Consider the following 56208-nt stretch of genomic DNA (forward strand, 5'->3'; position numbering starts at 1 on the left):
ACCTGCCGCCCGCCGACTCGCCGCTGTTCATGCTGCCCAACGTGCTGCTCACCCCGCACATGGCCGGCTCTCTCGGCAACGAGCTGCACCGGATGACCGACTGGGCCATCGACGAGGTCTCCCGCTACGCGCAAGGCTTGCCGTTCGCCCACGAGGTCGGGTCCGAGGAACTGTCGCGCTCGGCCTGAACGCCCCATACCCGAAGGGACATCCCGTGCAGGATCGTGTTCTGGTCGTCGGTATCGACGGCGTACGCCTCGACGTACTGCGGCGCCTGCCCACCCCGCACCTCGACGCCCTGGCGGCCGACGGCTTCCTGGCCGCCGTCGAGGTGGACGCGGAGACCCCGACCATGTCGGGCCCGTGCTGGGCGACCGTCGTCACCGGCGTGTCGGTGGCCAAGCACGGGGTGTGGAGCAACAACTTCACCGGCCACCGGCTCGACGTCTTCCCCGACTTCGCCACCCGCCTCGCCGAGAAGGACGGCAGCCGCACGTTCGTGGCCGCCGGCTGGCAGCCCCTGATGCAGGTCCGCAACGGCGGCCCGCTCTTCCGGGCCCCGTCCCGGTCCGTCTACATCGCACCGGCCGAGGACACCCCGCCGGCCTGGGAGGAGTGCGACGAGCAGATCACCACGGCGGCCACGCGTGTGCTCGCCGAGGAGGACATGCGGGCGTCGTTCGTCTACCTCGGCGCACCCGACGAGACGGCGCACTTCCTGGGCTGCGGCGAGGAGTACGAGACCTCGATACGACAGGCCGACGCCCGCCTCGGCCGACTGCTGGCGGCAGTGCGTTCCCGGCCCTCGTACGCCGGCGAGCGCTGGACCGTCCTCGTCGTCACCGACCACGGCCATGCCGACGCGGGCGGCCACGGCGGCCGTACGGCCGAGGAGCGCACGGCGTGGCTGATCGCGGCCGGTCCGGGCATCGGCGCGCCGCCGCCCGTCGTGCGCCATGTGGATGTCGCGGCGCAGGCGATGGTCTCCGTGGGCCGTCATCCGGACCGGCACTGGTCGCTGGACGGCCGCCCCTTCGCCGCCCGCCCGCATGCCGTTCTCCTCGACATGGACGGCACCCTCGTCGACACCGAGTCGCTGTGGCTGCGCACGGTCCGCGAGAGCGCACCCGACGTCGACGTGACCCACGTCCTGGGCCGCTCGGTCGCCGACACCGCCGCCCACCTGCACACACGCACCGGCGCCGACCCCCATGCCCTCGCCGCCGACCTGGAGGCGCGCTTCCTGGCGGCCGTCCAGAAGGACGTCACCCCACTGCCGGGCGCCCTCGACCTCCTGGACCTCCTCGCGGAGTCCGGCATCCCCGCGGCCCTGGTCTCCGCCTCCTCGCGCCCCGTCGTGGACGCGGTCCTCGACGTGCTGGGCGCCCACCGTTTCCGTACGACGGTCGCCGAAGGCGAGACGCCCCGCACCAAGCCCGCCTCGGATCCCTATCGCGCGGCGGCCCGTGCGCTCGGCGTCGACCCGGCGGCCTGCCTCGCGGTGGAGGACTCACCCACCGGCGTGCGGGCGGCCGAGGCGGCGGGCTGCCGGGTGCTCGCCGTCCCCTCGTACACGGCGATCGATCCCGCGCCCCGGCGGACCGTGCTCCCCGACCTGAAGGGAATAGGCCCCAGGGAACTGTGGACGGCGGGACTGTGACCGCGCGGAGCGCACGGACCCCGTAGAGCGCGCGGACCTCGCAGGATCCCGCAGCCCGGAATTTTGTTCGACGGATACGGGCCACATACGATCGCCCCTCGCCGTAGCCGCCGAGGAGACCCGCATGCCCCGCATCCTGTACGTCACCGACCTGGCCTACGAGGCTCGCGGGCGCCGGTACTGCGACGAGGACATATTCCTCACCTCACGGCTGCGCGAGGAATTCGACCTCGCCCTGTGCGATCCGCGGGACGCGGCGGCGTTGATGTTCGCCTTCGACGCCGTCGTGGTCCGCAACAGCGGGCCCGTCCTCACCCACCAGGACGCCTACGACGCCTTCCGCGAGCGGGCGACCGCGACCGGGGCCCGCGTCTACAACCCCTTGTCCGGCAAGGCCGACATGGCGGGCAAGCAGTATCTGCTCGACCTGAGCGCGGCGGGCTACCCGGTGATCCCCACGGTCGACAGCGTCGACGACCTGTACCGGCTGCCGGAGACGGACCGGTACGTCGTCAAGCCGAAGCTCGGTGCCGACTCGATGGGTCTGCGGATCGTGACCGGCGACCGTGTGCGCGACCTCGTCGGCGAGGGCGTCCTGGTCCAGCCGTGCGTCGACTTCGCCTACGAGGTGTCCTTCTACTTCGTCGACCACGACTTCCAGTACGCGTTGTACGCGCCGCACCCTGACCGGCGCTGGCAGCTGGAACCGTACGAACCCACCGACGACGACCTCGGGTTCGCCCGCCGGTTCATCGACTGGAACGCCCTCGGGCACGGCATCCAGCGCGTCGACGCCTGCCGTGCGCCCGGGGGCGAGCTGCTGCTCGTCGAGCTGGAGGACCTGAACCCCTATCTGTCCCTGGACGCGCTGGACGACGCCGGCAGGGACGCTTTCGTGGCGGCGATGAAGGCGTCCCTGCACCGGTTCCTCGCGGCGTGAGGGGTCACCCCAGCCTGACGGTGATCCTCTGGGTGGCACCGGCCGGCGCGGTCATGTCCCCGAAGACCAGCTGAAGCGCGGATCCCGTGGTCGCCGAAGTCACCGTGGACGGCTTCGACACCACCGCGGACACCGCCCGGTTCCAGGTGAGGGTCAGGCCCGTGTTCATCCGCTTCGGATCGCTGACGCAGATCACCGCGGTGCCGTCGCTCCGCTCGGTGATCATCACGGAGCACGGATCGCTGGCGGTGAGGCTCCCGGCCGTGCCGCCGAACCAGAAGTTGACGCCGGTGAAGCCCAGCGAGGGAACGGACACGCCCTGCTGGTCGTCGGTGTTGGCGAGGACGGTGAGCCAGGTCGTGGCGGCGGCCCGCGTCTGCGTCTGGGCGGCCGTGGCGCCCGGCATGAGGAGACAGGCGTAGGTGCCGTTCGTCGGGTCGGTGCCGTGGTCGACGTACAGCGTCAGGTACTTGCGGTGGAGGACCGTCGTGGAGCCGCCCTTGTTTATGGCGCTCCAGGTGCCCTCGCGCGCCTCGCGCAGTGCCCGGACGGTCGCGCCGCCGGGGAAGACATAGCCGCCCATGCCGCCGAGGTGCGCCCAGGTCGCGCCGCTGAGCGTCTCGGACCACGGATAGGCGACCGGCTTGACGATGCCGTCGACGGTGAAGGCGTGGCCGCCGGCGGGGCCGAGGTTGCGGTTCTCGAGCGTCGACTCCACGGTCGTGCCGTCGGCGCACCTGATGCCGGCGCCGAGACACAGGATCGAGTCGTCCAGACAGAACCACGACTTCTTCGCCAGGAGCGTGGACTGAAGTCCCTTGAGGTACTGGCCGATCGCGGCCCGCTGTCCGTCCGTGGCGCCGCCCACCCAGTTCACGTCCGGCAGGGAGGCGCCCCAGTCGCCGCCGGCCGCGTCCGCGAGCACCCGGCGCGAGACGGTCGTGCCGGGCAGCCGGTACGGGTCGACGGTGGGCCAGAAGGCGTCGCTGTACTGCCCGTTGGCGTAGGTGTCGCCCCACCAGTAGAGCATTCCGGAACCGGTGTGCCAGCCGCGCAGGTTCTCGCCGTTGCCGGTCTCGTAGTGCGTGATGCGCCGGTCGGCCATGCTGATCGACGCGGCCCAGCCGGGTCTGCGGTGGGTGGCCCGCGCCATGTTGGTGAACAGGCGGTGGCCGGTCGGCTCGGCGAGCGCGGTGACGGACGTGTCGTCCAGGACGCCCTTGAGCCGGGCCAGGCTCGTCAGACCGAGTGACGGGTTGCTCATCGGCGGGCTGTAGTAGTCGCGCTGCATCCAGCCTTTGACCAGGCCGCGCCAGCGGGCGTTCTCCGTGCTGCTCGCGCCCTGTCCGAGGAGCGCGATCGACGCGAGGATCGGATGACCGCGCAGGTGATCGTCCTGCTGGATCTGCTTCGGGTCGGTCGCGGACAGGCCCCGGCTGATCGCCCGGCCGGACACCCCGTCCATGACGAGCCCGTTGTAGAGGAAGGGCGCCCACGCGTTCTCCACGGCGTCGAACACGATCTGCCGGTTCGTGTCGGTGACCGCCCAGCTCGACCCGGTGAGCAGCGCGAACAGCATCCCGAGGCCGCCGAGCATGACCGAACCGTACGAGCCGGTGTACGGCACGGTCGTGTGCTGGATGAACGAGCCGTCGGTGTAGAGACCGTCGCCGCCGCTCACGTACGGGAAGACGGGGGAGAGGGCGTCGCGGGCCAGCGCGACCTTCGCGGACGAACCGCCGACGATGCCGCGCAGCGCCAGCACCCGGCACAGGTCGACGCGGTTGGCCCCGGTGCTGGTGCCCGTGTAGCTCGCGACTGCCGAGTCGGGCACGAAGTGGTCCACGGCGGCGACGTAGTCGGCGATCTGTGCCGCCGACAGCTGGTCGTACATCAGCACGCACACGTCGAGCAGGGCCTGCGGTGCGCCGATCTGCCAGCTGTACCAGTTGCCGTAGCGGGGCCGGCCCGCGTTGTAGACCTCGGCGTGCAGGTGGTCGAGGCCGGTGAGAACGGCGGTCCTCAGCGTCGTGTCGCCGGTCAGCCCGGTGCCTTGCTGGCGGTACGCCTGCGCGAGCGTGCTCAGGCGGTTGTAGCTCGCGTTCATGTTGCCCGAGTAGCCGTACGACTCCTGGTCGGTGTCGGGTTCCGGATCCGCGTACACCAGATCCGGCCACAGTGAACCGGACGCTGGCGCCATGGAGGACTGCAACTGGGCCGCGGTGGAGCCCAGTTCGGTGAGCCGGCTCCGGAACGGCTCGGCGGTGGGACTGAACCCCTCACCGAGGAGCAGGGTGCGCCACCTCGCCCGCAGCGCCGTGAACTCGTCGGCCTCCGCGCTCCGGAGGACGGACGCGGGGGCTGCGCTCGACTGTGCCGGGAGCCCGACAGCGACAGCGGTACCGGTGCTTGCGGCCAGGAAGCCGCGGCGTGACCAACGAGTCGTCATGACGGCGGTTTCTAGCACGCCATCGATCAAACGCTCAATAGCTCACACCAAGGTGAGCGTATCGATCGTTTGTCAGTGGGTGAATCCGCTGAACTCGCCGGGCCGTGGCCGCGTATCACTTCGCGAGGGGACGGACCCGCCCCCTGGGTACGGGACGGAAGGAGAGCGAGATGCCGACACCCCCCGAGCGCGGCCAGCCGCAGGACCCCCTGCCCCTGGAACCGATCCGGGTGCTGCGCCCCCGTCGCACCGATGCCCTGGCGGAACTCTTCAGGGAACCACCGCCGCAGGGGAGCACCCGCTACGAGTCGGTGGTGATGCCCCGACGGCTGTCCGGCACCGAGGACGAGACACAGGAACTGCCGCCCGTCCCCGCCCGCGACGGCGCCCGCCCCTTCGGCTTCGGCCCCGGCCTGCGGCGCGCCGCGATCGCGGTCGGCGTGAGCGCGGCGGCACTCATCGGCTTCGGCTGCGCCCTCCTGCTGCCGGGCCGCGGCGAGGCCACCGCGGCACCCCCGCCGCCGCCCGCCGCTCCCACTCCCTCCGCCGCGACCACCCCGGCCGCCGCCGACCCCGACGGGCCCGGCACCCTGCGCGAGGGCGCCAGCGGCCCCGAGGTGACCGATCTCCAGCAACGCCTGCTGCGTATTCCGAACGTCTACGAGAACGGCTCCACCAGCGGGACCTACGACGCCGTCCTTACCGAGGCCGTGGCCCGCTTCCAGGTCTGGTACGGCATCCGGGGCGACGAGACCGGCGTGTACGGCGATGACACCCGGCTCGCACTGGAGTCCCGTACGGGCTGACCCCTCGAACGGCGGGTAACAACAAGGGGAAAGAGCTCGGGACCCTGCGGCGACGGGCCTCACCATGGACGCACCCGTCCGAGCCGAAAGCCATGCCGATGAGCGTCTCCCGCATCCCGGGCCTCGTACTGCCCGCCGTCTTCCTGCTGGCCCTCGTCGTGGGCGCGTTGTGGTACTGGCGGCATCGCGGCGACGAGTGAAAAGGGAAGCGGTGCTAGAGGTCGGCCAACGGCACCCGGATGTCGACGACACACACGTCGTCCCGCCGATCACTCTCCAGCAGGTCCGCCAGCACCGACCCCAGGGAGCCGGACTCGTCGCCCTGGTGGGTCACCAGGGCCTCGGCGAGCCGCGTGAAGCCCCGGTCGATGCCCTCCGAGGGCCGCTCGACCAGACCGTCCGTGTACAGCAGCAGCCGGTCGCCCGGTTCGAGCACGCACTCGGCCTCCTGGAAGTGCGGTGCGGCGCCCGCCCCGAGGAGCATGCCGCCCGGCCGCTCCAGATAGCGGGCCTCGCCGGCGCGCAGCAGGAGCGGCGCCGGATGCCCGGCCTGTGCCCACACCAGGCGGTGCCGGTCGGGGGTGTAGCGGGCCAGGATCATGGTGGCCGTGCCGTGGGTGTCACGGGAGTGCAGCAGCAGGGTGTTGAGCCGGGTGAGCGCACCGGTCAGCGAAGAACCCGTGATGACCATGCCCTTGGCGGTGAAGCGGAGCTGGGCCATGGTGGCGACGGCGTCGATGCCGTGTCCGGCGACGTCACCGACGACGAACAGGGCGTCGCCGTCGGGAAGTTCTATGGCGCTGAACCAGTCGCCGCCGACATGGATCCCGGACTGGGCGGGCAGATAGGCGACTTCGACCTGCAGCCCGGCCGGCTGCACGGGCCGGGTGGGCAGGGGCAGCAGGGCGTGCTGGAGCCGGGCGGCCAGCGTGCGTTCGGCGCGCAGGACGTCGTGCTGGGTCACGATCGCCTGCTCGCTCTCGACGAGGGCCAGTTCGGCGCTGCGCTGTGCGGTCAGGTCCTGGACGAAGCCGTGCACCTCGACGGGTGTGCCGTGGACGTCGGTGACCGCCTCGGCGACGAGCCGCAGATGCCGGATCCCGTCCGCGGCCCTGATCCGGAACGGCATGGCGCACGGCCGGCCCCGGTGGATGAGTTCGCCGACGGTCTGCGTCAGGGCGGGTGCGTCCTCGGGCACCGCGAGGTCGCGCAGTGCGGTCAGGCGCACCGGGCCGGCCGCGGGATCGCGGTCGAGCACGGTGTAGACCTGCGACGACCAGCTGACGTCGTGCGTGATCAGGTTCCAGTTCGCCCAGCCCAGGTTCCCCAGCCGCTGGACGTCGGCCAGCCGCTGCTCCTGCCGGTCGGAGGAGTCCTGTCGCAGCCAGCTGACGGCCAGTCCGTTGCCCAGCCGGGTGACCCGCACGCTGTAGGTGGACAACTCCGCGACGCCCGCCACGACCTCCTGTTGTGCGAACGGCGCTCCGTCGTACGGCTCTCCGGTGGCCAGCGTGTGCCGGCACCCCTCCCACAGCGGATCACCGGCGAGCGTGGGGAAGCACTCCAGCAGTCGCAGCCCGAGCAGGTCCCGCCCGGTACGGCCGAGGGCGTCGAACGTCTCCTCGGTCGCGGCCTCGATGCGGTAGTCCTCGACCTCACCGGACGGGGCACGCAGCGGGGTGAGCAGCATGGTCGAGCCCGGCAGCGCGTCGAACACGGTCTGTACGGCGTCCACGGCGGCGTCGGTGGACGGTCCCCGGCGTGGTTCGAACGCGCGCAGCCGGCCGGCGCACAGCCGCGCGACGGCGAGCAGATGCTGCCGGACGGCCGGGGTGAACTCTCCGCCGCGGGTGCGAAGGACCCCGATGCAGATGTCGGCCCGGTCCTGGGTGACCACGGGGATCCAGGCACGGGAGAGCCAGCGTTCGGGAGGGTCTCCGATGAGCAGGTACCGCTCGCGGTCCGTCTGGAGGTCCTCCAGCCAGCGCGGCTCCCCGGTGCGCAGAGCGTCGAGCGCGGCGATCCCGCTCAGCGGCGGCACCTGACGCCACTGGGCGGCCAGGGTCTCGTCGATGCCGGCGTGCCCGACCAGTTCGAGCGCCCCGGCGGGCAGCCGGGCGAAGATCATCACCGCGTCGGACTCCGTGCCGGGCATCAGATGCTCGAGCAGGCAGCGGGCGAGATCCTGTGGGGTGCCGATGCTGACCAGGGCCCGGCCGAGGCGGCTGAGGTCGAGGGCGTCGGCGGCCGCCGGGTCCTGGAAGGAGTGGACGACGGCGTCCTGTCCCGGCGCGTCCGCGGAGGCGGCGGTCGGGTCCGGTGGGACCAGGCCGCCGAGGGTGACCCAGCACTCCTCCAGCAGCGTGTGGCGTGCCGCCTTCGCGCGCTGCACCAGCTCCTCGCCGGCGGCGTCCGGGGAGCACCCGGTCAGTGCCATCAGGGCGCCCTTGGCGCGTTCCACGACAGCCGAGGTCGCCGCCTGGTCGCGCAGCCGGTCCATCTCGGCACGCTGGCGGGCGACGATCCTGGCCAGCGCGACCGTGTCGGGGGCGCCGGACTCCGCTGGGCCGGTGGGCTCGCTCGTCACGCGACGAGCATCGCACACGGAGCCCGGTGCGATCGCCGCCTTGTCAGGACCGGTTTCACTCGAAAGTGCGCCTGGTCAGCGTCCGGCGCTGTGCTCGACGAGAGCCTGGGAAACCGCCCGTACGCTGCGGGCGATGTGCTGCAGCTGGAGGACCTCGGCCGCGTACAGCTTGATCGTGTGTTCGATGACCGACTCGGGCAGCCCGAGCCCCGGAAGATCGGCGCGGGCGGTCTGGAGGGCGGTGCGGGCGACCCGGATCTCCTGCTGGACCTGGATGTGCGCGTGGCGGGCCAGCAGCACGGGGTGGCGGATCAGCGCGGGGTAGCTGGCGTAGCGGGCCGGCACCAGTTCGCGCAGCCACTTCGCCGCCGAGCGCTCCCAGTCGTAGCTGCCGGGAGTCTTGACCTGGCAGGGCCAGTCCGGGCTGATGCGCGTGGTCGTCAGAGTCATGGGAGTCATGGCCGTCTCTTCCGGGTGTGCGGCGTCAGGAGGGGGTGGTCCGACGGGTATGGGCGGCCCCGGCCTAGGGGATGACCGGGGCCGCCGCGGGCGCTCGCCGAGGCGATGCCCGTCCGAACACCCGAGGCGCCGTCGCGGGTAGGTGGCGGCGGCTTCGGGTGTTCGCGCAGGGGCCCGGACGGCAGACGGCGCCTGCGCGGCGGATGGTGCTGCGTGCGCATGGGCGGACCGTCGGCTTTCTGCGGGCTGTTGCGAAGGGTGGGGACGGGGGTGCGGAACGCGCCCCGAGAGCGGCCGGGGGCGATCCGTGAGCAGTATTTATATATGCCGTCCGGTTTGCAAGACGTATGAAAACATTCATGCGTGAAATGAGGCGATTGATCCCTTGGTGATCTGGTTCGTCGGGTGTGGCCGCAGCGGGCCGGGAGGGGCGTTGTCGGCCCGCCATGTCAGTCGCGCAGGAAGAACTGGTGCTGGTCGGAGATCTGCTCGTACTCCTCGAGCCGGGCCTGCGTCCGCTCGGGGTCCGCGTCGGTCATGGCCTGGAGCAGCGCGGCGGCCATCACCCCGGGGGCGGCGTACGAGTCGAAGACCAGGCGGGAGCCGGTGCCGGTGGCGAAGACGATGTCCGCCTCGTCGGCGACCGGGCCGAGCGCCAGGTCCGTGATGAGGGCGACACGCAGCCCCGCGCTGCGTGCGACCCGCACGGCCGTGAGCGTCTCCTGAGCGTGCCGGGGCATCGAGAACGCCAGCACCCAGGTGCCGCCCGCCTCGCGCGACTGCAGGAGCGCGTCGTAGGCGACGCTGCCGCCCAGGGTCACCAGCCGTACGTCGGGATGGACGCGGCGTGCGGCGTAGGCGAAGTACTCCGCCAGCGACACCGAGATGCGCACTCCGAGCACGGTCAGCGGCGTCGACTGCGACAGCTTGCGGCCGAGGTCGATGAGCTGGTCGGGGTCGGCGAAGTCGCGCCGCAGGTTCTCCAGGTTCTCGATCTCGGCGTCGACCGCGGCCTGCAACTCGTTGCCGCTGTTCTCCTCGGCCGCCGCCGGACCCCCCGCCAGGGTGCCGAGGGCGATCGACTGGAGCTTCTCCCGCAGCGCGGGGTAACCGCTGAAGCCCACGGCCGCGGCGAACCGGGTCACCGAGGGCTGGCTCACGCCCACCCGCTCGGCGAGATCGGTGATCGAAAGGAAGGCCGCCTCGGTGATGTGCTCGATCAGGTACTGGGCGATACGGCGCTGCCCCGGGGAGAGCCGGGGCCGGTCGAAGAGGGCCCTGAGCTGGGAGGTCGGGGAGGCCTCGGCCTCCGGAACCGACTTGCCCGAGGTGATCGCGGATGCCTGCGCGCGTGCCTGCTGCGGCGATGGCACGGGTGCGCCTCCTTTGTCTTCCACAGTGCCTCAACATAGCCCACACACTGTTGTGACCAGGGGTTGTGCGGTCACCGTCGATAGATCGTGATCGAGTGACCGACTTGATCGATCGAGCGGCTGCTGTCGATCAACTCGGCCAGTCGCCCTGTGGCCTTGGCGACCGAGGAGTCGGACACCACCAGCAGTCCGTGCACGTCCGCCAGGGGGACCCGGCGCGGATCGGACGCGTCGATGCCGTAGTACGACGGCACACCACTGCCCTTGTAGACGAGCCAGATCCGCTCCGCCGGATACCGCTCGCGCAGCCGGTCGGCGAGGCGGCCCAGATCCTGGCCCCAGTCCACGTTGGAGTCGTGCAGCCGCAGACGCGTCTTCGCCGGCCCGCCGAACGCCTCGTTGGAGTACGGCAGATAGTAGGGGAACGTACGCACCGAGCTGACCGCGACGAACAGCACCAGCGCCGCCGCCGCGACCACGGCCCACCGCCGCCGCACCGCGAGCACACCGGCCGCCGCCACCGCCAGGAACATCGGCACGAACAGGGCGTAGCGGGTGCCGAAGTCCCGGGATCCGGTCATGGCCGCGGCGAGCAGCACGACGGTGGGGGCCAGCAGATAGGGCGCCGCGGGCCGCAGCCGCCGTACCGCCACGAGGGCGACGGCACCCGCGGTCCACAGGGCGAGCATGCCGAGCGGGGTCTTCACCAGCAGCGCGGCCGGCAGGTAGTACCAGAGGGAGCCGGTGTAGAGCCGCCCGAACAGGAACCCCTGCCACGGATGGTTCTCGAAGCCGAACTGCACCCGCATCCCGTCCCGGTAGGCCTCCGGGAACGGCATCAGATCGACGAGCAGCGCCCGCAGACCGTGCACGGCGGGCACATGCTGCTGCGGACTCCAGCGCAGCCGCGGATCCACCACCAGATAGGAGAGCCATACGACGGCGATCGCGGCCACCGCCACGACACCCGCCCCGGCGGCGGCTCGCGCGAGCGCCCTGCGACGGTCGTGGGAGTCGTGGCGCCACACCGACCAGGCGGCAAGGGCCAGCAGCACCGGAACGGCTGCCAGCGCGCTCATCTTCGTCGCCAGCGCCGCCCCGGCAGCCACCCCGGCGAGGGGTACGTACAGCCGCGGCCGCAGGCGCGCCCGCCACAGCAGCCACACCGACGTCAGCAGGAAGCCGGCCGTGGGCACGTCGAGGGTGGCCAGCGAGCCGTGCGCGATCACGTCGGGGGAGAAGGCGTACAGGGCGAGCGCCACCAACCCGCCCGCCGCGCCGGCGAGTTCACGGGCGAAGGCGAAAACCACCAGCCCGAACGCCAGCGTCAGCACGATCACCGGCAGCCGGGCCCACAGCATCAGCCGCCAGGGGTCGTTGTCGGACTCGTACAGCAGATGCCGCCCGACCTGACCCTGATCGCCGCTGAAGGAGGGGTCGTAGCGCGGATCGGCGAGGGCCACCCCGACCGCTATGACGAGCTTTCCCAGGGGCGGGTGTTCGGGGTTGTAGCGGATCTCGTGCCGGTGCAGGGAGTCGGCGGCGGTGCCCACGTACACGGGCTCGTCGATGGTCGGCGTCTGCTGCACGGCGGTGGTCACCATGGCGAAGGCCATCTGGGCGAGCAGCAGCACGACGAGGAGCGGCACGAGCCAGGGCCTGCCGGACCGTCCCGCCGGCCGCGGGGCGGGTACGTCGGGGGGCGTCTCCGGTTCCAGGACCGGGTGCAGTTCGCGCGCCATCATCCGCCCCGCGACGACGTGGGCCGCGAGGGGGCGGGAGCGATGCGGAGACGCCTCATGTGCCTACTCTGCATCAGCTCCCGCCCCTCGGGGCGTCACCGCTTCAGGAGTCGTACCGACAGACCTTCCGCCGTGTAGACGGGTACGGCCCACAGCGTGTCGGAGTTCAGCTCCACCTGGTCGAACCGGCCGCGCAGTCCCGCGGCGCCGAGCACACGCAGCACGCTCCCGGCCGCCGGCGGCTTGTCGGCGTCGAGGCGCAGCGACAGCACGCTGCCCGCGCCGAGCACCGCGCGCCGCGTCACCTCCAGGGCGGGACCGCGGCCCGAACGCAGGGTCACGTCGAGCGTCGAGGACTCCTGGGCGTACGTCCCGTGGATCTGCACCGACGACTTGGTCGCCACCCGCAGCGTGCCGCCCGACACCCGCACGTCGCCGTGGCCGAGGGCGTGCGCCGAGGCGGCGGACAGGACGCCCTCGCGCACCACGGTGCCGCCCGTGTACCGGTTGTGGCCGGTCAGGGTGAGGGTGCCGGTGCCGCGCTTGGTCAGCGAGCCGTCGCCGTCGATGTCGTTGCGCCAGGTGTCGGCCCCGCCGAAGCCACCGGCCGAGGCGTCGAGCGCGACGCTCACGTCGGTGTCGAAGGAGCCGTAACCGTCCGCCGCGGCGAACAGGTTGAGCCGGCCCCACTGCTCGAAGCCGTCCAGCAGGACGTACCCGGAGGGCAGCGCGGTCGTGCGCAGCACCTCGCGCCGCTGCTCGGCGTCCAGGTAGGGCAGGCGCGTCTCCAGCAGCACCTCGGCGCCCTTCGGCACGGTCAGCGGGGTGCTGCGGCCCCGACGGGTCAGGACGTACGTCAGCTTGGGCCCGACCAGGCAGGCGTTGTCGTCGCGGTCGGCGTACGCGTCCGAGGCGTCGGAGTGGGCGTAGGCGAAGAGCGTGTCCGCCGTCGAGCCGGTCCGCGTCTCGAAGTAGGCGAGGGCCTGGGCGCGCGCCGCCGCCTTGAGGTCGGCGTTGGCCGGGTCGGCGAGGGCGGCGGCGGCCAGGGCGGTGGCCATGACACGACCACCGAGGACGTCGACCGTGGAGTGCATGCCCGACATGATCCGGGTGTGGCTGAGCTCGAAGGCGCGGGTCACCAGTTCCTGGAACCGCTCGGGAACGGCGTACGCGAACGCCAGCGCCGCCAGGTGGAAGGCGTTGGTGTGGCCGCTGGGGAAGCCGCCGTCCTCGGCCGCGTTGGTGCCGCGCTGACGCAGCAGCTGGGTCACGACGACCACGTCCGAGTCGTACACGGGGAAGCCGAGCGCGTCGGTCCTCCCGGTGTCGACGACCTCGCTGTTCTCGTTCATGCGCCACGGACGCGGGTACTGGAAGGCGAACTTGGCCGGGTTGCCGGAGGCGAACGGGCCGCGCACGGTGTCGACCAGCTTGGCGACCAGGCCGAGGTCCGAGGTGTACGAGCCGGCGCCGATCGCGGACCCCGCGGGCGCGCCGGCCGGCACGGCGTCGCTGATGGTGGTCGCGGGTGTGGTGTCCGGCGCGCTGGTGATCGACGTGACCGCCTTGGCGCCCGACCGGTACAGGTCGGCGAGCGGACCGAGCGCGCCGATCATCGCGTAGCTCTGGTGCTGGCGGTCGTAGACGAACGCCTCCTTGGCCTGCGCCTCGGTGCGCGTCTGAGTGAGGCGGGCGCAGTAGCGCATGTTGGCGCGCAGGATCTCGGGCAGCAGCGGCGTGCCGGTGTTCCAGGCGCCCCCCGTCTTCCAGATCTCGGCGAAGCCGCCGAGGGCGCGGATCACCGCGTTGGTCTCGGCGGTCTGGTTCGCCGTGATGTTGGTCTTGTAGTCGTCGACGAACGCGGCGGCACTGGTGGCGGCTTTCGCGTCCGCGGCCCCGAGCCATGAAGCGAAGGTGGGCGCGGCCAGGACACCGGCCGAGACACCGAGGGAGGTGCGGAGGAACCCCCTTCTGTTCACGGCGAGTTCACTGACCGACGACGTGGAGCGGGGCCCGGCGGATGACGGCATGCTGCTGCCTCTCTTGAGTTCTTCGGCCGTGCGGCCGGGGGAGTCGTGCGATGACAGCCCGTGGGGCGCGGGAGGAGGAGCGAGCCGCGAGGTGCCCCCTGAGGCCTACGAGCGAAGATCTACGGGCGGGTCGTGTCGGACGGGGGTGGGCCCGGCGTCCGGCGGGTGTCACAGGAGTGAACGCGCCAGCGCCACCGCCCCCTGGACCGGCGGTACCCGCAGCGGTTGTGGCCGGGCCGCGGGCACCCTGTCCGAGAGGGCGGAGGTGAAGGCGTCGTAGAGGAGGGGCTGGGCGAGGACGGTACTGCCCGCGATCACCACGTCGTCCACCGCGACTCCGCGTGCGGCGAGCCGTCCGACGAGAGCGGCCAGCGACCGGCCGCCCTCCTCGATGACCGCGAGGGCGAGCGGTGAGCCCGCCTCGGCGGCGGCGAACACGGCCGGGGCGTGCCGGCCCCACTCGGCGGAGATGTCCTTGGCGGCTTCCATCGCCGCCCCGATCGCGGGGACTTCGGCGACCTCGAAGGAGGCGACGAGGCCGTGCGCGAGAGCGTCGGGCTCCTCGCCGCGGTCATGGGCCGCCCAGACGGCGCGTGCGGCCTCACGGACGAGACCGGCGGCGCCGCCCTCGTCGCCGAGGACCGCGCCCCAGCCGCCGACCTGGGCCGGGCGTCCGTCGGGGAAGCGGCCCACCGCGACCGAACCGGTACCGGCCACCAGGCCGACCCCCTTGTCCAGGCCCGCCGCGGGCACGAGGAGTTCGGCGTCGCCCACGACCAGCGCGGGCGCGTCGAAGTGGAGTTGCAGGGCGGTGCGGATCTGAGCGCACTGGCGAGGGGTCTCGCAGGCATGTCCGCCGACCGCCAGAGCGGACGGGCGGGCGCCCGCCGGCAGGGCGTCGGCGGCCAGCGCGGCGAGCCAGCCGGCGGCGGTCACGGGGTCGTGCGGCCGCCAGCCGCTGCTGGAGCGGACGTGGTCGGCGACCGGGGTGTCGCCCGCGAAGGCGCGCAGATGCGTCTTGGTGCCGCCCACGTCGATACCGACCACGAGCGGGCCAGAGGGAGTGGCGTCCTGCACGGATCCTCTTTCGTCGGTGCGCTGAAGCATGCGACGGCGGGCGAAACCGTGCCGGAGGAAGGGCAGTTGAAGCACTAGGGAAGCCCCGGGACGGGCCTCTGACGGACCACGGCAGGCGAGTACCGTGACGTTCGTTAGGAAGTTAACTAACGAAGTACAGTGCGTCAAGAGAAATCGCGCACTCGACCACCGCAGGGCCGCTGCGGGGCGGGAACGCGTGACGTCATGGCATCCCATCGCCGCACCCCGTGAAGACGCTTCGACCGGGGGCGCGGCGCTCGACCTCCGTGGGAGAACTGTGGAACACGACGTGGCGGAAGCCCCCCGTCTGACCGAGAGCGCCAGCGCTGTCTTCGCCGTGCTGGCACAGGCCGGCACGGCTACCCGCCCGCAGCTCGCGAGCCTTGCGGGCCTGTCGAAGCCGACGGTGTCCTCCGCCGTCGCGGAACTCGAGAGCGCCCGCCTCGCCGCCCACTCCGGCACCGCCTCCGGCGCCACCGGGCGCTCCGCCGCCGTATACGGCCTGGGACCGGCCGCCGGAGCGGTGCTCGCCGTCGACCTCGGCCCCGCCCTCACCCGGGTGCGCGGCTGCGCCCTGGACGGCACCCTGCTCGCCCAGGCCACCGGCTCCCGGGACGAGGCCGCGGACGTCGTGCGCGAGGCCGTCTTCGCGCTGCCCGACGGCGCTCCGCTGCGCTCCATCGTCGTCGCCGTCGGTGACGTCACCGCGGAGCAGGACGGCGCGGGAGCCCGCCCCGCCACCGCCAAGGCGGGGCCCGTCTTCGACGCCATGGCCGTCGCGCTGCCGAAGGGCGTCCCGGTCCATCTCGAGAACAACGTCAATTGCGCCGCGCTGGCCGAGCTGCACGAGGGCGCCGCCCGGGGCCGCGCCTCCTTCGGCTATCTGCGGATCGGCGTCGGTATCGGTCTCGGCATCGTCGTCGGCGGCCACGTGCTGCGCGGGGCCAATGGGGCCGCCGGTGAGCTCGCCCGGCTGCCATACCCCTGGGACGAGGGCGTTCAGCCGCGTCAGGAGGCCCTGGAGGAGTACATCGGTGCCCGCTCGCTGGTACGCCGGGCCGCCGATGCCTGGACGGAGGCCGACGGGCCCTGCCCGCGCACCCCGGACGAGCTCTTCGCCCTGGCCCAGGAGGGCCGGGCGGCGGCCCGTACGGTCGTGGACCGGCACGCCGCCGACATCGGCCGCCTGGCCGCCGCGGTGACCGCCGTACTGGACCCCGGACTGATCGTGCTGGGCGGCAGCACCGGCGCCGATCCCCAGCTGCTGGCGGGGGTGCGGGCGGAGATGGCGCGGCTGAGCTGGCCCACCGAGGTGGTCAGCAGCACGGTGGGTGATCTCGGCACCGTCGTGGGTGCTTCCCGGCTCGCTGTGGCCCGGGGAGTCCAAACCGTGACCGATGTGGCGCGGGCCAAGGATTGACGGGTTCCGGCTCGGTCTGCCAATGTCCGGACAAGCGCTTTCTAAGTCGGCCGGGACGCCGGCTTGGAGCGAGCGTCCCGCCCGTACTCGACGTACGGCAACCGCACGAGGGCGTGCCCGTGCGGTGACGGCCATGAAGGCCGGGGATCCTCGCCCGTCAGGATGACGCGGCCGGGCGAGGCCGCGCCCCCGGAAAGTGACTTCTCCTGCAAAATGCACCCGTGCCGCCATGATCGGCGCCGTGCTCCGTCCCCTGCGACGAAAAAGGGATCGAAGATGACCAATGTAGGTGTACGGCGCTCCAGCCGACTCGGCCGCGGCATGCGCCGCATGGTTCCCCTCGCCGCCGTTGCCTCGGCCGGCGCCCTGCTGCTCTCCGCCTGCGGAGGGGGCTCCGACTCGGGCGGTACCTCCAAGTCGCTGACGTTCTGGATCTCGACGGTTCCGGGGCAGGACGCGGGCTGGAAGAAGATGGTGGCGCAGTACAAGAAGGAGACCGGCGTCGCCGTCAAGCTCGTCAACATCCCCTACGACGGCTACACGACGAAGCTGCACAACGCCGCGCAGGCGAACTCGCTGCCCGACGTGGCGGCCGTGCCGGCGCTGGACCCGATCTGGTCGAACAAGCTGATCGACCTCGGCTCCATCGCCAACAACAAGACCAACAAGATCAACGCCAACTTCGTCGCCAAGGACTCGTCCGGGAAGGTGCTGTCCATCCCCTCGGACGTCACCGCGTCCGGCATGTTCATCAACAAGTCCCTCTTCGAGAAGGCCGGTGTCTCCTTCCCGACCTCGCCCTCGAAGACCTGGACCTGGACGGAGTTCATCAAGGCGGCGAACGAGGTCCGGGAGAAGACCGACGCCAAGTACTCCCTGACGTTCGACCAGTCGCCCTCCCGGCTGCGCGCCATGGTGTACGAGATGGGCGGTCAGTACGTCCACGCGGACTCCTCCGGCAAGTTCTCGGTGGACGCGGCGACCAAGAAGGCCGTGAACACCTTCGTCGGCTGGAACGACGACAAGACCATGCCGAAGTCGGTGTGGACCAGCGGTGCCGACCCGTCGGCCATGTTCCAGAGCGGTGACGTCGTCGCCTACTGGTCCGGTGTGTGGCAGGTTCCCGCCTTCGCCGACAGCATCAAGAAGTTCGAGTGGGCGAGCGTCCCGACGCCCGCCCAGCCGGTGCAGGCCAGCGACGTCAACAGTGGTGGCATGACGGTGGGCTTCAACAACAACAAGGACGCGTCCGCCGCCGCGACGAAGTTCCTGTCCTGGCTGTACGAGCCGGCCCACTACCAGGCGCTGTGCGAGGCGTCCGGGTTCCTGCCGGTCGAGAGCGGTCTGAACCCGAAGTACCCCTTCAAGTCCGAGGCGGCGCAGGCGGCGTTCAAGCTCTACAACGAGTCGATCCCGCTCTACGCCCCGATCTCCGGCTACTTCAACAGCGCGCAGACGAACTGGGTGCTGAAGGGCAAGAGCCTCACCGAGGACCCGACCAAGACGGAGCTCGGCAAGGCGATCAACGGCCAGCAGTCGGCCGACAAGGCCCTGCAGAACATCGTGGACGGCTACAACCAGCAGGTCGGCGGCTGATCGTCGGCCACAGGGGCGGGCGGCGGGTCCGACACACCGCCGCCCGGCCCTGGGCGCCGCATGACGCCGGGCCCATGGCGTGAGCCCACCGCAATCCATCCACCAGCACGGAGTCAGGAAGATGACAAAACGCGCCTCGGACGTGTCCGTGAGCCCGCCCAGGAGACGCAGTAAGTACACCCTTGCGCCGCTCGTCCTCATCGCGGCCAATGTCGTGCTCTTCTCGCTGTTCTTCGTCTGGCCGGCGGTGATCGGGCTCGTCTACTCCTTCACGAACTACACGGGCGTAGGGGCGTTCCAGTTCGTCGGTCTGGACAACTACCAGAACCTGTTCGGCGACTCCATCTTCTACGACGCGCTGGGCCGGACACTGCTGTACGCCGTGCTCGTCGTGCCGCTGAACTTCGTGCTCTCGCTGCTCATCGCCAACCTGGTGGTCAGCAAGCAGGCCAAGGGCGCGTCGATCGCCCGTGTCGTCTTCTTCATCCCGTGGCTCATCTCGCCCATCGTCGTGGGCGTGCTGTGGCGGTGGCTGTTCGGCGAGAACTTCGGACTGATCAACTACGTCATAGAGAAGCTCGGCGGGGACCCGATCGCGTGGCAGTCGAACGCGGACCTGTCGCTGGGCGTGGTCGTGATGGCGGGCGCCTGGTGGGGCACGGCCTTCTCGATGCTGCTGTTCATCGCCGCGATCAAGAACGTGCCCACCTCGTACTACGAGGCGGCCTCACTCGACGGCGCGGGCCCCTGGCGCCAGTTCATCAGCATCACCCTGCCGAGCATCGCGCCGACCTCCTTCATCGTCATCCTGCTCAACACGATCAACGCGATGAAGGAATACCCGCTCTTCCTCGCCCTCAACAACGGCGGACCGGGCACGTCGAACAACCTGCTCGTCCAGTACATCTACCAAACCGGCTTCAAAACGGGCCAGATCGGCTACGCGAGCGCCGCGTCGTTCGTGCTCATGCTCATCCTGATGGCCGTCGCGATCATCCAGCTGATCGTCAACCGGCGGATGGAGAACCGATGACCACCACAGACACGCCGCGCAAGATCGACGCCGGTTCCGTACGGGCCGTCTCCAAGAAGCGGCCCCGCGGGGTGAGCAGCGGCGGGCTCCGGCGCGCGGTGCCCGCGACGACACTGCTGTGGATCCTGGCCGCCCTCTACGGGCTGCCGGTGCTGTGGTTCGTCCTCAGCTCCTTCAAGCCGGCGGGAGACCTGTTCTCCCTTCCGCTGACGGTGCTTCCGCACGACCCCACCCTGTCGGGTTACAAGGCGGCGTGGGACAGCGCCAACTTCTCCCAGTACTTCGTCAACACGGCCATCGTGTGCGTGGTCACCACGGTCCTCACCGTGGGAGCCAGCTGCTGCACCGGGTACGCGCTGGCCAAGTACGACAACAAGTGGCTCAAGTTCTTCTTCATCTGCATCCTGGCCACCACGATGCTGCCGGGCGAGGTCATGCTCGCCCCGGAGTTCCTGGTCGTCCGCGACCTCGGCCTCTACAACTCCTTCGGCGGCATCATCCTCCCGGCGGTGCTCACCGCGACCGGCTGCTTCATGTTCCGCCAGTTCTTCCTGACGGTGCCCGACGAACTCATCGAGGCCGCCCGCATCGACGGGGCGCGTGAGCTGTCGATCTTCCTGAGGATCATGGTGCCGATCTCCCGGCCCATCATGCTGACGCTCGCCATCCTGTCGTTCCAGTGGCGGTGGAACGACTACATCTGGCCGCTGCTGATGCTCAACGACCCCGACAAGTTCACCGTGCAGATCGGCATCCAGAGCCTCGTCGGGGCACAGAACATCAACTGGTCGGTGCTGCTCGGCGGATCGGTCATCTCCATGATCCCGCTGATCGCCGTCTTCCTGGTGTTCCAGCGTTACGTCATGAGCGCCGACATCAACGCCGGACTGAAGGACTGACCGTGCCCAGCCCGCTCGACCACGAGTTCGTCCGGTCGGCGGCCCGCGCCGCCGACCGGACGGCCGCCCCGCTGGCGGCCGGCCCCGACGAGGAACCCACCGGCGTGCCGCACCGTGGTCTGGCGCGCCGGGTGAAGACCCTGGTCGCGGCGTACCGCTCCCCGGACTCGGCACTGCACGGCAGCGCACAGGCCGTCGCCGCCGCGATGACCCACCTCCGCGCCCTGCGGTCCGTGCAGACGGCCTCCGGCCTCTTCGCGGGCGGCGACAACGTCCAGTCACCGCCGGACTCCGCCTTCACCGTCAACGACGTGTGCGACGCGCACGTCCTCGCCGCCGGCGCGGGTCCGGAACTGGGCGACGTCACGGCAGCGCTCGCCGAGATCGCCGGCGCCGCCACCGAGAGTCTCCTGACCGGTGGCGTGCACACCCCGAACCACCGCTGGGAGCTGTCCGCGGCGCTCGCCCGTCTGCACCGGTCCTTCCCGGACGACCGGCTGCTCGCCCGCGTCGAGGAGTGGCTCGCCGAGGGCGTCGACATCGACACGGAGGGCCTGTACTCGGAACGCAGTGCCGTCTACGCGTCCATCGTGACCAACCCGGCGCTGCTGTTGCTGGCCGAGGTGCTCGGGCGCACCGACCTGCTGGACGCCGTCGAACGCAACCTTGCTGCGACCCTGGACCTGATCAGGCCGGACGGCACGGTGGAGACCGTCCACTCGCGCCGCCAGGACCAGAGGCTTTCGTTCGCGCTGTGGCCCTACCTGCCGCACTACCGGCTGCTCGCGATCCGCACCGGCCGGGGCGACTTCGCCCGCGCGGCCCGCCTGGCGGCCGCCGACGGCATCGACGACCCCGACCTGCTCGCCCAGACCCTCCTCACCCCGGACCTGTGCCGAGCCCTGCCGGCCCCGGACGCGGAGAAGCTCCCGCGCCACCGGTACCTCCCCACCGCACGCCTCGCCGCGCACACCTCGGCCGCCGCGCACACCGTGGTGTACGGCGGCTCCGACGTGCCCGAGCACCGGCGCATCCGCTCGGGCCTCGCCTGCAACCCCACCTTCCTGCGGCTGTTCGCCGGTGCCGCCGTCCTCGACTCGGTCCGCGTCTCGCGGGCGTTCTTCGACCTGGGCCCGTTCCGTGCCGCCGACATGGAACAGCTCGCCGACAACCGGTACCGGCTCACCCAGACCCTCACCACCGCCTACTACCAGCCGCTCCCGAAGGACCGGAGGCGCGACGACGGCGCCTACCGCCTGGTGGACGAGGGCCGCTTCTCCGCGGCGATGGCCTTCCCCGACCGCCCTCAGGACGAGGTCTCCCACGCGACCCAGGTCGAGGTCGACCTGCGGGAGGACGGGGCCGACCTGCGGATCGACATCACCGGACCACCCGTGCCCTGGGCCCTCGAACTGACCTTCCGCCCGGGTGGCGTGCCCGTGGGCGCCGTACCGATCGGCGACGGACGCTGGTGCCTGACGAGCGGGCCGATGACCTACCGGGTAGGCGACGACGAGATCCGCGTCGAGGCCGACGTCGAGGCGGGCGAACCGTTGGCCGGGCCGGACCGGAGCGACGTACTACGGTACGACCCGGGCCAGGACTACACCGTGGTCGGCGGCACCGATGAGACGGCCGGGAACCGTGTCTACCTCGGTGGAGTCGGCCCGCACACACTGACCGTCGCACTGCGCGCCCGCCGGCCCGCACCTCCCGTGTGACCCCGACGACCCACGCCATGGCCATCTCCGGCATGAAGGGCTGATCCACCCGTGCACCTCCCCCACCAGCGCGGCCCGCTGCACGACCTCCCGGACACCCCGGAGGCCTATGACGCCGTCCTCGCCGACGTCGTCGAGCAGGCCCTGGCCCGGCTCACGCCGGAGGGCAACCTCGAACACCCCGACTGTGTCGACGACATCGGCGACACCTCCCTCGGCATCACCTCGCTCCTCGCGTTCGCCTGGCAGCGCACGAAGGACCCGAGGCTGCCGGAGGCGGTCCGCCGCAGCCTGGCCTTCCATCTGCGGGAGCGGGTGTACGTCGAGGACAACCCCGGCTACCCGAATCTGCGGGTCCGCAACTCCGGCCTGCCGTACGCCCGTTACACCCTCGCGGCAGGCGCGCACCCGATCGGTGACTGGCCCAGCACGGTGTGGGCGCTGCTCCAGGCCGTCAATGTGCTGGGCGCCGCGGACGGACTGGTCGACGACGCGCAGCGCGTCGAGCTGGTCGAGGTGGCGCGCGGCTACTGGCGCTGGCTGACCGAGGCGACGTTCTTCAACCCGCAGGAGGCGGGCAACCAGGCGATCGGCTGCGTCGTGGGCGGGCTGATGCTGGCGAGCCATCTGCCCTCCCCGGAACGGGAGTCGGTCCGCGGGCGGGCCGTGGAGCTGTACGTCGACGAGATCCGCGCCCACCGGGTCCGTGACCGCGGCGCCCTGCTGCCCCCCGAGCACGGTGGCGCCTACGACAACAACTACGGCCCGATCTCGCTGTCCTTCCTCGCCCAGGCCCACCGGGTCAGCGGCGAGGACATCTTCGCGGAGGACGGGGACGCCCTCGCCCGCTACATCGACGCCCGCCTCACAGGCGGCGGCTTCGACAACGGCGGCCCCCGCTACAGCGAGCAGCACTCCGCGTTCGAGTCGGTCCTGGGCCTGCGCTATTTCGGCGCCCGGATCGGCTCCGACCTGGGCCGCTACCGGGGCGACAGCCGCTGGGCCCGGCACGCGGTGAAGGCGGACGGCGGGGTCGACGGGCACTTCGCGTGGATGCTGGTCTGGCAGATCGAGGACACGACGCGCTGGCACCGTACGCCGTCGGCCGCGCCCGCCCGTCACCAACTCCGGGCGGGAACCGTGTCGGTGGCCTTCGACAGCCACATGACGCCGTCGGTGATCGAGGCGGACGGCACGTACTGTCTGCCCGCCGCCGTCGACCGTCAGCACGGGTACGGTCCGGTCGTCGACGGCTTCGTGTTCTGCCGCCCGATGGGCGAGGTCCGGGTCCGTGACGTCCGTGCCGAGGGCTTGGTGGCCAAGCTGGTCACCAAGCCGGTCGTCGGCCGTGACCACGTCCTGCGGCACGTGCGGTCCCTGTACGTCACCGACGGCACGAGCCTGTGGGTGACGGTCGCCGTGGAACGCCTCCTCGGCAGGCCGTATCTGCTCGCCGGGATGCCGTACGCCGCGGACGACGGCGACCGGGTCCGCCGGACCGCCGAGGTCCAGGTCGCCTCCGTCGGTGAACTCCGGCTGACCCACCCGGAGTCGGAGGTCGCCGACCACTTCGACGCCCGTTCGGAGACCACTCAGCAGCAGGCCGCCTTCGCGCTGGCCGCCGACCCCCGCGGTTACGGCAACCCGGACGAGGGCTGGAGCCATCTGGTCTCCTCGACGGCCCTGGAGGCCGACCCGGTCCCGGACGCCCCCGAGGACCTGCATGTGTTCGCTGTGCGCTACGGCCCCGGCGGCACGTTCACGGTGACGGCCGAGCAGGGCGCCGAGGGCCTGACGGTCCGGACCGAGGCGTTCACCGCCGTGATCGGTGACATCGCGGGCGACGCCCTCGGCGAACCGGAGCTGGCGCTGCGCTCCTGAGCCCTTCCGGGGTTCCGCGTCCCAGTCGACGGCGACGTCCAACCCCGTGCGGTAGGTCCTACCGGAACATGGCGGCGTGCCGTCGCGCCCAGTCGGCGAACGTGCCCGGCGAACGGCCGGTGACGCGCTCGACGTCGGGGCTGACGCGCTGTTCGGCGGGGGTCGGGGCGCCCAGGATGTCGAGGGTGGTGTCCACCACGGGCTCGGGCATGAACCCCAGCATCTGCGCGCGGGCCTCGTCCCGGCTCCACTCGACGAACTTGACCGGCTCGCCCAGCGCCTCGCCGAGGGCCGCGGCCTGCTGTCGGGGAGTGACACGGGCGGGGCCGGTCAACTCGTAGACCTGTCCGGCGTGTTCGGCCGAGCGCAGCGTCACCGCGGCCACCGCCGCGATGTCGGCCGGGTCGACCGTGGGCAGTCCGACGTCCCCGAACGGCGCGGCCACGGTGCGCTGCGCGCGTACGGACCCGGCCCAGGCGAAGGCGTTGGAGTGGAAGCCGCCCGGGCGCAGCAACGTCCAGTCCAGGCCCGACTGCCGTACGGCCTCCTCGATGCCTTGCCCGATGCGTCCGTGCGAGTCGGACTCCGGGCGGGTCACGACCCCCTGCGACGACAGCAGGACGACCCGCTCCACCCCGCCGGCCTTGGCGACGTCCAAGAGGTGCGGGACGTCGAGCAGATGGGCGCTGGGACCCCCGTTCTGCAGGAACAGGGCGTCCGCGCCGTCGAACACGGGGCGCAGGCTCTCCGCGTCGACCAGGTCCGCCGGCCGGTGTCGTACGCCGTCCGGAACGTCGGCGGACGTGATCTGCCGGGATGTCGCGACTGCCTCGGCACCGGATTCCGCCAGCGCCCGAACGAGCTCCCGGCCGACGTTGCCCGTTGCCCCCGTCACCACGATCATGAACAACTCCCTTGTGAAACCGGCGTTGTTGCCGATGAAGGGACGCTAACAGCGTGGATATAGTAGGTACCTAGAGGAAAGTGGCTATCCCGGAGGGATGCGCATGAAGGTCGAGACGACCACCGACCCCGCAATCGCCTGTCCCATAAGCCCGGTCGTGGACATCGTGTTCAGCCGCTGGACCACGCCGATCCTGTGGAGCCTGCACGCACACGGACGGCAGCGCTTCGTCGAACTGGAGCGGCGCATCACGAAGATCACCCCGAAGGTCCTCACCCAGCGGCTGCGGCAGTTGGAGCGGGACGGGCTGGTCGTGCGCACGTACCACCCAGAGGTCCCGCCCAGGGTCGAGTACGAGATCAGCGAGCTGGGCCGCAGCCTCGCCCCGCTCTTCGCGCACCTCGCCGACTGGTCCGCCGACCACCTCGACGCCGTCGAGCGGGCCCGGCAGGACTACGACACCGCCTGACGGCCCTTGGGCGTCATGGCCGGCACGATCAGATCCGCCCGGTCCCGGGTCGCCGCCACCAGGTCGGCGTTGCGCTGGTCCGTGCGCTGCACCCAGGCCACGGCCTCCTCGTGTCCCTTGCCGAACTCCTCGTGCCGGGCGACCAGCCGCCGGATCCGCTCCTGTTCGTCCAGCTCGCAGAACCACACCTCGTCCAGCTGCTGCCGCACCCGCACCCAGGCGCCCGTGTCCAGCAGCAGGTAGTTGCCCTCGGTCACCACCAGGCGGGCCGTCGGCGGCACCGGCACGGCGCCCGCGATCGGCTGCTCCAGCACCCGCTCGAAGCCGGGCGCGTACACGATGGCACCGCCCTCCTCGTCCTCCGCGCGCAGCCGCCGCAGCAGCGCCGCGTATCCCGCCGCGTCGAAGGTGTCCGGCGCGCCCTTGCGGTCACGGAGTCCGAGCCGGTCCAGTTCCACGTCGGCGAGGTGGAAGCCGTCCATGGGGACGTGCGCCACCCATGGCTCCCCGCCCGCGTCGAGTTCCCGCACCAGGGTCTGGGCGAGTGTCGTCTTGCCCGAGCCGGGGCTGCCCGCGATGCCGAGGATCGCGCGCCGGTCGCCCCGCGCGAGGGCGCGGGCGCGGATGAGCAGGTCGTCGAATGTCAGCGGCACACCGCAGAGTGTGTCACCCACCGCCGCGCGGGGACCCAGGGCGACGAGGAGGATGGCTGGGGGAGGACACAGGAGGGAGCCGCCACCGTGCCCGACGACGCCGCACAGATCCGTGCCCTGATCACGAACTGGGCCGACGCCGTCCACCGGGGCGACCTCGACGGTGTCCTGGCCGACCACGCCGAGGACATCGTCATGTACGACGTCCCGCCGCCCCACCACGGCATCCACGGACTGGCCGCCTACGGTGCCGCCTGGCCACCCTTCTTCGCCTGGCAGGCCCAGGGCGCCTGCTTCGACATCGAGTCCCTCGACGTCACCGCAGGCTCCGAGGTCGCCTACGCCCACGCCCTCCTGCGCTGCGCGACCCCCGAGGAACTCGCCGAACACCCCGGTCTCCGCCTGCGCCTGACGTTCGGGCTGCGTAAACAGGACGGCCGCTGGCTCGTCGCCCACGAACACCACTCGTTCCCGCACGACTGACGCGACGGTTGCGCCGATAATCGGACGAAATATCGGGCACCTGGCCGAACATCGCGCTGCGCATCGACAGAACGCGGGTTAGTTTGTCCGTGTTTTCTCTATTTCCCCAACGCATGGTCTTGGGGTCTCACAAACCCTGCGACGCGTAGGGGTGAAGGGGTGGACGATGGTGCACGGCGCGAACGCGACGCTCGTGAGTGTGCGACGGCGCGACACGGCGACCGTGCCCGGTACGGTCCGGCACAGGCGCGGTGACCTTCTGCTCGCCGTGGTGGCCGGCGCGTTCGTCCTCGCCCAATTGGCCCTCGTACGCCCATGGATGGGCCTCGGCTGGGACGAGACCGTGTACGTCAGCCAGGTCAGTGCCCAGGCACCCCCCTCCTACTTCAGCGCACCACGCGCGCGGGGCATCTCGCTGCTGGTGTCGCCCATCGCCTCCTGGTCGACGTCCACCTCACTGCTGCGCGTCTACCTGGCCGTGCTGTCGGGCATCGGCCTCTATCTCGCCCTGCGCGTCTGGCGCGGGGTCTTTCCGGCCCGTGTCCTCGCCGGCGCCGGGGCGCTCTTCGCCTCCCTGTGGGTGACGGTCTACTACGGCCCCCAGGCCATGCCCAACTACTGGGTGGCGATCGGCGCGCTGGTCTGCGTCGGCTCCTTCCTGCGCGCCCCGGCCAACCTGTGGGGTGTCGCGGCGGGGGCCGCCCTCATGGCGCTCATGCGCCCCACCGACGCCGTATGGGTGACCCTGCCCCTGCTCGCCCTCACCGTGGCGCTGCGCCACTGGCGCCTGTTCGCCGCCCTCCTCGCGGGAGCCGCCCTCGGGGCCGCCCAGTGGGTGGTGGAGGCGTACCTCAGCTACGGCGGTCTGGAGCAGCGACTGCACGACGGCTCCCGCATCCAGGGCGGACTCGGCTGGAACCTCGCCGTCGACGACCAGATGCGCAGCCTCGTCGGGCGCACCCTGTGCCGGCCGTGCACCGGTTCGATGCCCAACCCCGCGATCACCCTGTGGTGGTACGCCCTTCCGCTGCTCGCCCTCCTCGGCCTCGTCGTCGCCGTCCGGGCCGGGCGCACCGCACGCACGCTCGTCACGCTGGCCTGCGCCGCGTCGGCGGCCTTCCCGTATCTGTTCCTGATCGGATACGCGGCCCCCCGCTTCCTCCTGCCCGCCTACGCGCTGCTGGCCATCCCGGTCGCCGACGGGCTGCTCCAGCTGGTCACCGCGCCGGGCGGCAAGTGGCGACCGGTGGCCACGACCCTGGTCGCGCTCGGGCTGGCCGGGCACCTGGCCGTGCAGTACGCGGTCCTGGACCGCACCGTCAGCCGCAGTACCGCCGACCGGCAGGCCTGGGCGCGCACCGCGGCCGACCTGAACCGCCTGGGCGTCCGGCCGCCCTGTCTGCTCACCGGAGAAGAGGCGCTCCCCATCGCCTACTACGCGGGGTGCTCCTCCGCGGCGGTCAGCGGCCCCAACGCCAACTCCACGGCGGCGGAGATCAAGGACACCGCCCGCCGGATCCCGGTCGCCCACCTCGTCCGGGCGCACCGCGGCCCGGCCGGGTACGCGCGCGACTGGACCGCGTACCGGATCGACGGGCTCGAGGTGCGGATCGGGCCCGCGGGGGAGGACGGCGGCCCATGACGTCCGAACCGGTCGTCGTCGCCCCGAGCCGAAGACGCGTCTACTGGCACAGCGCGCTCACCCTCGTCGTCCTGGTGGGTACGGTCTGCCTCGCCCAGCGGCACTGGCCGGTCCTCGAACGCGGGGCCGTGCGGCTCGCCGTCGCCGACCAGGGCTGGCTGCTGGTGGGCGGTACGGCCGCCGCCGCGACCTGGGGCTGCGCGGCGCTCGCCCAGCAGGGCGCGGTTCTCCGGCACCTGCCCCAAGGGCGGCTCGTGGCAGCGCAGTTCGCCGCCTCCGCCGCCAACCATCTGCTGCCCGCCGGGCTCGGCGCGGGCGCGGTCAACCTGCGTTTCCTCATGCGCTGCGGGCTGTCGGCCGGCCGCGCGGCGACCGCCCTCGCCGTCAAGGGCACAGCCGCCGCGGTGGTGCGGGTCGTCCTGGTCGTGGCGCTCGCACTGGCCTGCCCGGGTGTGCTGCGGTTCCCGCAGCTGTCCGGAGCGATCCTCGTCGCCCTCCTCGCCGCCGCGGTCTGCGTGGCCGGCGTGCTGGCGTGGCCGCGGTGCCGGCGCGCCCTGGCCGCCGTCGCCGCCGACATCCGGGCCGTGCACGCGAACCCGCCCCGGGCGGCCGCTCTGTGGGGCGGTTCGCTGGCCTTCGCCGCCCTGCACGCCCTCGTCCTGATCGCCGTCACACAGGCCGTCGCGCTCCCCCTGCCGCCGGCCCGGGTGGCGCTGCTGTATCTCGCCGCCAGCAGTGCCGCCGCCCTGCTGCCCACCCCCGGCGGCCTCGGCTCCCTCGACGCCGCCCTGGCCTTCGCCCTCACCACCGCGGGCGCCCCGGCCGCCGCGGCCGCCTCCGCCGTTCTCGGCTACCGGCTCCTGACCGTGTGGCTGCCGCTGGTGCCGGGCCTGGTGGTGCTCGGCGTGCTGGTGCGACGCAAGGCCCTGTGAGCACAACAGGTGCGTCCCGGGCGTGAGTGGTGATCCCGGGCGGGTGTTTCCCGTCCGTTCGCTTCTGGTAGGACTCGGATGTCGGACCGGGGACACGAGGGGGAGCGTCATGACGGAGAGCGAGCACGGCGGACGGCTGGGGGAGGAGTTCTTCACTCCGGGAAGCGCGTCCTTCACCGAGTTCCTCCGCTCCCACCGGCCCGCCCTGCTGCCCACCCGCAGACCCTTCCCCGACGGAGTGCGCGCCGCCCCCGACCGGTTCCCGCACGGCACCACCGTGCTGGCCCTCACCTACCGCGACGGCGTGCTGATCGCCGGCGACCGCAGGGCCACGATGGGCAACCTCATCGCCCAGCGCGACCTGGAGAAGGTGCATCCCGCCGACGACCACACCGCCGTCGCCTTCGCGGGCACCGTCGGTCTCGCCCTGGACATGGTGAAGCTGTACCAGGTCGAGCTCACGCACTTCGAGAAGATCGAGGGCGCGCCGATGTCCCTCAACGCCAAGGCCCGGCGCCTGGCGAACATGATCCGGCAGAACCTCGGCCAGGCCATGCAGGGCCTCGCCGTCGTCCCCCTCCTCACCGGCTACGACCACACGGCCGACGACGGCGAGCAGGGACGCATCTTCAGCTTCGACGTCGCCGGGGGCCTGTACGAGAAGCGGGACTTCCACGCCGAGGGCTCCGGCTCGCCGTACGCCCGCGGTGCGCTGAAGAAGCTGTTCCAGCGGGGCATGTCCCGGCGCGATGCCGCGCTCGCCGCCCTCCAGGCCCTGTGGGACGCGGCGGACGACGACTCCGCGACCGGCGGCCCCGACCTCAACCGGCGGATCTTCCCGATCGTCTCGGTCATCACCGAGGACGGCTTCGAGCGGCTGCCCGAATCGGAGACCGAGCAGCTCACCCGGGAGATGGTCGAGCAGCGCGGCAGCCGTCCGGACGGCCCGAACGCCACGGCCTGACGCCCCGCACCGGCCGCGACCGCGCTCGGAGCGAGCGCGTCAGGCGCGCAGCCCGACCTCCTTGCGCCACTTGGCGATCTGCTTGTCCGGCTCCCCGGTGTAGGACCAGGGAGTGCGGGTGGCCCGCCGCCCCAGCATCCGGAACAGCGGTCCCGCGACCTCCGTGAGGCCCGCGTGACAGGCCGCGTGCGTCAGGTAGTTGAGGTCACGCAGCTCGGCGGGGGCGACCGGGGCCTCGGGCCGGCCGGCGATCCAGCGCTGCCAGGTGCGGCGTACGTCGCTGACGGCACCGTCGTTGCTCCAGTGCTGGGCGAGCGCCACCGCGGACTGCCGGCCCTTGGCCGCGTCCAGCGCGAACCGGTACTCCTCGACCCGGGCGTACTGCACCAGCACCGGCAGCGCGCAGCCCGGCGGTGCCACTCCGGCCGCGTCGCGGGCGAAGTCGTACATCAGGCCGTGGGTGCCGTGCCAGCGGGCCGAGTAGTAGTGCAGCACCTGGAGGTGCCCCTCCACGCTGTAGGGGTCGCGCTGGTGCAACTCGTCCCACCAGCGCGCCAGTTCCTGCCTCCGGACGCCCGCCGGGTACAGCCGTGCCACGGAGATCAGGGAGATCCACGGGGTGGGGTCCTCCGGGTACGCGTCGGCGGCCTGGAGGCTCGCCATCACCGCGGTGTCGACGCGGTGCTGGTCGATCGGCACGCCGCGCCCCGCGGCGATCGCCAGGTTGAAGGCCCGGGCCGTCTCGGTCGCCGCCCGCAGCACCAGCGCGTCGGCGCTGTGCGGTTCGGCGGCCAGCCATGACTCCGCCGTCGAACTGCCCGCGCAGGCCTGGGCGAGCAGCCGGACCCGGTGGCCGCGGACCGGCCAGTCGGGTCCGGTCGCCCGTAGCAGTTCCCTCAGACCCTGCCAGCGTCCGATGACGATGTCCTGGCGGGCAGTGGTGAGGGGTACGTCCCCGCAGTCGGGGTCGAAGTCGGGAGCGAAGCGATCCCGCGTCATCGCCACATCCCTCAGAAGTCGGTGGAGAGACCCTCGTGGGCACGGGACTGCGCGGGCACGGCGCCGGCGGGGACATAGTCCGCCTCGATGGTGTGGGTGGCGTCGAGTGTGGCGGGCCGGTAGTAGTCGCTGCCCTTCCTCCAGTACCAGAGCATCGGGACCAGCCCGGCGGCGAGTCCGCCGACGCCGATCGTGACGGCGGCCCGGCTGAGCTCGCCCAGCGACTCGATGAAGATCCAGAACATGAACAGGGCGCCCAGCAGCGGCCACAGGCCGCCGAAGAAGAAGTTGGCGGCGGACTTCAGCAGCATCTTTCGATAGGCGACGACGGCCGCGAGGCCCGCCAGACCGTAGTAGACGGCGATCTGCAGACCGATCGCCGAGATCGCGTCGGAGAGGATGTCGCCCACCGAGCCGAGCGCGTTGGAGGCGATGAACATCACCAGCGCCACGGCGCCGACCACGACGATGGCGACCCAGGGCGTGTTCCACTCGCGGTGCACCCTGCCCAGCGCGGCCGGCATCGTACGGTCGCGGCCCATCGCGAACAGCGAGCGGGTGACCTGGATCAGCGTGGTCTCCAGCGTGGCGATGGTGGACAGCATCACCGCGACGATCAGCAGTTTGCCGCCCCAGCCCGGCCAGATCTCCTCGCCCAGCACCGCGAGCACGTTGGCCTCGTTCTCCCGGACCTGTGCCGAGGACAGCACGACGTTCACCGCGATGGTGAACACCTCGAACAGCAGGAAGACGATGCCGACCCCGATCAGGCCCGCGAGTCCGGTCGTACGGCGGCTGTTGCGGGTCTCCTCGCTGAGGTTGCTGGTCACGTCCCAGCCCCAGTAGTAGAACGCGGCGATCAGCGCGCCGGACGCGAAGCCGGCCATGCCGTCGAACTGGCCGAAGCCGAACCAGGACCAGTCGAAGGCGCGGGCGTTGTCCGTGTGCAGGAAGGCCAGGATCGCGAACAGGGCCAGTATCACGAGCTCGACGCCGGACATGAGGAGCTGGGCGCGGACGGTGAGCCGGGCGCCGCCGAGCACGACCAGCAGCATGGCCACGAACCAGGCGGCGCCGACGAGTGTGGACAGCGCGGTGTCGTCGGCGAGGCCCTCGTCGAACAGGGCGAGCGTCATCGAACCGGCCGGCAGTGAACCGGCGACCATGAAGATGGTCGCCGAGACCACGAGCGCCCAGCCGCTGAGAAAGCCCAGGAACGGGTGGAGAGTTCGCCCCACCCATGAGTAACTGGCGCCCGCGTTGACGTCGATGCGGCTGAGATAGCTGAACGCCAGCGCGATGCCCAGCATGGGGATCGCGCAATACAGGAGGGCGGCCGGGCTGGCGAGACCCACCGCGCCGACAAGGACGGCGGTGGTGGCGGCGATCGAGTAGGCCGGGGCGCTTCCCGCGACCGCCATCACCACCGTGTCGAACATGCCGAGGGCGTTGGCCTGCAACCCTCTGCCCCTGCTGTTGCTCATGCTGAAGCTGCTTTCCGTCGTGCACGACGCGAGGGCGACCAGGCCTCGACGGCGTAGGGGGGTGGGGGGTGGAACCCGCCGCGGACCGAGGAGGGATGGCCTCGGCCGGCGGCGGCACATGTGGGGGCGGCGGACACCGTTCAGCGTCGCGTCGGCAGACGGTCACACACCGTGTGTGCGAGTGATGATAGCCCTACCGGATCGCCTTTCAAGATTGACCGGAGGGTAACCTCCCGCTTCCAACTCCGCCGCAGGTCAGGGGCTTTGACGAGGCTCCGCGACGGAGAACAGCGGTTCGGAAGGGCGGATCGGGAGCGGGTTCCCTCAGTCCCCGATGCGGTCGATCTGCCGGAGTTTGTTCGTGGCGTCGAGGGCGGCGACCTTGTAGGACTCCGCGAGCGTCGGGTAGTTGAACACCGCGTCGACGAGATAGTCGACCGTGCCGCCGCAGCCCATCACGGACTGGCCGATGTGGATGAGCTCGGTGGCGCCGGTGCCGAAGCAGTGCACGCCGAGCAGCGTGCGGTCCTCGGGGGAGACCAGCAGTTTCAGCATCCCGTGCGAGTCGCCGATGATCTGTCCGCGGGCCAGTTCGCGGTAGCGGGAGATGCCGACCTCGAACGGGACACTGTCCTCGGTGAGTTGATCCTCCGTCCGGCCCACGAAGCTGATCTCCGGGATGGTGTAGATGCCGATCGGCTGGAGGTGGTGCATCCGCCCGACGGTCTCCCCGCAGGCGTGGTAGGCCGCCGACCGGCCCTGCTCCATCGAGGTCGCGGCCAGCGCCGGGAAGCCGATGACGTCGCCGACGGCGTAGATGTGCGGCACCTCGGTGCGGTAGTGCTCGTCGACCGTGATCCTGCCCCGGCGGTCCGCCGCCAGCCCCGCCTTGTCGAGATCGAGGTCGTCGGTGAGCCCCTGCCGTCCCGCCGAGTACATCACCGCGTCGGCGGGGATCTTCTTGCCGCTCTCCAGAATGGTGAGCGTGCCCCGGGGGTGCCGCTCGACCGCGGCCACCGTCTCCCCGAACCGGAATGTCACGGCGAGGTCCCGCAGGTGGTACTTGAGCGACTCGATCACCTCGACGTCACACATGTCGAGCATCCCGGCCCGTTTCTCGACCACGGTGATCTTGCTGCCGAGCGCGGCGAACATGGACGCGTACTCCATGCCGATGACTCCCGCGCCGACGATGACCATGGACCGCGGAACGTGTTCCAGGGCGAGGACGTTGTCCGAATCCAGGATCGTCCGCTCGTCGAACTCGACCGTGTCCGGCCGGGCGGGCCGGGTGCCGGTGGCGATGACGATGTGCTCGGCGCTGATCATCCGTTCATGGCCGGTCACCTCGCGCAGGGCGACGGTGTGGGCGTCGACGAAACGGCCGGTGCCGGCGTAGAGGGCGACGTGGTTGCGGGAGAGCTGGCTGCGGATGACGTCGACCTCCCGGCCGACCACGTGCTGGGTACGGGCGGTCAGGTCGGCGACGGTGATGTCCTCCTTCAGCCGGTAGCTCTGCCCGTACAGATCGCGCTGGGTGAGACCGGTGAGGTACAGCACCGCCTCGCGCAGCGTCTTGGAGGGAATGGTGCCGGTGTGGATGGAGACCCCGCCGACCATGTCGGGGCGGTCGATGACGGCCACTCGGCGGCCCAGCTTGGCCGCGGCGATGGCGGCCTTCTGGCCACCCGGTCCTGATCCGATGACAAGCATGTCGAAGTCGGGCACCTTCCGCAGTCTGGCAGTTCGAGGGCCCGCTTCGTAAGGGTGAACCGGCAAGCAGCGTGCAAGGGTTGGCTCGCGGCGCGACACTGGTGTCATGGGTCATCGACTCGGAGACGTGAGCGCACCCGCCCGGCTGGCCGCCCCCGACGAGGGCATCGGCCCGGACGAACTCGCCCTCGCCACCCGCAACCACGGACTGCCCCTGGAAGCCCTGCGGCACGACCTCACCCCGCCGGGCCTGCACTATGTGCTGACGCACTACGACATCCCCTACGTCCCCGACGCCGCCGCGTGGCAGCTCACTCTCGGCGGCCTGGTCCGCCGCCCGCTGCGCCTGGACCTGGCCGGACTGCGGGCGTTCCCCCAGGTCACCACCCGGGTGACGTTGGAGTGCGCCGGCAACGGGCGGGCCCTGCTGACGCCCCGGCCGGTGAGCCAGCCCTGGCTCGTCGAAGCGGTCGGCACCGCCGAGTGGACCGGCGTGCCGCTGCGGCTGCTGCTGGCGGAGGCCGGCATCGAGCCCGGTGCCGTCGACGTGGTCTTCACCGGCGCCGATCACGGGGTGGAGCGCGGGGTGGAGCAGGACTACCAGCGCTCCCTGTCCGTCGAGGACGCCACGGGCGGCGAGCCCGAGGTGCTGGTGGCGTACGCGATGAACGGCGCCCCGCTGCCGCCGCAGCACGGGTATCCCCTGCGGCTGGTGGTGCCCGGCTGGTACGGCATGGCCCACGTGAAGTGGCTGCGCGACGTGAGCGTCGTCGACGAGCCGTTCACCGGGTTCCAGCAGGCCGTCGCCTACCGCCTGCGGGAACGCCCCGAGGACCCGGGCGAACCCGTCACCCGTATTGCGCCACGCGCCCTGCTGGTGCCGCCAGGCTTCCCGGACTTCATGTCACGGACCCGGGTGGTGCGGCCGGGCGAGGTCCCGCTGGAGGGACGCGCCTGGTCCGGGCGGGCCCCGGTGACCCGGGTCGAGGTGAGCACGGACGCCGGACGCACCTGGCACGAGACCGAACTGGAGCCGGACGCCGGGCACCGCTGGGCATGGCGCCGCTGGCGCCTCACCTGGACGGCGACGCCCGGCCAGCACCTGCTGGGCGCCCGGGCCACCGACGCCGAGGGGCACACCCAGCCGCTGGACCAGTCCTGGAACCGGGGTGGGTTCGCCAGCAACCTGGTCCAGCGGGTTCCGGTGCTTTGCCTGGACGAGGACGCACCGGTCTGACGGGCCCGGACGGCAGGTGCCGCTGGCGTCTCGCCTGGACGGCGGCGCCCGGCGAGTGTCTGCTGAGCGTGCGGGCCACCGACGCCGAGGGGCACACCCAGCCGCTGGACCAGTCCTGGAACCGGGGTGGGTTCGCCGCCAACCTGGTCCGGCGGGTTCCGGTGCTTTGCCTGGACGAGGACGCACCGGTCTGACGGGCCCGGACGGCGGGCGGCGCTGGCGTCTCGCCTGGACGGCGGCGCCCGGCGAGCACCTGCTGAGCGTGCGGGCCACCGACGCCGAAGGGCGCACCCTGCCGCTGGAGCAGCCCTGGAACCGGGGTGGTTTCGCCGGCAACCTGGTCCAGCGGGTTCCGGTGCTCTGCCTGGATGAGCACGCACCGGGCTCGGGCGGTGGCCCGCCGGACAGGCGCTAGGGCAGCAGCTTCTCCATGGCGGCCGGTCCCTCGGCTTCCAGCTTGCGCCTGGCCCACTCCAGGTTGCGCGGGGTGAGGTCCCTGCCTGCGGCGAGCACCAGGTCCTCGGGCGACACCTCGGTGCCGGTGCGGGTGTGGAGCAGGGCGTCCGGGGTGGCGCGGTCCTCGGACGGACCGGACGCGTCGGGCTGTGACGTCGGCATGATCTCTGCTCCTCGGGTCGTCATCGGGTCCGATATCACCATTCACCCCGGGAGCGCCGTGTGCATCCGGAGCGGTCGCACCCGGGATGCCGAGGAGATCACGCGGGCGTGTAATGGGGGGAGCGAACAAAGGTCCAGGACATGTCACCCACCCGAGGTACCGCAGGGGACGAGGGGACCGCCGCCGTCGGGGCATTGCGACGGCTGGGCCAGTGGTGTGCCCGGCACTTCGTGATCGTCATCGTGGCCTGGCTGGTCGCGCTGGTCGCCCTCCAGGCCCTGAACCGGTCCGTCGGCGGGGAGTACGAGGACAACTTCTCCCTGCCCGACGTGCAGTCCCAACAGGGCCTGGACGTCCTGAAGAAGCACGACCCGGCGGCGGGCGGCTACAGCAGCCAGATCGTCGTGCACGACGGCGACAAGGCCCTCACCTCGCTGGACTCCCAGATGTCGACGACCGTCGGCGACCTCCAGAAACTCCCGCACGTCCTGGCCGTCCAGAACCCGCTGACCGCCACCGCCTCGCCCGTCGGACCGCTCTCCTCCGACGCGAAGACGGCGTACATCACCGTCCGCTTCGACGTACAGCCCTCCACCCTGGGCGACGAGTACCTGGACGGGGTGGACACCTCGGTGCAGCCGCTGCGGTCGGCCGGCGCCGACGTCGAGTACGGCGGACCGCTCGGCGAGCTGGCGCGGCCCGCCGCCGACGACCGGGTGAGCGAGTTGATCGGTTTCGCGGTGGCGATCGTCGTCCTGCTCGTCGGCTTCGGCAGCGTGATCGCCGCGGGTCTGCCGCTGCTGACCGCGTTGATCAGTGTGATCGGCGGGCTCGCCTGCCTCGGACTGCTCGCCGCCGCGTTCACCTTCGCGACCGTCTCGCCGACCCTGGCCACGATGATCGGACTGGGCGTCGGCATCGACTACGCCCTGTTCCTGATCACCCGTCATCGCCAGCACCTGATGAACGGCGCCGACCCGGTCACCGCGGCGGGCCGGGCCACCGCGACCAGTGGCCGTGCCGTGCTCGTCTCCGGCTGCACGGTCATCGTCGCGCTCGCGGGCCTGTCCGCCTCCGGTGTCTCCTTCATCAGCAAACTCGGTCTCGCCGCCGCCGTGACGGTCGTCTCCGCCGTGCTCGGCGCGCTCACCCTGGTCCCGGCCCTGCTCGGGCTGATCGGCACCCGTATCGACCGCTACCGGGTGCGCCGCCCCGTCGCCGAGACCGACGCCGGGGAGGGCGCCGAGCCGCACGGCACCTGGCACCGCTACGCGCTCCGCGTGGAACACCACCCGCTGCGCTATCTGGCCGTGGGCGTGGCAGCCGTCGCCGTCCTCGCCATCCCGGTGTTCTCCATCCAGCTCGGTCACATCGGCGACGGCGCCGACCCCACCTCCTTCACCGACCGGCGCGCCTACGACCTGATGACCGACGCGTTCGGCCCCGGCTCCAACGGCCCGCTCACCGTCGTCATCGACCAGACCTCCGTATCGGACGCCGACCGCTCCGCCCTCACCTCACAGGCCCAGAAGACCCTCGACGGTGTCGCCGGCGCGGCCACCGTCACCCCGCTGACGACCACCAAGGACGGCGACGTCCTGATCGGCACGGTCTACTCGAAGACGTCCCCGCAGAGCGCCGCCACCACGGACCTGACCAACCGCCTGATCGACGACACCCTGCCCGCCGCGGTGTCCGGCACCGACGCCCAGGGCTACGTCACCGGCACCACCGCGGCCCAGGTCGACTTCCGCGACATCGTCTCCAGCCGGCTGCCCCTCATCATCGGCGTCGTGGTCGCCCTGGCCTTCCTGATCATCCTCGCGGTCTTCCGCGGTCTGCTCGTCGCGATCAAGGCTGCCGTCCTCAACGTCCTGTCGATCGCCGCTTCCTACGGGGTCGTCGTCGCCGTCTTCCAGTGGGGCTGGGGCGGTCCCGCGCTGGGGGTCTCCGGCAAGGTGCCCATCGAGAGCTATGTCCCGATGATGATGTTCGCGATCATCTTCGGACTGAGCATGGACTACGAGATCTTCCTGCTGTCCCGGGTGCACGAGGCCTGGCTGCGCACCGGGGACGCCAAGGCGTCGGTCGCCCACGCCCTGGAGATCACCGCGAGGGTCATCACCTGCGCGGCACTGATCATGGTGAGCGTCTTCGCGGCGTTCATCGTCAGCGACAACATCGTGGTCAAGATGCTCGGCCTGGGGCTCGCCGTGAGCGTGCTGATCGACGCGACCATCGTCCGGCTGCTCATGGTTCCGGCGGTCATGACGCTGCTGGGCCGGCACGCCTGGTGGACCCCGAGGTGGCTGGACCGGATCCTGCCACACATCGACGCCGAAGGGGAGCGTGAACCGGTCAGACAGGACTGAGGACGAGCATCGTCACATCGTCCAGGACGGTTCCGCCGTACCCCCTCAGATCGCGCCACACATGCCGCACCATGACCGCGGGATCGTCATCGGCGAACCCGGTGAGCCGGTCGAGCAGCGGATAGAAGGCACCGTCGGCACCCCTGGCCTCGGAGACACCGTCGGACGCGAGGAAGAGCCGGTCACCGGCGCGCAACGGCACCGTGACCCCCACCGCCGGGCCGGCCCCGGACAGCCCCAGCCCCAGCGGTACACCCGCCGTCACCTCCAGCTCCGCCACCCGCCCCTCGCGCAGCAGCAGCGGCGCCGGATGCCCGCACACGACGATGCGCACGGCCCGTGCGTCGGCGGAGAACTCCAGCACCACGGCCGTGGCGAACAGCTCGGCGTGCGGCACGTCCGCGGAATCCACCACCAGCCTGCGGTCGAGCCGGGCCGCCACCGATTCCGGGTCCGGCTCGTCCAGCACCGCCTCCCGGAACGCGCCCAGCAGGGAGGCGACCGTCGCGACGGCCGACAGCCCGTGCCCCTGCACATCGCCCATCACCGCACGCACACCGTGCGGGCCTCGCCGTACGTCGAAGAAGTCACCGCCGACGAGCGTGCCGCGCTGTGCCGCCCGGTACAGCCCCGCACACCCCACCGGCCCCACCCGCTCCGGCAGCGGCGGCACCACGGCCCGCTGGGCGGCCTCGGCGACCGCCCGTTCGGTGACCAGCTGGGCGTCGCGCCTGCTCCGTACGTAGGACACCAGCACACTCAGCGCGGCGACGAAGGAGACGGTCAGCAGATCGGTGGTGCCGGGGTCGTTGAGCCGGAACGCCGGGACCACCAGCACGGTCCCCACGAGGGTGCCGAGGAGCGCGGTGCCGGCGGGGCCGTAGGACAGTACGGCCAGCGGCGGGATGGCCCCCAGCAGGAAGCCGATGTCGAGGGGGTCGGGGCTGGCCAGGGTCACCGCGCACACCCCCGCGAGCAGGGCGGGCGGCAGCACACGTACCCAGCCGGGCGGCGGTGCGCCGTGCAACCAGCCGCGTCGGTCCCGGTGGTCCCGTGTGACCTGCGCCTTTCCCACGCCTCTACGGTCCTCCGACCCGGTGCGCCGCGCACGCCGGGGAAATTCGCTGGACGCCGCCCGCGGGAGCTTCTAACGTGAGCGCGTCACGCCCCGAGACCGACGGAAGGAGGCGAGTGCCGTGCAGTACACCGACATCCCGCGCTCCCTTTCCGTCGCCCCCGGCGTGCGCCTCTGAGCTTCCCGGGAGCGCTCCACGCAGCATCCCGGAGGAATCCATGACCGCAACGGTCATCCGCCAGCTCGACGACAGCACCGCCCATGAGTTCGACTCCCTGCCCGACCCGCTCGGGGTGCGCGCCGCGCACCCGCTGACCCGGCACCGCCCCGACTGGCAGCGCGTGGCACTGCGCGACGGCCGGATCGTCGCCAGGGCCGCCTGGTGGGGCGGCCCCGACGACACCGAACCGCTCTGCGTCGACCGGCTCGACATGGCCGACGGCGAGACGGAGGCGGCCGCGGAACTCCTGCGCTCGGCGCCCTGGCGGGTCGACATCGACTTCAGCCTGCCGCCCGGCTGGCGCGAGGACCCGGGCCTGCGCACCGCGGTCGATGCCCGCTTCACCGCCGCACGGGCGGCCGGATACGAGCTTCTGGTCGAACGCTTCAACTACCGCTGGACCCCCGCCTGCGGGTTGCCCGAACGGCCCGGACGTCTGGTCTTCAGCGCCGAACCCGACGACGCCGTCTTCTTCGACGCGCTGCGCCGCATCCACTCCGCCACCTTGGACGCCCACGCGCTGAAGGCCGTCGAGGAGGGCGGCATCGACAAGGCGGCGCAGGAGGAGCTCGACTTCTTCCGCTGGTGCCCGTCGCCGCGCGAGTGGTGGCAGGTCGCGTACACGCCGGAAGGAGAGCTGGTGGGGATCCACATCCCGGCCCGCAACCACCAGGCCCCGATCGTCGGCTTCATCGGCGTCGTGCCCGAACAGCGCGGACACGGCTACGCCTACGACCTGCTGACCGAGTGCACCCACCACCTCGTCGCGCAGGGCGCCGAGTTCATCGTCGCCGCGACGGACCAGGGCAACGTCCCGATGGCCGCGCACTTCGCCAAGGCCGGCTACCCGGTCACACGCGAACGCGTCAACTTCCATCTGCCGGCGGACGCGCGGTAGGCCAGGGCGCCGCTGTCAGTGCCGGATGGCAAGGTGTCCATGAGAGTCGGCACCGGGTGACGGAGGCGTAGTGGGGTTCGACAGCCAGGTGTGGCATCTGCACAGCGGCGACGTCCCGGTCGGGGAGATCCTGATCGACGAGGCCGACTTCCCCTGGCTGTCGGGCCGCTTCACGGCCGCTCCGGCCTTCGACGGCCTGCGGGAGCTGTTCGTCCGCGAACTCGCCCTGACCGAGGACCTGGGAGAGGAATGGGAGCGGGCCTACGACGAGATCCGGCGACGCGTGTCCCTGACCTCGCCGGACGGCCCGGTCCCCGAGTTCCTGCTGCACATCGAGGGCGACCGGGCCTGGTTCCGCTGGAGCGACAAACCCTTCGACGAGTAGGTGCCCTTCCTGCGATCTTGGGTGGTTGAGACGCATGGAGGAGATCTGATGCAGAGCGCCGCGGACCTGATCGCCGACACCTACGCACTGGGCGACGGGCCCTGGACGATGACGCCCGTCACCCGCGGCGCCCTGGGGCAGATCTGGAAGCTGACCGGGAACGGCACGTCGTGGGCGGTGAAGGAACTGATCTTCGGCGGCACCGAGGAGCAGTTCCGGTACGAGATCGCCCTGCGCGACGCCACCGAGGGTCTGGGGATCTCCGCACCTCGGCTCCTGCCCAACCGCGACGGCACGCACGTCTCGCAGCTCGACGGGTCCGCCGTGAAGCTCTACGACTGGGTCACCGGAACCCAGGCGGACCCCACCGACCCGGACATCCTGAGCTGGTGCGGCCGGACCCTGGCTCTCCTGCACCGGGCGGGCCGGGGCGCGACCGACACCCCGAACGCCTGGTACGAGGAGTGCCCCCGGGACACCGACTGGACGGAGCTCCACAAGGAGGTCCGCCGGGCCGGAATGCCGTGGGCCGACGAGCTCGGCCGGTTCATCGACACCACGGCGCCCGAACTCGCGCGGTACGTCTCCCCGTCCGGCCCCGGTGAGCTGGTGGTGTCGCATCTCGACATGCACCCGCAGAACGTCCTGGTCGGCCCGGCCGGCCCGGCCCTCCTGGACTGGGACAACGCCGGACCCATCGCGGCCGAACGCGAACTCGCCCGGGTCCTGTACGCATGGGCGGGCGGCAACGACTTCGCCGCCGGATCCGCGCGCCGGCTCGTGCGGGCGTACGTGGACGCCGGCGGCCCTGCGACGGTCAGGAGCCTGGACGCGTTCTCGATGCTGTTCGCGACGGATCTGAACTTCGTCAAGGTGCAGGCCGAGGGTGCGATCGATCCGGACGCGACCACCGCACAACGCGAGTTCGCGAGCGGGAAGGTCGTCGACACGCTGGCGAGTCTGCCGGATCCGGCCGCCGTCTCCCGGCTGACGGAGGCCGTCGAGGGGGAGTGGTGAGCGGCGTCAGCCGCCCAGCAGGGCCTCAGCCGTCGCCAGGATCTCGGTGACCCGCAGCCCGAACGTGGCGTCGCACGGATGCGGACGGCCGCTGCGAGCGGCGGCGAGCAGCGCGTCCGCGGCCCGTTCGAGCGCGGGAACGGCACCGTCCGGGCTGCGGGGGAGGAGCGTGACCCCGCCCTCGCCGCGCAGTTCGACCGACGCACCCGCCGCCGCGGGCGGCGCCGTCAGGCTCAGCGTCAGCGTGCTGGACGCGCCACCGGTGTGGTGGAGGACCAGGTGCACGGTGTCCGCGGGACCGCGCACCGCGGCGGCCACCTGCCGTACGTCGCCCAGGACCGGCAGCAGCACCGACAGGGCGTGCGGCCCGACGTCCCACAGCGCACCCTTCTCCCGCCGCCACGGTGAGGCGCCGAACGGACTGTCCGTGGTGAACACCGCGCCGAGCCACTCGGCCCGCGCGGTGAACCAGCCCTCGACGGCGGACTGTTCGGTGATCCATGCGTCGGTCACGCTCTGGAACCGGGTCGTGAAGAAGACGACCGAGGCGACCTGCGCCTCCTGGACGGCCGCGACGACGGCCCGGCCCTCCTCGACCGTCGGCGCGAGCGGCTTGTCCAGCAGCAGATGGCAGCCCGCACGCGCCGCCCGCACCGCCAGACCGGCCTGGACGGCGGGCGGCAGCGCCACCGCGACGGCGTCCACATCGGCGAGCAGCGCGTCGACGTCGTCGTAGGCCCGTGTGCCGAAGCGGCCCGCCAACTCCTTGGCCGCTTCCGGACGGCGGCCCCAGACTCCGACGAAATCCAGCTCGCGGTGTGAGCTCAGGGCGGGCGCGTGCGCCCCCTCGGCCCATGAGCCCGTGCCGAGCAGTCCGATGCGCATGGCCCCGCCTTTCCACACCCCGAAGGTCCAGCCAGAGAGTGCCACACGCACCTGAGGGCCGCGCAACCGGAATGCGGGGAAAGATCGATGACCTGTCCGGGCCTGGCACCGGAGCGTCCGGATACGTCGGAGTCGGCCCGGTTGCGAGCGGTGGCGTGGCCGGGTTCGGCCCGATGTCTCGACGGGCCCGCCCTCGCCGTGCTCCGGGCAGGCGGAACGCCTGCGGTGATTCAGTCCTCGCGGTGCTGAATACGTTCGTGTTCTTCTATTGGACCTGCGGGCCGGGGCGGGTTCAGGCTGGTGTGCGACCGGTGCGGTGCAACCGCTTGCCGGTGCCCATCGTCCCGCGACAGCCCGGAAGAGGTCACGAGCCCATGCACACGCGACGCATCGGTGATGTCGAGGTCAGTGCGATCGGTCTGGGCGGGATGCCCATGTCGATCGAGGGACGGCCGGACGAGGCCCGCTCGCTCGCCACGCTGCACGCCGCCCTCGACGCGGGCGTGACGCTGATCGACACCGCGGACGCCTACCACCGCGACGCCGACGAGGTCGGCCACAACGAGTCCCTGATCGCCAAGGCCCTCGCCTCCCACGACCGGGGCGCCGATGTCCTGGTCGCCACCAAGGGCGGCCATCTGCGTCCCGGTGACGGGAGCTGGACCCTGGACGGCAGCCCGCGGTACCTCAAGGAGGCCTGTGAGGCGTCCCTGCGCCGGCTCGGTGTGGAGGCCATCGGGCTCTACCAGTTCCACCGCCCCGACCCACGCGTGCCGTACGCGGAGTCGGTCGGCGCCGTGCGGGACCTGCTGGACGAGGGCAAGATCCGCCTGGCGGGCATCTCCAACGCGAATCCGGAGCAGATCCGGCAGGCCCAGGACATCCTCGGCGGTCGACTCGTCTCCGTACAGAACCAGTTCTCCCCGGCCTTTCGCTCCAGCGAGCCCGAGCTGCGCCTGTGCGACGAGCTCGGTATCGCGTTCCTGCCCTGGAGCCCCCTCGGCGGGATCTCCCGGGCCGGTGAACTGGGCTCCGTCTACGCGCCGTTCGCCCGGATCGCCGAGGAGCACGGGGTGAGCCCGCAGCGTGTGTGCCTGGCCTGGATGCTCGCCAAGTCGCCCGTCGTCGTACCGATCCCGGGCGCCAGCCGCCCCGAGACGATCCGCGACTCGGTCGCCGCGGCCGACCTGGTCCTGACCGCGGACGAGATCGCCGTGCTGGACGCGGTGTAATCCGGCACGGCGCGGGGAGTAAGCGCTTGCTGAAGGCCCCATGATCCGACCGCCCGGAAGGAACCGCCGCCAGTGGCCTCGCCGTTGGAGAGACCGCTCGACCACCGCTACCGGGGCGAGCATCCCGTCCGTACCCTCGCCTATCTGTTCCGTGCCGACCGCAAGCGCCTGGCCGCAGCGGTCGGCATCTTCACGGTCAAGCACAGCCCCGTCTGGCTGCTGCCGCTGATCACCGCGTCCATCATCGACACCGTCGTCGAGCACCGGGCGATCACCGAACTCTGGCTCAGCACCGGGATCATCCTGCTGATCCTGCTCGTCAACTACCCCCTGCACATCCTCTACGTCCGTCTCCTGTACGGCAGCGTGCGCCGCATGGGCACCTCGCTGCGCTCCGCGCTCTGCATCCGGATGCAGCAGCTGTCCATCGGCTACCACTCCCGCGTCAGCGCCGGTGTGCTCCAGGCCAAGGTGGTGCGGGACGTGGAGACCGTGGAGCAGATGGTGCAGCAGACCGCCGAGACCGGGCTCGGGGCGGGCACCGTGCTCATCGGCGGCCTCGTCATCATCGGCATCCGCACACCGGAGTTCCTCCCGGTCTTCCTCGTCGTCGTGCCCGCCGCCGCCCTCGTCGTGGCCCGCCTCCGCGCCCGGCTGCGCACCCACAACGAGCACTTCCGGCACGAGGTCGAGACCCTGTCCTCCCGCGTGACCGAGATGACCCGTCTCATCCCGGTCACCCGCGCCCACGGCCTGGAGGGCAAGGCGCTGCGCCGCATGGACGGCACCCTGCACCGGCTGCTCACCTCCGGGATGCGCCTCGACCTCGTCAACGGCCGCTTCGGCTCGCTGGCCTGGGTGGTGCTCAACGTCGTCGGTGTACTGGTCCTCGCCGGTGCGGCGCTGGTGTCGTACTACGACGTCTGGGGTGTCACCGCCGGCGACGTCGTCATGCTCAGCGCCTTCCTGACCACGCTCACCAACTCCACGACCACGCTGGCGGGTCTCGCCCCGGTCATCACCAAGGGCCTGGAGTCCGTCCGCTCGGTCGGCGAGGTCCTCCAGGCGCCCGAACTGGAGGACAACGAGGGCAAGTCGGAGGTCTCCGAGGTGCGCGGGGCCGTGGCCTTCGAGCAGGCCGGCCACGTCTACGGGGACGGCGAGCGGCCCGCCGTGCACGACTTCACCCTCTCCGTGCGGCCGGGCGAGACCATCGCCCTGGTCGGCGCGTCCGGGGCGGGCAAGTCCACCGTCCTCAACCTGGTCATCGGTTTCATCCGCCCGACCTCGGGTCGGCTGCTGCTCGACGGCACCGACATGAACACCCTCGACCTGCGCACTTACCGGCGGTTCGTCTCGGTCGTGCCGCAGGAGTCGATCCTCTTCGACGGCACGATCCGCGAGAACGTCGCCTACGGCATGGAGGACGAGGCAGACGAGCAGGCGGTGCGCGCGGCGCTGCGGGACGCCAACGCGCTGGAGTTCGTGGAGCAGTTGCCGCAGGGCCTGGACACCCTCGTCGGCGAGCGGGGCGCCCGGCTGTCCGGCGGGCAGCGCCAGCGCCTCGCCATCGCCCGCGCGCTGATCAGGAACCCCAGGGTGCTGGTCCTCGACGAGGCGACCTCCGCCCTCGACACCCGCTCCGAGGCGCTGGTGCAGCAGGCGCTCGCCCGGCTGCTGCGCGGACGGACCACGTTCGTGGTGGCGCACCGGCTGTCCACCGTGCGGGGCGCCGACCGGATCGTGGTCATGGGCGACGGCCGAATCCAGGAGATCGGCACGCACGACGAACTCCTGCGCCGGGGAGGGGCGTACACGGCGCTGCACAGCGGGCAGGCCGCCTGACGTCACCGCACCCGTCAGGCGGCGCTGCTCCGGGGGACGCGGTGCGGACAGGCCGCGTCGTGCTCGGTGCCGCAGCTCGTCCACCAGCGTTCGCAGCACGCGGCGTCGAGCTCGGTGCGCACGACGTCGTCGTCCGTACCGGGCCCGAGGCCCCGCAGCCGCCGTTCGGCCACCGGCGTACGCGGGTCGGCCTCGCGGACGACGGCGACCAGGGGGACGAGGCTCGCGGCGGCGAAGAGACCCGCGGCCCACCAGGGGCCGTGACGGAACTCGTGGACCGTGGTCAGGGCGAGTCCGGAGCTCGTGCTGACGTAGAGCGCGCAGAGCAGGCGCTGGGGGCAGTTCATGGGCGTACACCGTTCGTGCGTCCGTGCTGAGGGGCTGCCCCCTGTTCAACTGCCCGCGGCCCCGGCGGGAAGCGGGTCGGCGCGGTACCCGCCGAAACGTCACTCCTGTGGGTTTCGCACCGGCCGGATTCGAGCGTCAGTCGGGTGCTCGGCGACAGGATCCCGTCAATCGCGAGCCGGAGAGCGGGAGATGAGATTGGTCTCCCATCGCCCGGGCATACGCAGCGGAAAATCGAGAAAGGGGCTCTTCGTGCTCGTTCCGGATCCGAAGGTCGTCAGAGAACTGCTGACGCGGTACGCATCGCTGCGGATCGCCGACGCGGAGCGGGGCAACCCCGCGACGACAAGGGAGTTGGAGGATGTCAGCTACACCCTCTGCGTCATGATGGGCACCACCGGCATCCGCGAGGCGGTCGCGAAGGCGGACGCCCTCCTCCTCGGCGTGGGTCGGACGGCGTCCACGACGCGGGAACCGGCGGGACGCGGCGGCCTGTTGGCCGTGTGAGACCTCGTCGGCACCAGGTCCGCAGGCTCAGACGCGCGCTGCCGGGGAACCCTGCTTCCCGTGGAAAGCCGAGCGATAGCCCTGCGGACTGGTGCCGACCACCCGGCGGAACCGCTCGCGGAACGCGGTCGGTGAACCGAACCCCGCCTGCTGCGCGATCCGTTCGATCGTGTGGTCGCTGTTCTCCAGCAGGTACTGGGCGCGCCGCACCCGCGCCCGCAGCAGCCACTGCAGCGGTGTGGTGCCCGTCTGCTCGCGGAAGCGGCGGCTGAAGGTGCGCTCGCTCATCCCCGACCGGGACGCCAGCGCGCCCAGGGTGATCTCGCGGGCCAGATTGTCCTCGATCCACTCCAGGACCGGTTCGAGGGTCGAGCCGCGCGGCACGGGCGGATGGTCATGGACGATGAACTGGGCCTGTCCGCCCTCCCGTTCGAGAGGCATGACGGACATCCGGGCGGAGTGCGCGGCGACCGCCGAGCCGAAGTCGCGGCGGATCATGTGCAGACACATGTCGAGGCCCGCGGCGGCACCGGCCGAGGTGAGGATCTGCCCGTTGTCGACGTAGAGGACGTCCGGTTCCACCCGTACGTCCGGAAAGCGGCGCGCCAGCTCCTGCGCGGCCACCCAGTGCGTGGTGGCGCGCAGCCCGTCCAGCAGCCCGGCCTCGGCCAGCACGAAGGCACCCACGCACACCGAGGCGATCCGGGTGCCCGCCGCGGCCGCCTGGCGCAGCGCCTCCAGAACGGGCGCGGGCGTCGGTCCGGCCGCCGGGGAGCAGCCCGGCACGACGATGGTGTCCGCGTCCGCCAGCGTCTCCAGCCCGTGCTCGACGCGCAGCGAGAAGCCGCCGTCGGCACGTACCTCCGGCGACGCGGCGCACAGCCGGATCCGGTAGGGAGAGCGGCCGTCGGGCAGCCGCGTCCAGTCGAAGACCTGCATGGGCGCCGCCATGTCGAACGGCACCACCTGGTCGAGAGCCAGGATCGCCACAGTGTGCATGAACGACACGATAGGCGGATTCCCGCCAGCCCCACTATGCGGAGTCCAGGCAAGAGCACCAGGTCGGAGCGGTTGGCGAGAATCCGTCGGAAGCTGTCGTTCCAGCCTCTGGGCGACGCGGTACGGAGATCCCTAGCGTGGGCGGCCGCACACCTCCGAACCACCCTGGACGCCACCCATGACGAAGTTCCTGCTGTCCCTCCATGTCCTGGCCGCCATCGTCGCCATCGGTCCCGTGACCGTCGCGGCCAGCATGTTCCCGCCCGCCGTACGCCGCGCGGACCCCTCCGGGACGGCGGCGGACACCGTCGCCCTGCTGCACCGCATCTGCCGGGTCTACGCCCGCTTCGGCCTGGCCGTGCCCGTGTTCGGCCTCGCCACCGCCCTCGCGATGGGTGTCCTGGGGGACGCCTGGCTCGTCACCTCCATCACTCTGACCGCCGTGGCCGCCGGGGTCCTGGTCGCCTTCGTGCTGCCCCGTCAGGAGGAGCTCCTCGAAGAGCTGGGCGCCCGGCAGCCGGTCGAGCGCGCCCACACCGTCCAACTCGCCATGTTCACCGGCATCTTCAACCTGCTGTGGGCCGCGGTCACCGTTTTGATGATCGTCCGCCCCGGTTCCACGACGGGGGCCTGAGTCAAGTCGAACGGTGGAATTCACCCCGCAGGGTGCAGGGGCGCCTAGACTCGGCAGCTGCGCCCATACCTATGGGCCGTCACACGAAAGGCACGTTGACGGGTGTTCCAGGATTCCCCCATCTATGACCGGCTCATCGCGGAGCGCGGTGACGTTCCCACTCAGGTTCGCAGGGAGGCCGAGCGAGTCAGCAGGGAACTGGAGTTCGTCATGCAGCCTCTCCGCTCCATGGACCGCTCCCACTACGGAGAACTGCCCTCCGCGCCGCCCGCGCCGCAGTGGCAGCGGGCGGCCCTGCCCGGACCCGGGCAGAGGTGAGGCTCAGGGGACCACGGTGTCCCTGCCGTTGACGAGCCCCGCCCCGTCCGGCACGGGCCGGGCCAGCCACTCGGCGATCGAGCGGGCGATCGGCTGACCCGTCTCCACCTCGACGAAGCCGAACTGCCCCGACTGATTGCACTCCAGGAACCACCACGTCCCGTCGGCGTCCTCGGCGAAATCGAAGGCGCCGTAAGCCAGTTCGGCGTCGCGCATGTACGCGCGCACCGCTTCGGCGACCCGTGGCGGCACGTCGGTGGGGCGCCACGGAGTGGCGGGGGAGGCGAAACGGACGTCCACCTCGTCGTCCTCCGCGGTCGTCTTGCGCGCGGCCAGCATCCTCTCGCCCACCACCGTGAGCCGTATGTCCGCCCGCTTGGCGACCCGCCGCTGGAGCAGCGTGGGGCCGAACGCGACGGCGGAGAAGTCCGTGTCCGGCGTGACCCGGCTGGTCGGCACCGCCCTCGGTGGGTCCTGCGGATGCGCCCCGGAGACCGGTTTGACCACCAGGTCCGGATAGCGCGCGGAGAACTCGCGGGCGGCCTGCGGAAAGGTCGTGATCAGCGTGGCCGGCACGGGCAGCCCGCAGCGCTGGGCGTGCCGCAGCTGCCAGGGCTTGTGCCGGGCCCGGCGGGAGGCGTCGGGGTGGTTCATCCAGCGCGCCCCCGAACTGCGCAGCATCCCGTACAGCGCCTGTGACGACTCCTCGGTCAGCCACCCGGACGGCTCCGCGGCCCGGGCCGCCGCGGTGCCCGGCCGGCGCACCCAGACGGACCGCAGCCCGTTCATGCTCACCAGCCGGCCCCCCGCCGACAGATGGCCCCGGAAGGCGCCGTGCACGTACTCGCCCGACAGCGCCACCCCCTCGGTCAGGTCGGCGGGGTCGAGACGGACCACCGGAACGCCTGTCGTATGGAGGTGGACGACCACCATGTCGGCGGTGACGTCCGCTTCACAGGTCAGGATCAACACGGTCATCGGTGTCTGCCCGTGTTCAGTCGTCGAAGTGCGTCTTCGACCCCGCCGTTGAGGTCGTGGTCCCGAACTCTCTCAGCAGCGCGTGGTCGTGGGCGGCGATCCGCCCGTCCGAGAGCACGTTCAACTGCAGTCCGGTGTCGTAGGCGTACGGAGCGGTGACCTCCGACTCCGCTGCCGGACGTGCGTAGTTGAGCGCGAACGGTTGCATCGTCTCTCCCTCGTGGGTCCTGCGCCGATCCAGCGATGGTCACCTTGCGCCGTCGCTCGGGCCGCCGACTCCCGTCGGCTTCCTGAGACTTATACGAATCGAACGGGTGATTGGTTTCCTTACGCTGCGTAGTTGTTGGCGGTTCGTCGTCCGGACAATGGGGGAGACGTGGGTGAAGTCAGGCAGGTTCACTGCCCGAGTGCCTGCGCATCGTGCGCAACGCGAGCAGCAGGACACCGATGTCGTCGAGGTACACGGGGTCGGGCACCAGGTCGGCCGGCAGGAAGAAGTACGCGAGAGCTCCCCAGAAGACCCAGCGCGGGCCGGTCGGAAGTCCGGCCTGCCGCAGACCCCGCCGGGCCCGGACCAGCCGTACGAACACCGCGACGGCAACGGCGAGGACGGCCGCCGCGAGGAGCACGGCGACAGCGATCCATCGGGTGGTGATGTCCAACGGGCCCTCCTCGTTCCGGGGCGCCCCGCGAAGCGCGCGCGAAGTATCGGATTCCCGTTCGGGGCGCCGGTATTGCCTGCCAGGGCCAAACCGGTGCACTCGAACACCAGTGGGAGTGGCGGGGCGGGGGCGTCGAAGCGGGAGTCATACCTGTGGCGCACCCGAGTGGCGCCCTGGGCGCGGACGCCCGGTAATGGTCACCGTAAGGTCGCGTGTCGCGCGTCGGGGGCGCAACAGCGGCCGTATCCCCTCGCTTGGAGAGCCGCGCATGACCACTCCCTCGTCAATCCCGCAGTCGAACGATCCCGCCATACCCGCGACGGAGATCACCGGCTCCCTGAGCCCTGCGCCCGTTGCCGTCGGGGGAAGCGGTCCGGCCTACGGCGATCCGGTGGACGGCCTGGTCCGTGCCGCCGTGGCCGACCGGCCGCTGGAAGAGGTGGCCCAGCTCATCACGCTGCTCGAACAGTCTCCTCTGTACGCCCGGGCCACGGTCGACGCGCTCCGCGCGGTCGGGGTGAACCGGTCCGTGGACGACGTCACCCGGCTGGTCGTCCTGCTCACCCGGCCGCCGCGGGAGGCGGCGAGCGCGGACGAGGCGATCCGTGCCGCGGCCGAGACCCGCCCGGTCGAGGACGTGACCCGGCTGATGGCCCTGCTGCAACAGGCGCCGCTCGAGCCGCACTGCGGGCAGGAGGCGGTCAGGGCGGCCGCCACCGGCCGGTCCGTCGAGGAACTCGTGGAGCTGATCGGCCGCCTGGCCGAGGAGCGCAAGGGAGCCCCTCCGTCGCAGGCCACGGAAGCGCCGGTGGACGACGTGGACGACGCCGGCCGGCACCGTGACCCGGCGGCCCGCCCCGGCCTCGTACGCCGCCGGCCCGCCCGACCTCCCGTCTGGCCCACCCGCCTCACCGCGGTGGCCCTGCTCGTCTGCGCCGTGGCCCATGTCCCGGTGTACCAGGACGGGGTGTCCCCGCGCCGCTACGGCCTCGTCCTCGGCCTGGCCGGGCTGTGCCTGCTGCTGGCTCCGCTGGTGGTCGTGCGTCCGGCGGTGCCGGTACTGGTCGCGGCGGTCCTGGTGCCGGCGGCCCTGGCCGCGGCCCAGCTGTACGCGAGCCGCTTCGACTCGGGCCGGCTGTCCGCCGCTCTCGACCTCACGCTCGCACCGGCCTGGATCGCCGGCCTCGCCGCCGTCTGCGCGGCACTCGCGGCACTGGCCGCCCTGGCCGTCCGCCTGGCCTCGCACACACCGGGGCGGAGCGCGGCGGACCGTCTGCCGGTGGACTGATCACGCGGTGGGCGCTGCGGCCGACGGTGACCAGGATGCCGTCGTGACCGCGGCGCCCGCGGCGGCTATCAGGCTCCGTTCTCGTCCCGTGGGGGCCGGCGGGGCTTGAAGCGTTCCAGGGTCCGGGTCAGCTGCTGCAGCGGCGAGCCAGGCTGTTCGGCGGGCGGTCTCGGTGCCTCGGCGCCCGCCTCCCGGTAGGCGGCCAGCGCCTCGTTGGCGCGTTCGGCGGCCTCCCGGTACAGGTCGCGGGAGTTCGTCATCGCCTCGAGCGCCTCGGCGTACATGGCGACCAGCTCGCGCTGGCGGACCAGCTCCTCCTCGGCGGTCGTCAGTCGCCACTGCTCGCGCAGCGCGGTGAGAGCCTCCTCGGCCCCCTCCGGCAGCGGCCTCGGCAGCCCGGCGAAGCGGGTCACGGCGTCGATGAGTTCCGTGGGCGGGGTGCCGTCCAGGAAGACACTGCGGACGGAGAAGTCGTCGGCGTCGGTGTCGCGGTCGAGCGGCAGCGGGGACAGGACGACGGCTCCGCCGCGCGGGACCTGGACGTCGAACTCCTTCAGCGCCCAGTTGACGGCCCGCAGCTGATGCGGCGCGGCCCGGTGCTCCACCACGCGGTGACGCAGACCCGGCGGCAGATGCCCGGTCAGCGGCCGGCGGCCGCGCTCGTCGGGGGTCATGGCCTCGTGGACGACGATGTGCAGCGCCCAGGAGTCCCGCACGCAGTCCCGCAGCAGCCGCCGCAGCTCCTTGTCGTCCTCGGGCAGCCGGTTGACGTCCCGGAAGCGCAGTCCGGCGACGGTGTCGTGGTCCCAGCCGGCGTCCGGCTCCAGCGGCCAGAACATGCCGACCGGGGAGGCCCATGCCGCCTGCCACGGCTGTTCCGCCTCCGCGACCAGGACCCACTCCCCGTCGGCCCCGAGCGTCAGCCGGGCCCGTACGGTCACCTCGCCGTCGACCCGCCAGCGGGCCTCGAAGACCTGCTCCTCCTTGAGCTCCAGGAAGTCGTCGACGACCGCGCCGTCCTTGAGCTGCCGGAGGTTGACGCGGAGCACGTCCGCGGCGGCGGATCCGACGTGGCGGCCGCGGGCCGGCCACACGGTGGGGGGAAGGGCTGCGGGGGAGGTCTGCATGAGTCCATCTGTGGGGCGGGGTTCCGTGCGACCACCAGTATCGTCACCGCCGGTCCGCGGCGGTCGGGCGGGGTCGGTATCCCGCCATCGCCCGGTGCGAACCGCGCACCCGGGGTGTGCGCGATCCACTTCGCGTGGCCACGGTTCACCCATGTCCGCGAGGCGATCCGCGCACCACAATGTCTGGACGAACAGGGTCCGCCCACCATCCGCATTGGGGCGGACCCTGTTCCCGGCGAGGTGCGCGACGGCTACAGCGCGGCCTTCACGGCGAGGACCGGGCAGCCGGTACCGAGCAGGATCTGCTGTGCGGCCGAGCCCGTGATCAGCTTGCCGACCGCACTACGCCGCCGCAGCCCGATCACCACCAGGGACACGTCCGCCTGCTCCGCCAGCTCGATGATCTCCTCGGCGGCGTCGCCCCCGCCCAGCACCTGACGGATGTCGAACTCGACGCCGAGCGCGGCGAGATCCTCCCGGACATGGGCCAGTTCCGGCTCCTGCGCGAACCGCGGGTCCACATAGGCGTCCCCGCGCGAGGTGTTCACCACCATCAGCTTCTCGCCGCGCAGCCGGGCCTCGTCGATCCCTGCCCGTAGCGCGGCCTCACCCTCGGGTGAGGGTACGTATCCGACCAGTACGGTCATGTCTGCTCTTCCTCTCGGGCTCTTCGCTCACGCGGGGGACGCACGACGAACCGCCGGACCAGCGGCCAGGCGAGCACCAGCACGATCGTCGTGTACACGGCGTAGGAGACCGGCCCGCCCACCAGTCCCGACAGTTCACCGCCGGACAGCTGCAGGGAGCGCCGCCCCTGCAGTTCGGCCCGCGGGCCGAGGATGACGCCGACGATGAGGGGCAGCACCGGCAGTCCGAACCGTCGCATCCCGAAGCCGAGGAGCCCGAGGAGCAACAGCAGGAACAGGTCCAGGGGCTGGGCGTTGACGGCGTAGGCGCCCATCGACGCGAAGAACAGGATCCCGGCGTACAGATAGGGGCGCGGTATCTGGAGCAGCTTCGCCCAGGCGGGCGCCAGTGGCAGGTTGAGCACGAGCAGCAGCAGATTGCCGACGAAGAGGCTGGCGATCAGCACCCACACCAGGCTCGCCTCACGCTCGAAGAGGAGGGGGCCGGGCTGGATGCCGTACGACTGGAAGGCGGCCAGCATGACGGCGGCGGTGGCGTTCGTCGGCAGGCCGATGGCCAGCATGGGGACCAGGGTGCCGGCGGCGGAGGCGTTGTTCGCGGCCTCCGGACCGGCCACCCCCTCGATGGCCCCCTTGCCGAACTCCTCGGGGTGCCTGGTCAGCTGTTTCTCCGTGGCGTACGACAGGAAGGTCGGGATCTCCGCGCCGCCGGCCGGCAGCGCGCCGAACGGGAAGCCGAGGGCCGTGCCCCGCAGCCAGGGCTTCCAGGACCGCTTGAAGTCCTGCTTCCCCATCCACGGGGTGCCGACCGGGATGATCTCGGCGGGCTTGCGCCGCAGATGCGCGGCCACCCACATCGCCTCGCCGACGGCGAAGATGCCGACCGCGACGACGACCACGTCGATGCCGTCCGCGAGTTGGGGGATGCCCAGGGTGAGCCGCTGCTGTCCGGAGACCGCGTCGATGCCGACCAGGCCGAGCGTCAGACCCAACAGCAGCGAGATCAGTCCCCGGATCCGGGAGGCGCCCAGCACGGAGGTGACCGCGATGAACGACAGCAGCATGAGGGCGAAGTAGTCCGGCGCGCCCAGACTGACCGCGAAGTCGACCACGAACGGGGTGACCAGAACCAGCAGCAGGGTCCCGATGGTGCCCGCCACGAAGGAACCGATCGCGGCGGTCGCGAGCGCCTGGGCGGCCCGGCCCGACTTGGCCATCCTGTTGCCCTCGATGGCCGTCACCACCGAGGACGACTCGCCGGGGGTGTTGAGCAGGATCGAGGTGGTCGACCCGCCGTACATCCCGCCGTAGAAGATGCCGGCGAACATGATGAACGCCTGCACCGGCTCCATGCCGTAGGTGACCGGCAGCAGCAGGGCCACGGTCATCGCCGGGCCGATCCCCGGCAGTACGCCCACCGCGGTGCCGATGACGACACCGACGAGCGCCAGCAGCAGGTTCATCGGGGCGACGACGTCCGCGAAGCCCCCCATGAGGTTGTCGAGGTTGTCCATCTACAGGATCCCTTGCAGCACACCGGCCGGGAGGTTCACACCGAGCCCGATCGCGAAGGCGTAGAACGTGGTGAGGGACAGCGTCACCGCGATCAGCAGATCGCGTACGCAGTGCCGGTTGCCGAGGGCGAACGCCGTCCCCCAGAACAGCAGCGCGCCGCTGATCACCCAGCCGAGCCGCTCGATCAGCACCGCGTTCACCACGAACGCGGTGATCAGCAGCAGTACCGTGCGCCAGTCGCTGCCCCGGGACAGGTCGACGTCCTCCCCGGCCTCCGGCTCACCGCGGCCGCCGCGGGCGACGTCGACCGCGTACACCGCCGCGGCCACCAGGAGCAGTACGCCGAGGATGACCGGCACCGCGCGTGGTCCGACCGGGTCGGTGCCGCTGGTGATGTGCGGGATCCCCAGCCCGTCCACGATCACCGCGGTGCCCAGCAGGACGAGGAACGCGCACACTCCGTACTGGGCGCGGTCCCCGTCCCGGGGCGGACGGGCGTCCGCCACGGTGTGGTCGTCCGTCACCTGGGAGCTCATGCCAGCCCGAGCTCTGCCAGCAGACCGGCGACGGACTTGTCCTGGTCCTTCAGATAGGTGCCGAACTCGTCACCGGTGACGAAGGCGTCGGTCCAGCCGCGCTTGGTCAGCTCGGCCTTCCACTCCTTCGACTCGTGCATCGTGGTCAGGGCGTCGATCCAGGACGTCTTCTGTGCGGCGGTGATCCCCGGAGGGGCCACGAAGCCGCGCCAGTTGGTGAAGACCAGGTCGATCCCGGAACCCTTGAGGGTGGGCGCGTCCTCGACCGCCGCGATCGGCTCCTCGCTGGTGACCGCCAGGACCCGCACCTGCCCGGCCTCGATCTGGTCGAGGAACTCGCCGAACCCGCTGGCACCGAAGGCGATCTTGTTGCCGAGGATCGCGGGCAGGAGCTCGCCGCCGCCGTCGTACGAGACGTAGTTGACGTCCTTCGGCTCGATGCCGACCGCCTTCGCGAGCTGCATCGGCAGCAGATGGTCGGGACCGCCCGGCGACGAACCGCCGCCCACGGCCACCTTCTTGGGGTTCTTCTTCCAGGCGGTCACGAGGTCGTCGATCGTCTTGTACGGGGAGTCCTTCGACACGACGATCGCGCCGGCCTCCTCGATCAGCTTGGCGAGGGGGGTGGTGTCGGTGAGCGTCGCCTTCGACTTCGAGGTGTACGCGGCTCCCACGACACCCAGGCCCATCTGCATGGCCAGCTTGCCGTTGCCCTTCTCGTTGACCAGGCGCTGGAGCCCCACGGTGCCGCCGGCGCCGGGCAGGTTGTACACCTGGACCCCGGAGGCCACCTCGGAATCCTGCATCACCTGGGCGACGGTCCGGGCGGTCACGTCGTACCCGCTGCCCGGGGTGTTGGGCACCATCAGGCGCAGACCGGTGGCGGCCTTGGACCCGCCGCTCCCCGAGTCCTCCTTCTCCGCGGTGGCA

General features: G+C 71.6%; 53 protein-coding genes (2 of these 53 only partly in view). 28 read left to right on the forward strand and 25 right to left on the reverse strand.

The window, feature by feature from the left end; translation table 11 throughout:
* From OG381_RS42105 to OG381_RS42115, 3 genes are all read left to right on the forward strand, one after another.
* A protein-coding gene (locus tag OG381_RS42105) for a hydroxyacid dehydrogenase (protein ID WP_327722701.1) crosses the window boundary here: on the forward strand, positions 1 to 188 show its final stretch. 790 nt of this gene lie to the left of the window's left edge; 188 of the gene's 978 nt are visible here — the last part of the coding sequence; the start codon falls outside the window, past its left edge; it ends in the stop codon at positions 186 to 188.
* A gap of 26 nt (positions 189 to 214) precedes the next feature.
* Positions 215 to 1660, forward strand: a complete 1446-nt coding sequence (locus tag OG381_RS42110; protein WP_327721234.1) for an HAD-IA family hydrolase — start codon at positions 215 to 217, stop codon at positions 1658 to 1660.
* 124 nt (positions 1661 to 1784) lie between these two features.
* Positions 1785 to 2600 (forward strand): hypothetical protein, encoded by an 816-nt coding sequence (locus tag OG381_RS42115; RefSeq protein WP_327721235.1) that lies wholly within the window; start codon positions 1785 to 1787, stop codon positions 2598 to 2600.
* Positions 2601 to 2604: 4 nt separating this feature from the next.
* Here the strand turns inward: OG381_RS42115 and OG381_RS42120 are convergent, their stop codons facing one another.
* The gene (locus tag OG381_RS42120) at positions 2605 to 5049 is read right to left on the reverse strand and encodes a polysaccharide lyase 8 family protein (RefSeq protein WP_327721236.1); all 2445 of its coding nucleotides are present in this window, start codon (positions 5047 to 5049) and stop codon (positions 2605 to 2607) included.
* Positions 5050 to 5219: 170 nt separating this feature from the next.
* Here OG381_RS42120 and OG381_RS42125 point away from each other — a divergent pair, with 170 nt between their 5' ends.
* Positions 5220 to 5855, forward strand: a complete 636-nt coding sequence (locus OG381_RS42125; RefSeq protein ID WP_327721237.1) for a peptidoglycan-binding domain-containing protein — start codon at positions 5220 to 5222, stop codon at positions 5853 to 5855.
* Between the two features lie 214 nt (positions 5856 to 6069).
* Here the strand turns inward: OG381_RS42125 and OG381_RS42130 are convergent, their stop codons facing one another.
* From OG381_RS42130 to OG381_RS42155, 6 genes are all read right to left on the reverse strand, one after another.
* Positions 6070 to 8442, reverse strand: a complete 2373-nt coding sequence (locus OG381_RS42130) for a SpoIIE family protein phosphatase (protein WP_443061980.1) — start codon at positions 8440 to 8442, stop codon at positions 6070 to 6072.
* Positions 8443 to 8517: 75 nt separating this feature from the next.
* A complete protein-coding gene (locus tag OG381_RS42135; protein WP_307037012.1) occupies positions 8518 to 8892 on the reverse strand; it encodes a hypothetical protein in 375 nt (124 codons plus the stop codon).
* A gap of 458 nt (positions 8893 to 9350) precedes the next feature.
* Complete coding sequence (locus OG381_RS42140; RefSeq protein WP_266819376.1) at positions 9351 to 10274, reverse strand: MurR/RpiR family transcriptional regulator; 924 nt, start codon at positions 10272 to 10274, stop codon at positions 9351 to 9353.
* A gap of 71 nt (positions 10275 to 10345) precedes the next feature.
* Entirely contained in the window at positions 10346 to 12019 is a 1674-nt protein-coding gene (locus OG381_RS42145; protein ID WP_327721238.1) for a phospholipid carrier-dependent glycosyltransferase, read from the reverse strand.
* 92 nt (positions 12020 to 12111) lie between these two features.
* A complete protein-coding gene (locus OG381_RS42150) occupies positions 12112 to 14046 on the reverse strand; it encodes a phosphatase PAP2 family protein (RefSeq protein ID WP_327721239.1) in 1935 nt (644 codons plus the stop codon).
* Positions 14047 to 14214: 168 nt separating this feature from the next.
* The gene (locus OG381_RS42155; protein WP_443061981.1) at positions 14215 to 15153 is read right to left on the reverse strand and encodes an N-acetylglucosamine kinase; all 939 of its coding nucleotides are present in this window, start codon (positions 15151 to 15153) and stop codon (positions 14215 to 14217) included.
* Positions 15154 to 15433: 280 nt separating this feature from the next.
* On the opposite strand from OG381_RS42155, the gene OG381_RS42160 reads away from it, so the two are divergent.
* The 6 genes from OG381_RS42160 to OG381_RS42185 all read left to right on the forward strand — a co-directional run bounded on the left by OG381_RS42160 (position 15434) and on the right by OG381_RS42185 (position 23694).
* Positions 15434 to 16564 carry an ROK family transcriptional regulator gene (locus tag OG381_RS42160; protein ID WP_327721241.1) on the forward strand — a complete coding sequence of 377 codons (1131 nt, stop codon included), beginning with the start codon at positions 15434 to 15436 and terminating at the stop codon, positions 16562 to 16564.
* Between the two features lie 276 nt (positions 16565 to 16840).
* On the forward strand, positions 16841 to 18160 hold the full coding sequence (locus tag OG381_RS42165) for an extracellular solute-binding protein (RefSeq protein ID WP_327721242.1): 1320 nt from the start codon (positions 16841 to 16843) through the stop codon (positions 18158 to 18160).
* 121 nt (positions 18161 to 18281) lie between these two features.
* Positions 18282 to 19193 (forward strand): carbohydrate ABC transporter permease, encoded by a 912-nt coding sequence (locus OG381_RS42170; RefSeq protein WP_327721243.1) that lies wholly within the window; start codon positions 18282 to 18284, stop codon positions 19191 to 19193.
* Positions 19190 to 20092, forward strand: a complete 903-nt coding sequence (locus tag OG381_RS42175; RefSeq protein WP_327721244.1) for a carbohydrate ABC transporter permease — start codon at positions 19190 to 19192, stop codon at positions 20090 to 20092. Before OG381_RS42170 ends, OG381_RS42175 begins: the two co-directional genes overlap by 4 nt.
* 2 nt (positions 20093 to 20094) lie before the next feature.
* Positions 20095 to 21813 (forward strand): hypothetical protein, encoded by a 1719-nt coding sequence (locus OG381_RS42180; RefSeq protein ID WP_327721245.1) that lies wholly within the window; start codon positions 20095 to 20097, stop codon positions 21811 to 21813.
* Between the two features lie 51 nt (positions 21814 to 21864).
* Positions 21865 to 23694, forward strand: coding sequence for a hypothetical protein (locus tag OG381_RS42185; protein ID WP_327721246.1), 1830 nt, complete (start codon positions 21865 to 21867; stop codon positions 23692 to 23694).
* Between the two features lie 58 nt (positions 23695 to 23752).
* Here the strand turns inward: OG381_RS42185 and OG381_RS42190 are convergent, their stop codons facing one another.
* Entirely contained in the window at positions 23753 to 24598 is an 846-nt protein-coding gene (locus OG381_RS42190; RefSeq protein WP_327721247.1) for an NAD(P)H-binding protein, read from the reverse strand.
* Positions 24599 to 24701: 103 nt separating this feature from the next.
* Here OG381_RS42190 and OG381_RS42195 point away from each other — a divergent pair, with 103 nt between their 5' ends.
* Entirely contained in the window at positions 24702 to 25067 is a 366-nt protein-coding gene (locus OG381_RS42195) for a winged helix-turn-helix transcriptional regulator (protein ID WP_327721248.1), read from the forward strand.
* On the opposite strand, the gene OG381_RS42200 is transcribed toward OG381_RS42195, so the two are convergent.
* Complete coding sequence (locus OG381_RS42200; RefSeq protein ID WP_327721249.1) at positions 25052 to 25720, reverse strand: nucleoside/nucleotide kinase family protein; 669 nt, start codon at positions 25718 to 25720, stop codon at positions 25052 to 25054. The genes OG381_RS42195 and OG381_RS42200 overlap by 16 nt on opposite strands.
* An 87-nt stretch (positions 25721 to 25807) precedes the next feature.
* Between OG381_RS42200 and OG381_RS42205 the strand changes: the two genes are divergently transcribed.
* The 4 genes from OG381_RS42205 (at position 25808) to prcB (ending at position 29741) form a co-directional block, all read left to right on the forward strand.
* Positions 25808 to 26203 (forward strand): YybH family protein, encoded by a 396-nt coding sequence (locus OG381_RS42205; protein ID WP_327721250.1) that lies wholly within the window; start codon positions 25808 to 25810, stop codon positions 26201 to 26203.
* Positions 26204 to 26369: 166 nt separating this feature from the next.
* A complete protein-coding gene (locus OG381_RS42210; RefSeq protein WP_327721251.1) occupies positions 26370 to 27845 on the forward strand; it encodes a hypothetical protein in 1476 nt (491 codons plus the stop codon).
* Entirely contained in the window at positions 27842 to 28777 is a 936-nt protein-coding gene (locus tag OG381_RS42215; RefSeq protein ID WP_327721252.1) for a lysylphosphatidylglycerol synthase domain-containing protein, read from the forward strand. Before OG381_RS42210 ends, OG381_RS42215 begins: the two co-directional genes overlap by 4 nt.
* 109 nt (positions 28778 to 28886) lie before the next feature.
* Complete coding sequence (gene prcB / locus OG381_RS42220; protein ID WP_327721253.1) at positions 28887 to 29741, forward strand: proteasome subunit beta; 855 nt, start codon at positions 28887 to 28889, stop codon at positions 29739 to 29741.
* A gap of 39 nt (positions 29742 to 29780) precedes the next feature.
* On the opposite strand, the gene OG381_RS42225 is transcribed toward prcB, so the two are convergent.
* The 3 genes from OG381_RS42225 to sthA all read right to left on the reverse strand — a co-directional run bounded on the left by OG381_RS42225 (position 29781) and on the right by sthA (position 33952).
* Positions 29781 to 30740 carry a hypothetical protein gene (locus OG381_RS42225; RefSeq protein WP_327721254.1) on the reverse strand — a complete coding sequence of 320 codons (960 nt, stop codon included), beginning with the start codon at positions 30738 to 30740 and terminating at the stop codon, positions 29781 to 29783.
* Between the two features lie 11 nt (positions 30741 to 30751).
* Positions 30752 to 32224, reverse strand: a complete 1473-nt coding sequence (locus tag OG381_RS42230) for an APC family permease (RefSeq protein WP_327721255.1) — start codon at positions 32222 to 32224, stop codon at positions 30752 to 30754.
* 324 nt (positions 32225 to 32548) lie between these two features.
* Positions 32549 to 33952, reverse strand: a complete 1404-nt coding sequence (gene sthA / locus OG381_RS42235; RefSeq protein ID WP_327721256.1) for a Si-specific NAD(P)(+) transhydrogenase — start codon at positions 33950 to 33952, stop codon at positions 32549 to 32551.
* A gap of 91 nt (positions 33953 to 34043) precedes the next feature.
* Here sthA and OG381_RS42240 point away from each other — a divergent pair, with 91 nt between their 5' ends.
* From OG381_RS42240 to OG381_RS42250, 3 genes are read left to right on the forward strand one after another with little or no spacing between them, the layout of a single operon-like run.
* Positions 34044 to 35174 carry a sulfite oxidase gene (locus OG381_RS42240; protein ID WP_327721257.1) on the forward strand — a complete coding sequence of 377 codons (1131 nt, stop codon included), beginning with the start codon at positions 34044 to 34046 and terminating at the stop codon, positions 35172 to 35174.
* The gene (locus OG381_RS42245; protein ID WP_327721258.1) at positions 35147 to 35368 is read left to right on the forward strand and encodes a hypothetical protein; all 222 of its coding nucleotides are present in this window, start codon (positions 35147 to 35149) and stop codon (positions 35366 to 35368) included. Before OG381_RS42240 ends, OG381_RS42245 begins: the two co-directional genes overlap by 28 nt.
* Positions 35341 to 35589 (forward strand): hypothetical protein, encoded by a 249-nt coding sequence (locus OG381_RS42250; protein WP_443061982.1) that lies wholly within the window; start codon positions 35341 to 35343, stop codon positions 35587 to 35589. Before OG381_RS42245 ends, OG381_RS42250 begins: the two co-directional genes overlap by 28 nt.
* On the opposite strand, the gene OG381_RS42255 is transcribed toward OG381_RS42250, so the two are convergent.
* Positions 35586 to 35792, reverse strand: coding sequence for a hypothetical protein (locus OG381_RS42255; RefSeq protein ID WP_307022585.1), 207 nt, complete (start codon positions 35790 to 35792; stop codon positions 35586 to 35588). The genes OG381_RS42250 and OG381_RS42255 overlap by 4 nt on opposite strands.
* Positions 35793 to 35933: 141 nt before the next feature.
* Here OG381_RS42255 and OG381_RS42260 point away from each other — a divergent pair, with 141 nt between their 5' ends.
* Positions 35934 to 38165 carry an MMPL family transporter gene (locus OG381_RS42260; protein ID WP_327721259.1) on the forward strand — a complete coding sequence of 744 codons (2232 nt, stop codon included), beginning with the start codon at positions 35934 to 35936 and terminating at the stop codon, positions 38163 to 38165.
* On the opposite strand, the gene OG381_RS42265 is transcribed toward OG381_RS42260, so the two are convergent.
* On the reverse strand, positions 38152 to 39240 hold the full coding sequence (locus tag OG381_RS42265) for a PP2C family protein-serine/threonine phosphatase (protein WP_327721260.1): 1089 nt from the start codon (positions 39238 to 39240) through the stop codon (positions 38152 to 38154). The genes OG381_RS42260 and OG381_RS42265 overlap by 14 nt on opposite strands.
* 218 nt (positions 39241 to 39458) lie before the next feature.
* Here OG381_RS42265 and OG381_RS42270 point away from each other — a divergent pair, with 218 nt between their 5' ends.
* The 3 genes from OG381_RS42270 to OG381_RS42280 all read left to right on the forward strand — a co-directional run bounded on the left by OG381_RS42270 (position 39459) and on the right by OG381_RS42280 (position 41760).
* The gene (locus OG381_RS42270; RefSeq protein ID WP_327721261.1) at positions 39459 to 40358 is read left to right on the forward strand and encodes a GNAT family N-acetyltransferase; all 900 of its coding nucleotides are present in this window, start codon (positions 39459 to 39461) and stop codon (positions 40356 to 40358) included.
* A gap of 70 nt (positions 40359 to 40428) precedes the next feature.
* Positions 40429 to 40743 carry a hypothetical protein gene (locus OG381_RS42275; RefSeq protein WP_327721262.1) on the forward strand — a complete coding sequence of 105 codons (315 nt, stop codon included), beginning with the start codon at positions 40429 to 40431 and terminating at the stop codon, positions 40741 to 40743.
* Positions 40744 to 40791: 48 nt separating this feature from the next.
* Complete coding sequence (locus tag OG381_RS42280) at positions 40792 to 41760, forward strand: phosphotransferase enzyme family protein (protein WP_327721263.1); 969 nt, start codon at positions 40792 to 40794, stop codon at positions 41758 to 41760.
* Between the two features lie 6 nt (positions 41761 to 41766).
* On the opposite strand, the gene OG381_RS42285 is transcribed toward OG381_RS42280, so the two are convergent.
* On the reverse strand, positions 41767 to 42645 hold the full coding sequence (locus OG381_RS42285) for a Gfo/Idh/MocA family protein (RefSeq protein WP_327721264.1): 879 nt from the start codon (positions 42643 to 42645) through the stop codon (positions 41767 to 41769).
* 374 nt (positions 42646 to 43019) lie between these two features.
* On the opposite strand from OG381_RS42285, the gene OG381_RS42290 reads away from it, so the two are divergent.
* Together OG381_RS42290 and OG381_RS42295 are read left to right on the forward strand one after the other, a co-directional pair.
* Positions 43020 to 43877: an aldo/keto reductase gene (locus OG381_RS42290; protein ID WP_327721265.1), complete on the forward strand. Its 858-nt coding sequence runs from the start codon at positions 43020 to 43022 to the stop codon at positions 43875 to 43877.
* 72 nt (positions 43878 to 43949) lie between these two features.
* Positions 43950 to 45722 carry an ABC transporter ATP-binding protein gene (locus OG381_RS42295; RefSeq protein WP_327721266.1) on the forward strand — a complete coding sequence of 591 codons (1773 nt, stop codon included), beginning with the start codon at positions 43950 to 43952 and terminating at the stop codon, positions 45720 to 45722.
* Positions 45723 to 45736: 14 nt separating this feature from the next.
* Here OG381_RS42295 and OG381_RS42300 read toward each other — a convergent pair whose 3' ends face one another.
* Positions 45737 to 46069: a hypothetical protein gene (locus OG381_RS42300; RefSeq protein WP_327721267.1), complete on the reverse strand. Its 333-nt coding sequence runs from the start codon at positions 46067 to 46069 to the stop codon at positions 45737 to 45739.
* A 250-nt stretch (positions 46070 to 46319) separates the two neighbouring features.
* On the opposite strand from OG381_RS42300, the gene OG381_RS42305 reads away from it, so the two are divergent.
* Entirely contained in the window at positions 46320 to 46574 is a 255-nt protein-coding gene (locus OG381_RS42305; protein ID WP_327721268.1) for a DUF5133 domain-containing protein, read from the forward strand.
* Positions 46575 to 46601: 27 nt separating this feature from the next.
* Here the strand turns inward: OG381_RS42305 and OG381_RS42310 are convergent, their stop codons facing one another.
* Complete coding sequence (locus OG381_RS42310) at positions 46602 to 47573, reverse strand: GlxA family transcriptional regulator (protein ID WP_327721269.1); 972 nt, start codon at positions 47571 to 47573, stop codon at positions 46602 to 46604.
* 178 nt (positions 47574 to 47751) lie between these two features.
* Between OG381_RS42310 and OG381_RS42315 the strand changes: the two genes are divergently transcribed.
* Both OG381_RS42315 and OG381_RS42320 read left to right on the forward strand, forming a co-directional pair.
* Positions 47752 to 48207: a DUF2269 family protein gene (locus tag OG381_RS42315; RefSeq protein WP_327721270.1), complete on the forward strand. Its 456-nt coding sequence runs from the start codon at positions 47752 to 47754 to the stop codon at positions 48205 to 48207.
* Between the two features lie 102 nt (positions 48208 to 48309).
* Positions 48310 to 48525: a hypothetical protein gene (locus OG381_RS42320; RefSeq protein WP_046258246.1), complete on the forward strand. Its 216-nt coding sequence runs from the start codon at positions 48310 to 48312 to the stop codon at positions 48523 to 48525.
* Between the two features lie 3 nt (positions 48526 to 48528).
* Here the strand turns inward: OG381_RS42320 and tgmB are convergent, their stop codons facing one another.
* From tgmB to OG381_RS42335, 3 genes are all read right to left on the reverse strand, one after another.
* A complete protein-coding gene (gene tgmB, locus OG381_RS42325; protein WP_327721271.1) occupies positions 48529 to 49503 on the reverse strand; it encodes an ATP-grasp ribosomal peptide maturase in 975 nt (324 codons plus the stop codon).
* Between the two features lie 16 nt (positions 49504 to 49519).
* On the reverse strand, positions 49520 to 49711 hold the full coding sequence (gene tgmA / locus OG381_RS42330; RefSeq protein ID WP_046258248.1) for a putative ATP-grasp-modified RiPP: 192 nt from the start codon (positions 49709 to 49711) through the stop codon (positions 49520 to 49522).
* 178 nt (positions 49712 to 49889) lie between these two features.
* Complete coding sequence (locus OG381_RS42335; RefSeq protein WP_307022554.1) at positions 49890 to 50165, reverse strand: YkvA family protein; 276 nt, start codon at positions 50163 to 50165, stop codon at positions 49890 to 49892.
* Between the two features lie 268 nt (positions 50166 to 50433).
* Between OG381_RS42335 and OG381_RS42340 the strand changes: the two genes are divergently transcribed.
* Entirely contained in the window at positions 50434 to 51453 is a 1020-nt protein-coding gene (locus tag OG381_RS42340; protein ID WP_327721272.1) for a hypothetical protein, read from the forward strand.
* A 68-nt stretch (positions 51454 to 51521) separates the two neighbouring features.
* Here OG381_RS42340 and OG381_RS42345 read toward each other — a convergent pair whose 3' ends face one another.
* The 5 genes from OG381_RS42345 to OG381_RS42365 all read right to left on the reverse strand — a co-directional run.
* Positions 51522 to 52580 (reverse strand): hypothetical protein, encoded by a 1059-nt coding sequence (locus OG381_RS42345; protein WP_327721273.1) that lies wholly within the window; start codon positions 52578 to 52580, stop codon positions 51522 to 51524.
* Positions 52581 to 52831: 251 nt separating this feature from the next.
* Positions 52832 to 53227 (reverse strand): universal stress protein, encoded by a 396-nt coding sequence (locus OG381_RS42350; RefSeq protein ID WP_327721274.1) that lies wholly within the window; start codon positions 53225 to 53227, stop codon positions 52832 to 52834.
* The gene (locus OG381_RS42355; RefSeq protein ID WP_327721275.1) at positions 53224 to 54741 is read right to left on the reverse strand and encodes a tripartite tricarboxylate transporter permease; all 1518 of its coding nucleotides are present in this window, start codon (positions 54739 to 54741) and stop codon (positions 53224 to 53226) included. The genes OG381_RS42350 and OG381_RS42355 overlap by 4 nt, the downstream gene beginning before the upstream one ends.
* The gene (locus OG381_RS42360) at positions 54742 to 55278 is read right to left on the reverse strand and encodes a tripartite tricarboxylate transporter TctB family protein (RefSeq protein ID WP_327721276.1); all 537 of its coding nucleotides are present in this window, start codon (positions 55276 to 55278) and stop codon (positions 54742 to 54744) included.
* Positions 55275 to 56208 carry the 3' portion of a Bug family tripartite tricarboxylate transporter substrate binding protein gene (locus tag OG381_RS42365; protein ID WP_327721277.1) on the reverse strand. 71 nt of this gene lie beyond the right edge of the window, so 934 of the gene's 1005 nt are visible here — the last part of the coding sequence; its start codon lies beyond the right edge, outside the window — the gene reads right to left on this strand; its stop codon occupies positions 55275 to 55277. Before OG381_RS42365 ends, OG381_RS42360 begins: the two co-directional genes overlap by 4 nt.

Origin of the sequence: Streptomyces sp. NBC_00490 (genome assembly GCF_036013645.1) — a bacterium.
GTDB lineage: Bacteria > Actinomycetota > Actinomycetes > Streptomycetales > Streptomycetaceae > Streptomyces > Streptomyces canus_F.

Bases quoted from the DNA above. Each gene is read 5' to 3' on its own strand.
- OG381_RS42190 (WP_327721247.1), bottom strand. From the start codon at position 24,598: ATGATCGTGGTGACGGGGGCAACGGGCAACGTCGGCCGGGAGCTCGTT.
- tgmA (WP_046258248.1), bottom strand. From the start codon at position 49,711: ATGCAACCGTTCGCGCTCAACTACGCACGTCCGGCAGCGGAGTCGGAG.
- OG381_RS42165 (WP_327721242.1), top strand. From the start codon at position 16,841: ATGACCAATGTAGGTGTACGGCGCTCCAGCCGACTCGGCCGCGGCATG.
- OG381_RS42120 (WP_327721236.1), bottom strand. From the start codon at position 5,049: ATGACGACTCGTTGGTCACGCCGCGGCTTCCTGGCCGCAAGCACCGGT.
- OG381_RS42310 (WP_327721269.1), bottom strand. From the start codon at position 47,573: ATGCACACTGTGGCGATCCTGGCTCTCGACCAGGTGGTGCCGTTCGAC.
- OG381_RS42240 (WP_327721257.1), top strand. From the start codon at position 34,044: ATGGGTCATCGACTCGGAGACGTGAGCGCACCCGCCCGGCTGGCCGCC.
- OG381_RS42215 (WP_327721252.1), top strand. From the start codon at position 27,842: ATGACGTCCGAACCGGTCGTCGTCGCCCCGAGCCGAAGACGCGTCTAC.
- OG381_RS42350 (WP_327721274.1), bottom strand. From the start codon at position 53,227: ATGACCGTACTGGTCGGATACGTACCCTCACCCGAGGGTGAGGCCGCG.
- OG381_RS42230 (WP_327721255.1), bottom strand. From the start codon at position 32,224: ATGAGCAACAGCAGGGGCAGAGGGTTGCAGGCCAACGCCCTCGGCATG.
- OG381_RS42145 (WP_327721238.1), bottom strand. From the start codon at position 12,019: ATGATGGCGCGCGAACTGCACCCGGTCCTGGAACCGGAGACGCCCCCC.
- OG381_RS42175 (WP_327721244.1), top strand. From the start codon at position 19,190: ATGACCACCACAGACACGCCGCGCAAGATCGACGCCGGTTCCGTACGG.
- OG381_RS42300 (WP_327721267.1), bottom strand. From the start codon at position 46,069: ATGAACTGCCCCCAGCGCCTGCTCTGCGCGCTCTACGTCAGCACGAGC.
- OG381_RS42210 (WP_327721251.1), top strand. From the start codon at position 26,370: ATGGTGCACGGCGCGAACGCGACGCTCGTGAGTGTGCGACGGCGCGAC.
- OG381_RS42270 (WP_327721261.1), top strand. From the start codon at position 39,459: ATGACCGCAACGGTCATCCGCCAGCTCGACGACAGCACCGCCCATGAG.
- OG381_RS42155 (WP_443061981.1), bottom strand. From the start codon at position 15,153: ATGCTTCAGCGCACCGACGAAAGAGGATCCGTGCAGGACGCCACTCCC.
- tgmB (WP_327721271.1), bottom strand. From the start codon at position 49,503: ATGACCGTGTTGATCCTGACCTGTGAAGCGGACGTCACCGCCGACATG.
- OG381_RS42115 (WP_327721235.1), top strand. From the start codon at position 1,785: ATGCCCCGCATCCTGTACGTCACCGACCTGGCCTACGAGGCTCGCGGG.
- OG381_RS42255 (WP_307022585.1), bottom strand. From the start codon at position 35,792: ATGCCGACGTCACAGCCCGACGCGTCCGGTCCGTCCGAGGACCGCGCC.
- OG381_RS42135 (WP_307037012.1), bottom strand. From the start codon at position 8,892: ATGACTCTGACGACCACGCGCATCAGCCCGGACTGGCCCTGCCAGGTC.
- OG381_RS42260 (WP_327721259.1), top strand. From the start codon at position 35,934: ATGTCACCCACCCGAGGTACCGCAGGGGACGAGGGGACCGCCGCCGTC.
- OG381_RS42225 (WP_327721254.1), bottom strand. From the start codon at position 30,740: ATGACGCGGGATCGCTTCGCTCCCGACTTCGACCCCGACTGCGGGGAC.
- OG381_RS42340 (WP_327721272.1), top strand. From the start codon at position 50,434: ATGACCACTCCCTCGTCAATCCCGCAGTCGAACGATCCCGCCATACCC.
- prcB (WP_327721253.1), top strand. From the start codon at position 28,887: ATGACGGAGAGCGAGCACGGCGGACGGCTGGGGGAGGAGTTCTTCACT.
- OG381_RS42290 (WP_327721265.1), top strand. From the start codon at position 43,020: ATGCACACGCGACGCATCGGTGATGTCGAGGTCAGTGCGATCGGTCTG.
- OG381_RS42280 (WP_327721263.1), top strand. From the start codon at position 40,792: ATGCAGAGCGCCGCGGACCTGATCGCCGACACCTACGCACTGGGCGAC.
- OG381_RS42345 (WP_327721273.1), bottom strand. From the start codon at position 52,580: ATGCAGACCTCCCCCGCAGCCCTTCCCCCCACCGTGTGGCCGGCCCGC.
- OG381_RS42355 (WP_327721275.1), bottom strand. From the start codon at position 54,741: ATGGACAACCTCGACAACCTCATGGGGGGCTTCGCGGACGTCGTCGCC.
- OG381_RS42360 (WP_327721276.1), bottom strand. From the start codon at position 55,278: ATGAGCTCCCAGGTGACGGACGACCACACCGTGGCGGACGCCCGTCCG.
- OG381_RS42125 (WP_327721237.1), top strand. From the start codon at position 5,220: ATGCCGACACCCCCCGAGCGCGGCCAGCCGCAGGACCCCCTGCCCCTG.
- OG381_RS42195 (WP_327721248.1), top strand. From the start codon at position 24,702: ATGAAGGTCGAGACGACCACCGACCCCGCAATCGCCTGTCCCATAAGC.
- OG381_RS42285 (WP_327721264.1), bottom strand. From the start codon at position 42,645: ATGCGCATCGGACTGCTCGGCACGGGCTCATGGGCCGAGGGGGCGCAC.
- OG381_RS42315 (WP_327721270.1), top strand. From the start codon at position 47,752: ATGACGAAGTTCCTGCTGTCCCTCCATGTCCTGGCCGCCATCGTCGCC.
- OG381_RS42150 (WP_327721239.1), bottom strand. From the start codon at position 14,046: ATGCCGTCATCCGCCGGGCCCCGCTCCACGTCGTCGGTCAGTGAACTC.
- OG381_RS42170 (WP_327721243.1), top strand. From the start codon at position 18,282: ATGACAAAACGCGCCTCGGACGTGTCCGTGAGCCCGCCCAGGAGACGC.